Raw genomic sequence first — 54,979 nt, forward strand, 5'->3', positions numbered from 1 at the left:
AACCGCCGCGGATTCTCGCCGGTGTGGATGTGTTTTGACTGCGGCTGGGTGGCCCCCTGCAAGCGCTGCGATGCTCAACTTACCCTGCATCACAAAAGACAGAAACTGCTTTGTCATCATTGCGGCGCGGAACAGGAAGTCGCTCAGCGTTGTCCGTCTTGCCAAGGCGAGAAACTGCATCCCCTCGGCGAGGGCACGGAGCGGGTGGAAGGCGCGCTGCAAAAGTTTTTCCCGCAGGCGCGCATAGAGCGCATCGATCGCGACAGCACCAGCCGCAAGGGCGCGCTTGAAGAAAAACTGCGGCGTGTCCATGAGGGCGAGGCCGATATCCTGGTCGGGACCCAGATGCTCTCCAAGGGGCATGATTTCCCCAATGTCACGCTGGTTGGCATCCTGAACGCCGATCAGGGACTGTACGGAACCGATTTTCGTTCGAGCGAACGACTGTTCCAGCTGATCATGCAGGTAAGCGGGCGCGCCGGACGCGCGGACAAGCCCGGCGAGGTGCTGATCCAGACCTGGCATCCGGATCACCCCCTGTTCGCCGCGTTGCAGCGACACGACTTCCATGGCTTCGCCGAGTTTGCTCTCAATGAACGCCAGGAGACGAACTATCCGCCCTACAGCCATCTCGCCTTGCTGCGTGCCGAGTCGCCCACACCGGACGCGGCACTCAAATTTCTGCATGAAGCGCGCACCCTGGCGCTCCCACTGTCGCCCGGAAAGGAGGTGCAGGTTTTGGTGCCGGTGGCAGCGCCCATGGAGCGGCGTGCCGGCCGCTATCGTGCGCAGTTACTGGTGCAATCCAGTCAGCGTGCGCCGCTGCACGAATTTCTCTCTCAATGGGTGGCGCAGCTGGCGGAGGCAAAATTCGCCAAAAAAACGCGCTGGTCGCTGGATGTCGATCCTGCGGATATGTATTAGAACCTCTAACAAAATGAAATGGACAGGATTAACAGGATTTCTCAGGATTTACAGGATTAAAGATTTTTAGATTTATAAAATCCTGTTAATCGTGTTTTTTAATCCTGTAAATCCTGTCTATTTTTCTTTTTGTTGGCATCTTTACTTAATGTGGAATGGCTTCGAAGATTTCCTCGCCGTTGTCGTCGTTGAATAGCCGGTAAATGCGCCACACTGGATCTTTTTTGCTCTGACACGCGCCGTAACGGAACGGCATGTTTCTCCCCGCCAGGGCAAAACGCAGATCATTGAACCACAGGCATAGCCTGCCCTGGATACGGTCTACGCCATACAGCGCCGGGAACAGGGTGAAGTTCCGATAGGCCGCCAGGGTTTCCGAATACCAGAGTTGTTCCGCCAGTTTGGCGTCCTTGCCCGAACCGAAACGTGGAACCTGTTTCCACAGGGCATCTCTCGCCGGATAGTACGAGGCGTACACCTGCCGCAACCAATTGGCATCGGTGGGAGGAAACTCCGGCATCTCTTTGCGCCACAGGCTCACGTAGGTCATGTGGTAGACATCTTTTTGCGGGATGACGATCATCCAGTGGAATGGCGAGAAGGGTTGTGGAATGGCTTCGACCTTGGCCGCTTCAATCCCGTGCCGGGTGACGTAGGCCTCTCCGACTGCCACGGCGCGCTGCTGCAGGATTCCCTGAAACCCCACGTAAGCGGCGAGCACGGTCAGACCGATGACGGCCGGCTTGCGTGTGAGATTCCATACCGCCGAGGCGATCAGCCCCGCAATGATGATCGCGGTGAAATACGGATCGATGATGAACGTGGTTGGCATCTGCGCGCGCCAGTGGGAAAACGGCGCGAAGACCATGGTGCCGAAAGCCGTGATCACGTCGCCGAGGATATGGATACCGATGCCCAGCGCCACCACACCCACGAACGCGCGCCAGGAATATTTTCCGCGCACGAGCAGCATGAACAACAGCGACAGGCCCAGCGCCCACAATGGCAGCATGATCACGGAATGGGTGATGCCGCGGTGCACAGTGAGATAGGTCAGGGGATCGATGAAGCGTGTGATGAAATCGCTGTCGGGGAATGCCGCGGCCCAGAAACCGATCCACATGCGCGCGCGCTGCGGCAATTGATTCGGCCGCGGAGCTTTCGGTTCCGTCGCGCGCGCCAGCAGTGCGCCGCTCAGGGCGTGGGTGAGTGTGTCCATGCTATCGATTCAGTATATCGCGGTGTAACTCGTCAAAACCGCTAACGGCGATCGCGACGGGGTAGGTGTCAAACCGGCACAGCTGGTACAGCGATGTAACAAAAATTTCTCGCTTTTCCGTGCGCCGGAAAATATTTTCTTGACAGCTGTATATAAGCAATCCATAATTTAGTCAGGTAACTTACTTAATACTTTAAATAATTGATTTAAATGGAAATAAAAGAAACCAACAAGCGCTTTCGCCTGCTCGAAGCGGCGAACAAGCTGGTCCATGCGCAAGGATTCAATCAGACCACGCTGGCCGATATCTCCCGCGAGGCCGAGGTGCCCTTGGGTAACGTTTATTACTACTTCAAAACCAAGGAAGACATCGGCCATGCGCTGATCGAGCACCGCGCGAATTTTTATGCTGGTCTCATCGCTGCGTGGGACAAGCTCCCGGACCCGAAAAAACGCCTGCATGCATTGATTGGAGAAGTGGAGGGACAGCGCGAGGCGCTGGCCTCCAGCGGTTGCCCCATTGGCAGTCTTTGCCAGGAACTCCACAAAGACGGGGGCGTGCTCGCGGAAAAGGCCGCGAGCCTGATGGCCGCCATCCTGGGGTGGACCGAGCAACAGTTTCGCGAGCTTGGCAAGGGAAAGGAGTCTGCCGATCTCTCCTTGCATCTGGTGTCAGTGTTGCAGGGCGCCAGTTTGCTCACGCATACCTTCAACAAGCCGGATTTGGTCCTGCGGGAAACGGCCCGGCTCAAGAAATGGGTGGACAGCTTGTGAAGGGACGCGAAATCAATTCTGGATAACCGGGAGAAATCATGGGCACAAATAAAAAGATTCGGGTGTTGGTTACAGGCGCCACGGGTTTTCTGGGCGGCAACATACTCAGGGCCGTGGTAGCGCAACCCGGGGTTGAACCGATTGCTGCTTGTCGACAGCGCGAGAAACTACCGCGAAATTTCAAGGGCGAAGTTCGGATCGGTAATTTGATGGATGCGAATTACCGACGCGAGGTGGTGAAGGAGGTCGATGTCATCTGCAGCGCCGGTAACTGGGCGTCCATGTGGAACCACAAGGCGCTGGAACGTGAGCGTTTTTTCGAACCGACTCGCGATCTCGTCGAGCAGGCGATTCGTCAGGGCGTCAAACGTTTTATTCAGACCAGCACAGTCGTGATCGGCGCCGTCGCGAAAGGCAACAAACCCCTGGATGATTTCTCGGAAACAAAATATACCGGTTTCTGGCCGCATCTCGACTGCCTGATCGATCTCGACCATTACATGCGCGTAAACAGCAACCGTGGCACGCAGATGGTTACGATGCGTCTGGGCCATTTTATCGGTACTGGCAATCGCCTGGGCATGCTGCCGGCGCTGGTGCCACGACTGAAAACCTATCTGGTGCCATGGTTGGCGGGAGGGCGCAAACGTCTGCCATTGGTGGCCGATACCGATCTCGGCGTGGCCTTTGCTTTGGCAACCATCGCCGATGGTTTGAACGATTATGAATCGTTCAATATTTGCGGAACGGAATTTCCGACGCTGCGCGAGGTGGTTCAATTCATCGCGGAGGAAGCCGGTGTTCCCAAACCGCTTTACAGCGTTCCCTATCCCGCCGGTTATGCTTTCGGCTGGCTGATGGAAACGCTCAAGCCGGTCATGCCCGGTTCCTCGCCGTTTCTCACCCGGTCCATTGTGCGCCTGTGCGAGAACTGGTATTGCCCTAATGATTATGCCCGGCGAAAACTGGGCTACACGCCCGCCAAGGACTGGCGTACGGCGGTGCGTGAACATCTCGCCGACCTCAAGTCGGATGGATATCCCTGGCCGCGTCTGTGCCAGCCGGCCTGACTGATATGTTTGTTAGCGAAACTAATTAAATTATCTGATTTGTGCTTCGCCCAACCGGGATATTTAATCTATTCAGATAAAGACTCCCTCAACCCAAACAGGAGATATTCATGTCTGCTACAGCACAGGAACTCGATGCACGTGGATTGAACTGCCCGCTGCCCATTCTGCGTGCGAAAAAGGCACTTAATGGTTTACAGCAAGGAGAAGTTTTATCCGTGCGCGCCACCGACCCAGGTTCAGTCAAGGATTTCGACGCCTTTTGCAAGGCGACCGGTAATGAACTGGTTTCGTCCGAACAAAGCAGTGACGAGTATGTTTTCCAGATACGCAAGAACTGACGGATATCCCTCCACCAGTCAAACCCTCAGCCTTTGAAAGGAGGCAACCATGTCTAACCTAGCTGAAAAGTCATCCATCAGTTTGCCCGGCGACTTGCAGAAACACGGCGCCGCGCTCGATGCCTGGTTCGATGAGCGTTTCTCGAAAAAACTGAAAGAGGTCGAGGAGAACAAGACCCCTTCGCTTTCGATCATCGCCACCAAGGGAACCATGGACTGGGCCTATCCACCGTTCATTCTCGCCTCCACGGCGTCGGCGCTGGGCTGGGACGTGAACGTATTTTTCACTTTTTACGGTTTGGAATTATTGAAAAAGGAATTGCACCTCGAGGTCAGCGCGTTGGGCAATCCGAGCATGCCCATGAAAATGCCCTTTGGCCCGAAATGGTTCAAAGGTATTAATTGGAAGGTCCCGAATCTGGTAATGGCCGGCGTCCCGGGATTCGAGAAGGTGGCCACGGGACTGATGAAGAAAACCGTGAAAAATTGCGGTGTCGCCTCGGTTCAGGAATTACGCGATGTCTGTATCGAGGCTGGCGTTAACCTGGTGGCTTGCCAGATGACAGTCGACCTGTTCGGCTACAAGCGCGAAGACTTCATTCCCGAGGTCAAGGACTGGATCGGCGCGGCCACTTTCCTGCCGATTGCGCAACAGTCGGACGTCTGTCTGTTCATCTAGCCAGATCAGGCGAGGCGTGAAAAAATAATCTCATGAAAAAAAATCCGCGGAGATAAAGCGCATGCCATCTGCTGCTAACGTAAAAGAAGAACCGTTCCTGTCGGCGTTCCGTGGCAATTTCACTGGTGTGCTGAGCTGGGAGGACCTTGACGCCTTCTGGGGAGTGGTAAGGAGCAATGCCGCCTCCGGCTGGTACTTGTATGCTCTCGGCGAAACTCCTCCGGCCGCGCGGGCCAGCGCGGAGCAGGTCAACCTGTTCATTTCAGAAATTGATGCGTTGCTGCGCAAGGAACACCAGGAGGACTATTGCGGCATCGTCTATGCCGACAACAAGACCGATCCGGCGTTGATCAAGATTTTTGATCCCAACAACCTTGGAGTTCAGTGCGGTTTCAGCGATAACCCGCCGCTGCCGGGCTGGGTCCTGAGCCTGTTACCACCTGTGGCGCTATACGATCGCGCGCACCACCCGGAGAATCGTAAGCGCTGGTGGCGGAAGTTGTGGGATTGAGCCAAGTCTAACTATTGGGCGATATCAGAACGGTTTGACCACGGCCAGGATAACCCCAGCAATGAGAATCACGGTCGGGAATTCGTTGAACCAGCGGTACCACACGTGATCATGGCGGTTGCGGTCGTATTTAAAGTCGATCATCAGCTTGGCGCAGTAAATGTGGTAGGCGATCAATATGAGGACGAGTGCGAGCTTGGCGTGCAGCCAGCCGCCGGCGAATCCGTAACCCAGCCACAACCACAGCCCAAATACGATGGTGAGAATGCCGCCCGGCGTCATGATGCCGAAGAAGAGTTTGCGCTCCATCACCTTGAAGCGCTCGACGCCTTCGCGGTCGGTGGCCGACACCATGCTGTGATACACAAACAGGCGCGGAAGATAGAAGAGCCCGGCGAACCAGGTGACCATGAAAATGATGTGCAGGGATTTTATCCAGAGCATGATGGTTTGTAATTTTTTGGCGGCGATGCAGATCAGGCGCCGGGAGCTTTCAGGTAGCGCGAGATGATACGCCGGGCCTTGGCGATATCCAAACGGCCGGTGTAGTTCAGTTCGGTTTTTCCATTCGGGTCGATGATAAAGGCGGTTGGGACAAAAGGCACGCCGCCGAAGGCGCTGGTCACGACGCCTTGCACGTCGAGCGCGACGGGATAAGGAACATTATGGCGCTGCACGAATTCCTGCACCCTGATCGGCGGATCGTAGGGCATGGCCACGGCGATCATTTCGAGCCCCTGTGGATGCCAGTCTTTGTAGAGCTGGATCAGATCGGGCAGTTCTTCCACACAGGGCGGGCAGGTGGTGGCCCAGAAACTCACCAGCACCGGCCGACCGCGCAACGACTGCAATGTCAGTTTTTTCCCGTCGAGCAGGACGAATTCGGTTTCCGGCGATATGGGCGGGGCAAGCGGAAACAGATACGTACCCGCCCAGGCGAATGCCGCCACAATGATTAGAATGACCAGCAGCTTGGTGCTTTTTTTCATCTACAACATCTGCGCCAGCAGCGAGACGATACTGATATAGGAATTCATCGCGGCTCCTCGCACGATTCTTGGAGGCTTGTCATCTACAGCAAGCAATCAAGGTATGCGAACCATTGTGCCGGCGCAAGCCTGCCGGCTGAGGCGATGCAATGCTAGAACATGGCGACGAGATTGTTGAGAAAGCGCAAGCCGATGTCCGTCGGGCGCAGGGTTTCGATATCCCAGGCGATCAGTCCTTTTCGCTCCGCCTCCTCGAGAGGTTTTGCCGCGACAGAGATTGGCATGCCGGTGCGTTCCGCGAACAGGCGCGACGGTACACCGCGGGTGATGCGCAAGGCGTTCATCATGAATTCGGTCACGGTATGCTCGCGCGAGAGCTTCTGTTCGCCGCCGATGTTTTGTGGCGTCCCGGCGGTGCGCAAATATTCATTCGGCTGTTTCAGCTTCCAGAGTCGCGTGATGCCTCTGGCGTCAGTGATCTTGGCGTGCGCGCCGGCGCCGATGCCGAGGTAATCTCCGAACTGCCAGTAGTTGAGATTATGCCGGCACTCGTGGCCCGGCTTGGCATAGGCCGAGACCTCATATTGCTGGTATCCCGCAGCGGCCAGTTCCGTTTGCAGCCGGCTTTGCATGTCCCAAGTGCTGTCGTCGTCGGGCAGTGTCGGCGGCCGAGAGTGGAATAACGTGTTCGGTTCGATGGTGAGCTGATAGGCAGAAAGATGCGTGGGGTAAAGCTGAATCGCGGTACGAATATCCGCCAGTGCCTGTTCTACCGTTTGACCGGGCAGGCCGAACATCAGATCAAGATTGAAATTATCGAAGCCCGCCGCACGTGCGGATTCAGCCGCGCGCAGCGCCTCTTCACGGCCGTGGATGCGCCCCAGTGCTTTCAGTTTTTCCGGCTCGAAACTCTGGACACCGATGGACAGGCGATTGATCCCGGCGGCGCGAAAGCCCTTGAAGCGTTCCGTATCCACCGTGCCAGGATTGGCCTCGAGCGTGATTTCGATATTCTGATCGAGTAGCAGCCGCGCGCGAATCCCGGACAACAGACGGTCAATGGCCTCGGGCGAAAACAGGCTCGGTGTGCCCCCGCCGATGAAAATGGTATGCACAATACGCCCCCACACGCGCGGCAGGTCCTGCTCCAGATCGCGCAGCAGCGCCTCGACGTATTCCTGTTCCGGAACGCCGCCGCGCGCCTCGTGGGAATTGAAATCGCAATACGGGCATTTGCGCACACACCAGGGGATGTGCACGTAAAGTGAGAGCGGCGGAAGTGAGGCAAACTGCTGCATGTGCGGACAGGAACCGGAACGGAGCCGCGAATTATACCGCCAGACGTTGTTTGAGCGGGATCAGCTCCGCTGGTCAGGGGCTGCGATGGCCTTAGGTCGCGCGATGCTGACCAGCATGACGCCGATCAGGATCACCACCATGCCCGCGAGCTGGTTGGCATTGAGCGTTTCCTGCAGTACCAGCCAGCCGAGCACTACGGCCACGAGTGGGTTGACGTAGGCATAGGTGCCGAGCGCGGCGGGGCTGACTTCGTGCAGCAGCCAGATGTAGGACGCATAGCCGAAGCAGGAACCGAAAACGATCAGGAAGGCGAGCGCTGCCATCGCCTCCGCCGACCAGCTCCAGCGCGCGGCCTCGCCGAGGGGAAATCCCAATCCGCAGAAAACGATCCCCGCTACCAATGACTGCATGGCCGCGACCATGAGCGGCGGCGTGGTCAGCCGGCCGCGCTTGGCGATCATGGAGCCGGCGGCCCACAGTGGGCACGCCGTCAGCACCGCGAGCTGCGCCCCGAAGTGCTCCAGTGAAAATCCCTTCTCCGGCAGCATCAGCATGGCCACGCCGAAGAATCCGACGGAGAGCCCCAGCACGGTGCGTGTTCCCAGCTTCTGGCCGTGCTCACCCAAGGTTCCGAAGCCCGCCAGCCACAGCGCCGTGGTGGCGACGATCAGCGCCGCCTGGTTCGACGGTACCCACTGTTCGCCCCATACGACAAGACCATTGGCACCGACCAGCATGAACAGCGCCGTGATCGCAATCGTGCGCCATTCGCGAAAATGGGTGGGAAATTTCTGTCCGCTCAACCGCGCGTAGATCGCTAACAGGATGCCAGCCACCACGAACCGCGACCCGGCAAACAGCGCCGGCGGCAATTGCTGCACCCCCACGCGGATCGCCAGATACGTCGAACCCCAGATGATATACACCGCCGCGAAGGCGATGATGACTTTCCAGCGCCAGGCGGCGTCGTGTTCCATCGCGCTATTCTACTTGTTATTTATCGAGCGGCCTTCGGCCGCGTATTACTTGTGGGTGGCTGACCCACGGCAAAAAACGCCTAACCCGCCCTACATGTACTATCTGGATTCCGGCTTTCGCCGGAATGACGGTTTAAAGATGGGTATGCCCCAACTCCGCAACCAACAATCTCAACACCTGCTCCCGATGGCTCAATTTATTTTTCAGTTCCGCGGCGGGTCAGCGGGATTATTTCTTGCGCGGCAATGGCTGCCCGGCTGAATCGGTGTGTGCATTTACGGCATCAGGCCGTCCGATATGGTAGCCCTGCCCATAGTCCACCCCGATTGCATTCAGCTGGCGCAGGGATTCCTCGTCCTCCACGAACTCGCCCAGGGTTTCCTTGCCGAGCGCATGCGCGATGTCATTCATCGCCTTTACCATCGCCCGGTCCACCAAGTTGTGCCCCAGGTTCTTCACGAAGCGGCCGTCGATTTTGACAAGGTCGACCGGCAACTCGGACAGGTAGGCAAACGAGGACATGCCGCTGCCGAAATCATCGAGCGCGGTTTTGCATCCCATGGCACGCAGCTGCGCGAGGAAGGTCACGGCGGTATGCATGTCGGCGATGGCAGCGGTCTCCGTCACCTCGAAGGTGAGGGCAGACGGGTCGAGCCCGGTCTCCTCGACCTTGCGCGTGATCAGCTCGGCAATCGCCGGCAGGGAGAGCGACTGGGCCGACAGGTTGATCGAAAAGCGCAGCGCGGGTTCCGTCGCGCGCCGGCGCGCGAGCAGGTCGATGGCATGGCGAATGACCCACTGATCGATTTCGGAGGCCAACCCGAACCGTTCTGCCGTTGACAGGAACCCGGCAGGCATGATGAGACTGTCGTCCTCATCGAGCATGCGCACCAGGATCTCGTGACATTCGATGGCGCCGCTGCTCGTGCGCGCGATCGGCTGCGCGACGAGCGCGAAGCGGTCGTGTTCCAGCGCTTTTCGGATACGGTGCGACCAGCCCATATCGAGCGACATGGTGTCGACATTCTTGGCGTCGTTTGCGACAAAGAGGTGTACACGGTTACGGCCGCCGCGCTTGGCGAGGTGGCAAGCGAGATCAGCCTGCATCAGGGCATCCGCCGACGATGCGATGTGCGAATCGAGAAGCGTGACGCCGATGGAGCAGCCGATATCGACGTTTTTCCCCTGGTATTGGAACACAAAGCTAGCCAGCTTCAGACGGAAGGATTCGGCCACCTGCTCGACCGTGTCCCGCGCGGTGTCGTACATCAGCACCACGAATTCGTCGCCGCCGAGCCGCACCACTAGGTCCGATTTGCGCGCGCGCCGGGTCAGGATGTTGGCGGCTTCGACGAGCAGCTGGTCGCCGGCCGCGTGTCCGAGGCTATCGTTGGTGTATTTGAAGTGGTCGAGGTCGAGGTAGAGCAGCGCGCCATTCAGTTTTTCATTGCGCTTCAGCAGGTCGACCAGGCGTTCCAGTTCGGTCAGGAAGTAGGAACGATTGTACAGGCCGGTCAGGCCGTCGTGCTCGGCGAGCTGGCGCAGACGCTCGATCATGGCCTTGCGTTCGGCGATGTTGGCGAGCAGCGCAATGTATTTCTGCTGACCCGGCAGCGCCATGTCGGTGATCTTGATCGAAATCGGGAAGGTCGTGCCATCCTTGTGCCGCCCCAAGGCCTCGCCCTCGAGCCCCACCAGGCGCTTGATCTCCTGGCGCAGGAAGTGTTCGAGGTAGCCGTCGCGTTTCTCGCGGGATTCCGGCGCGATCAGTTGGGCGATGGAGGTACCGGCGATTTTGTCCGCGGACCAGCCGAACAACCTTTCCGCCGCCCGGTTGAAGTTCTCGATCGTCCCCCGCTGGTCGAAGGTGATGATGCCCTCGGCGGCATTGTCGAGGATGGCGCGGATGTTCTGTTCGCGCGAACGCACCTGCGTGCGCATGTTGTCGAAGGCATGCACGAGGTTGCGCGTCTCAAGGGTGTTCGTGGTCGGCAGGGCGATGCCGGTCGCTCCCTCCGCTTCGGCCTTGAGGGCTGAGGCGACGCGCGCGATCGGCCGGCGGATGTTGAACTCGAATACCAGGATGCCACCTCCGATGATCAGGAGACTGAAAAAAACCAGTGTCCATAGCGAGCCGGCCAGCCGGTCTGTGAATTGCTCCATGGCCAGAATGTTTTCATCCTGGCTTTCTGCGATTTCTTTTTGCATTCCGCGCAGCGCTTCCCAGGCGGTATTGAAGTGCGGGTAAATCGCGTCGCGCATCAATGGGATGTCTGCGCGCCAGTGGTCCGATTCGAATATCGCCACGACCTTCTGGAATCCGGATCGCCACTGTTTGACGAGCGGACGCAGTCGCCGGAGCGACTCTTCCTGCTGGAATTCAAGCGCCCCCTGACTTTCATGCGTAGCGAGTTTCTCCAGGTTGGTCTCGATGCGCGTCAGGTACATCGCGATGTCGGACCTCTGCTTTGCCATGTCGATTTCAGGTTTGCTGCTGAATATGCCGAAGCGGTTCGTGACATACAGACGGAAGTTGGCGTTCACCGTGGACCAGGCGTAACGGCTGTCGGCGAATAGTTCGTATATATCGTCCTGTGCGAGCGTGTGTCCGGCGGTCTCGGCTTCCTCCATGGCCTGGGTCGTCAGCGTGATGACCTCAATCGTGGAAGGGTGCAGCTCATTCCTCATGATATCGATAGCGGGGAAGGTCTTGTCCGGGTCGATTCGCATATCCAGCAGGCGTTCAACCTGCTTGCGTAATTCTCCGGTTGCTCTCGTCAAGTTCTCCGCATGCTTGCGCGCCTGCGGATTTTGTTGTGTCCAGGGGTGAACCGCGATGTCCCCGGTGGACTCGATCAGGTGATCAAGCATGTCGAGGGCCTGATTGCGCGCGCCCTGTTCGGGTGTAACCAGGTAACGGTGGGTCGCGGTTTCCGCGACCCAGATTTCGTGGCTTATTTCATTGAGTTTGTTGTGGAGGTGTTTGCGTATGTCCAGACTCTGTGCGTTGGTCTCCGCGGCGCTTTCCACCTTGCCTTGGGTAAACCAGGCAACGCCGAGGATTCCGGCAACAAGCAGGGCGGAGGCGAGCAGGTACCGGCCAAGCAAAGTATGCAGACCGAACCAGCGGCCGAGACGTGACTCCGGCATGTCCGTGGATACCCTGTTGTTCGGGAGGTCTGCGCCACCCACGACGTTGGCGGGTGGCGCAGGTGGTTGAGGTGTTTTGCCCATACCCCTCATTTAGTGCATATGACGTGCCATAAATAAGGACTTTTAAGTTTAATAAGTGTATGTTTTATAATGATAATAGTGAATTAAGCTGGATATGGCAGCGAGACATTATTAAATTAATTCTGAATTTCCCGATTAATAAATTCGGGACCGCGGTTGCTGGAGGCTAAATACCAGTGCCCGTAGCGCCTGCCCCCGATGACTCAATTTATTTTTCTCTTCCGCCGGCAACTCGGCAGAAGAACACTTATGCGTGGGCACGAAGAAAACCGGATCATAACCAAACCCGTTCTCGCCCCGCGGCTCCAATAAAATTCTTCCTTCCCAGGTGCCCTGACAAATCACTGGCGTGGGATCGAATTCATGCCGCAGGTACACCATCAGGCACTGGAAACGCGCCTTGCGTTCAGCATCAGGAACGCCTTTGAGGTTGGTCAGTAATTTCTGCAGATTCTGTGCATCGCTCGCGCCCTTGCCGGCGTAGCGTGCGGAGTAAATCCCGGGCGCGCCGTTGAGGTAATCCACTTCGATGCCGGAATCGTCGGCAATGGCAGGGAGGCCGGTGTGGCGCGTGGCGTTGCGCGCTTTCAGCAGGGCATTTTCGACGAAGGTCAGGCCGGTTTCTTCCGCATCGACGACCTTGAAGTCGGATTGCGGCACGACGGTGAGATGCAGCCCGGCGAGCATCTGGTTGATCTCGCGTACCTTGCCGGGGTTACTCGATGCCAGAACAATCTGCTTGGTCATATAAAGGCTGTGAATTGACAGGATTAACAGGATTTACAGGATTAAAAGCGAAGCAAACAAGGCCAAAGATTTTACAAAGAAATCCTGTTAATCCTGTAAATCCTGTCCATTAATTCTTTGTTATTTCATCTCCAATGCTTCGCGTTGGCGCGCGATGAGTTCGCGGATGCCGGCTTGCGCGAGCTTGGTCATCGCCTGCATGTCTTCGAGGCTGAAGGTCTTGCTCTCGGCGGTGCCCTGGATTTCGATGAAGCCGCCGGCGTCGTCCATCACGAAGTTCATGTCGGTCCCGGCGTTGGAGTCCTCGGCGTAATCGAGATCGAGCACCGCCTCGCCGCCGAAGATGCCGCAGGAAACGGAGGCGACCAGATGGCGCAGGGGGTCGTTGGTAATCAATCCGCGTTTGCGCACGTGGTTGATGGCATCCACCAGCGCGACACAGCCGCCGGTGATGGAAGCCGTGCGCGTGCCGCCATCGGCCTGGATCACGTCGCAGTCGATGGTGAACGTGCGCTCGCCCAGCTGCTTCATGTCCAGCGCCGAGCGCAGCGCGCGCCCGATCAGGCGCTGGATTTCCATGGTGCGCCCGCCCTGTTTGCCCTGTGCTGCCTCGCGCGCCATGCGGCTCCCGGTGGAACGCGGCAGCATGCCGTATTCGGCCGTGACCCAGCCCTGGCCCTTGCCCTTGAGGAAGTTCGGCACCTTTTCGTCGACGCTGACGTTGCACAGCACGCGCGTCTCGCCGAACTCGATCAGCACCGAGCCTTCGGCGTGTTTGGTGTAACTACGGGTGATACGTATGTCGCGTAACTGGTCGGGTTTACGTCCGCTGGGCCGCATGAAATTCCTTGAGCTGGTCTGATGCCGGAACGCAGATTATCACCAATCCGGAATAATGTTGAACGCGGGCATTGGGGCATGAAGATCGGATTGATTTCTTTGCGTCCTTTGCGTCTCAGCGGCAAGAACTCACATAAATCTTGTTTTTCTATTTGGCCTCGTGCTTCTTCAGAAAATCCTCGATCTCCTGGATGCGGTCTTGCAGCGGCCTGTTCTTTTCTTTACTGGTGTCTTCCACGACCGGGGCCGGCGGTATTGGGACCGGTCGCCGCGCGACATGCGGAAGATGGTGACGGGCCTCCTGACGCAGCATGGCCTCATCGATCTGCACGGCCACGTTGCCTTGCAGTGGTGGATTTTTTGACATGGCATCCTGCCAACGCAGGCATACGGCGCTGACGTTGTCACAGCCGTGTTTCATCTTGCGCACCGCGGCAAAAAGCATTTCCTCCATGGCCTCATCCAGCGCCGGAGCCTTCAGATAATTCGTGATCTCTTCCGGTGTGAACGCCTCCCACAGGCCGTCGGTACAGGCGAGCAGCATGTCGCCCGGCTGCAGCAGGGTTTCTTCGCTTACGCTGATGGTGGGCGTGACCCCGCCACCGAGACAATTCAGCAGGTGACTCTTCTGGGGGTGGTCGAGCATTTCCTGTTCCGTGAGCAAGCCGTCTTGATGCATTTCATCGATGGCGGTGTGGTCCTGTGTGCGCAGCAGGACGCGATCCTGGCGGATGACATAAAGTCGGCTGTCACCCACGTGCGCCCAGTAGGCATAGCCGTTTTGCACCAGGCAGGCGACGCAGGTGGTGCGCGGTTCGATGGGTGTCTGGCTGGCCTTGGCGCGCGCGATGATGGCGTGGTGCGCCTGCAGGATGCCGAGCGCGAGGAAGGCCGAGGGTCGATTGATCACGGGTTGGCGCAGCGACTGGAAGCTGTGCAGCAGTGTCTCCACCAGAACTTCCGCCGCGATCTCGCCGCCGCGGTGACCGCCGAGTCCGTCGGCCACGACCAACAGCACGGCGTTGTCGCGCTCGGCATAACCCACGCGGTCTTCGTTGGTCGGGCGCGCCCCGCGCAGGGTGTATTGGGTGATCTGGTATTTCATGGTGCCGTTGTTGTCACCAGGGCAATTTCTGTTTCAAGCGCTCGATCAGCGTTTCCGGGTCTGGTGCCGGCAACTCGGACGGTTCCTTGTTGAGAAAGTCCAGCAAGGCATCCACATTCTGCGGTCGCGCCATCTGATCCATTTGCAGGCACCAATCCACGGCCTCGAGCAGCTGACGCGAATAGCGCGAGGCAAATTGGCGCACCGCCGGTTTGTAGGTGTCTTTTTCGGCACGCTTGGTGGCGGTAGGCGGGGCCTTGCCGCACAGGCAGGCCCACATGGTGGCGCCCACGGCGTAAAGGTCGGTCCACGGTCCGATGTGCCCGCGCGTGTGCTGCTCGATGGGCGCAAAGCCGCGCGTGAGTGTGTGTGGCAGCGCACGCCGTTCGTTGACGTAAGGAGACTGCGCGGCGCCGAAGTCGAGCAGCAGCGGTGAGCCGCCGGGCCGCAGATAAACATTCGCCGGCTTGATATCGAGATGCAGCAGGCGGTGGTTGTGCAGCTCACGCAGTCCGTCAAGCAACGGGGGAAAGACCGTGCGGATGAATTTTTCCGTCATGCGACCGTCGTGGCGCTTGATGTACCAGCGCAGGTCCTTGCCATCCTCGAAATTCATCACCATGTACACGGTGTTGTTCTCGCGGAAGAAATCCGTGACGCGCACGATGTTGGGATGCTGGATTGTCGACAACGCCTTGGCTTCGTCGAAAAAACGCTTCATGCCGGTGTTGAAGGTACTGGCGGTCGAGCCTGACAGGTTCTCCACGGTCTCGCCGTCGGCGCGCGCGACCTGCTTGTCCGGCAGGTACTCCTTGATGACCACCCACTTTCCGGTCTGGGTGTTGCGCGCGAGGTAGACAATGCTGAACCCGCCGCCGCCGAGGGTTTTGGCGATCTTGTAATGATGCAGCATATAGCCCTCGTTGAGGGCATTGGTGATATCCATGACTTCCGGTTCAGTTCTGACCGGCGGGCGGGGGCACGTTCGGCGTTTCCATCTTTAGATTATATATGCCCAATTCTGAGTGGCAGGGGATGGTTTCACCCTGATCTGATTCGGTTTACCATCCGTATCGCCCATGAAATCCGGAAAAACCCCGCCCCAGACCGCCAGCATGACCGCCTTTGCCCGGCACGAGGCGGTCGCGCATTGGGGCACGCTCACCTGGGAGCTGCGCTCGGTCAATCACCGTTATCTCGACATTTCCCTGCGCCTGCCGGAGGAGCTGCGCTCGCTCGAACCGCGCATACGCGAACTGGTCAACGCGCGCCTCGCCCGTGGCAAGGTGGACGGCACCCTGCGCTTCCAGCCGAGTGAAGCATCGGCAGGGACCATCGAGATGAATGCGGAGCAGGTACAGCGCTTGCTCGTTGCCGCCGACCACCTGCGCCATCATGCACAAGATATCGCGCAATTACGCACCATCGACGTGCTGCGCTGGCCGGGGGTGATCAAGGCGGCGGCGCTGGATGTCGAAAGCCTGGGCGCAGCGGCACTGGAGGCACTGTCGGCCACGCTGGCGGAGCTGGTGGCGACGCGCAACCGCGAAGGCGCACGTCTGCAGGAGTTCATGCTGGCACGCTTGCAGTCCATGGAAGAAATGGCAGGGAAGGCGAAAGAGCTGTTCCCCGAAGCCACGCGGCAGTTTCGCGAACGGCTGGAGGCGCGTCTGAAGGAGGTCAAGACCCAGCTCGATCCCGCGCGCCTGGAACAGGAAATCGTCCTGTTCGCGCAGAAGGCGGATGTCACCGAGGAAATCGACCGGCTGACCGCGCACTTCGCCGAAATCCGTCGGGTGTTCTCTCAGCCCGGCCCCGCCGGCCGGCGGCTCGATTTCCTGATGCAGGAACTCAACCGCGAGGCCAACACTTTGTCATCGAAATCCACCGACACGCGCCTGACCAATGTCGCGGTCGAGCTCAAGGTGCTGATCGAGCAGATGCGCGAGCAAGTGCAAAATATAGAATAAGATCACGAAACCGCAGATGAACGCAGATTAACGCGGATAAAAACCAGTTTTACTTTTTAATCTAAATATCTGCGTCCATCTGCGTTTATCTGCGGTTCCAAAATTATTATGAAATGCAGACTTTTTATTTTTTCCGCGGCTTCCGGCACCGGCAAGACCAGTCTCGCCAAGGCATTGGTGGAGCAGATGCCCGACCTGGCGTTCTCGGTTTCGCACACCACGCGCGCGCCGCGGCCGGGTGAGCAGCACGGTGTGCATTATTATTTCGTTACCCCGCAACAGTTCGACGAGATGGTGGCGGCCGACCGCTTTCTGGAACACGCCAAGGTGTTTGGGAATTCCTACGGCACTTCGCGCGCGACGACCGAAAGCATGCTGCGGCAGGGAAAGAACATCATCTTCGATATTGACTGGCAGGGCGCGCGCGCCATCAAGGAAAAGCTGCCGGAGGCGGTGAGCGTTTTCATCCTGCCACCCTCGCGCGCCGCTCTGGAAGAGCGTCTGACCGGGCGCGGCCAGGATTCACCCGAGGTCATTGCCCAGCGCATGCGTGCGGCGGTGTCTGAGATAAGCCACCACAAGGAATTCGACCACCTGGTGGTAAACGATGACTTCAATGCGGCCCTGGCCGATTTGAAGACCATAATCCTCGGGGACGGCAAGCCTCGGCCCGTTCGGGTGGACATGGAGGCCTTGTTAGCAGAGGTCTAGTCGAAGGGCCAAGTGGCAAAAACCGCCCTATATCAGTAAGATGCAATACAGCGCTTACCCCTGACCCGCCCCGGATCTGGCATCAGTCGGGGCGCGTGCTTTAGTTTAGTGTTAAACCTTGCGGCGACGCCGCGTTTCCTGTGGATGACAGAGGTATAGGTATGGCTCGTATTACGGTGGAAGATTGTCTGGATAACGTCGATAACCGCTTTCAGCTCGTGCTGGTGGCCACGCGCCGCGCACGCCAGCTGATCAATGGTGCGGATCCCTTTGTGGAGCGCGGAAACGACAAGCCCACGGTACTCGCCCTGCGCGAAATCGCCGGCGGTTTTGTGACCAATGCCATCCTGGAAGAGGAAACGGCGCCAGTCGTATTTGAGGCCAATGAAAACACAGCCGACCAACCCCAAACAGGCGGGCTCGACAGCAGCCCGGCCCCCGGCAAAGAGGGCGGAACCGAAGTCTGAATCGCCGTCTGGAATCCCCGGAGAGCGTTTTCAGATCAGTGACCTGTGCGCCATTCTCGAATCCTATCTCGAGCCCCGCGACGTTGCTGATGTTTATCGCGCCTATCTGTTCGGCGCCGAGGCCCACGACGGGCAGCGGCGCGTCAGCGGCGAACCCTACATATACCATCCCATAGAAGTCGCCCGCATCCTGGCGGCCATGCGCCTCGATGCCAAGAGCATCATGGCGGCGATCCTGCACGACGTCATCGAGGACACACCCACGGCGAAGGAGCATATCGCCGAGCAGTTCGGGACGGATATCGCCGCGCTCGTCGATGGCGTTTCCAAAATCACCCGCATCGAATTCCAGTCGCAGGAAGAGGCACAGGCGGAAAATTTCCGCAAAATGCTGCTCGCCATGGCGAGCGACATCCGTGTCATCCTCATCAAGCTCGCCGACCGCCTGCACAACATGCGCACCATTGCCGCGCTCAAGCCGGAGCGCCGCCGTGCCATCGCGCGCGAGACACTCGATATTTACGCGCCCATCGCCAACCGCCTCGGTGTGCGCCAGTGGGCGGCGGAACTGGGCAATCTCGGGTTTTCCGCGCTTTATCCGCTACGCTACCGCATCATCGACGACGCGGTGCGCAAGCGTCATGGCAATCGCAAGGCCATCGTCGAAAAAATCCGCGCCGCCATCGTCGGCCAGATGGAACGCGAGGGTTTGGCGGCCGAGGTGACCGGGCGCGAAAAAAGTCTGTATGGCGTGTACCGCAAGATGGAGCAGAAGCATCTGTCGTTTGATCAGGTATACGATCTCTACGGCTTTCGCGTGATCGTGGACAAGGCCGACACCTGCTATCGCGCGCTCGGCGCGATTCACAATCTCTACAAACCCATCCCCGGGCGGTTCAAGGATTACATCGCCATCCCCAAGGCCAACGGTTACCAATCGTTGCACACCGTGGTGTTTGGCCCGTTTGGTGTTTCCCTGGAGGTGCAGATCCGCACACACGAAATGGATCGCGTGTCCGAGGCCGGGGTGGCCTCACATTGGCTGTACAAGAGCGGCGAGCGTGGTTCGGACCCGGCGCAGCAGCGCGCGCTCCAGTGGCTCAAGGACCTGTTGGACACCCAGCAGAAGGCGGGCAACCCGCGGGAATTCCTGGAACACCTCAAGGTGGACCTGTTCCCGGACGAGGTCTATGTGTTTACGCCCAACGGCGAGATCAAGAAGCTCCCGCGTGACGCCACCGTCATCGATTTCGCCTACGACGTGCACACCGACATCGGCAACCGCTGCGTCGGCGCCAAGGTCAACCATCAACTGGTGCCGTTGCGTACCACCCTGCGCAATGGCGATCACGTCGAGATTATTACCGCGGAATGGAACCGCCCCAGCCCGTCCTGGCTCAACTATGTCGTGACCAGCAAGGCGCGCGCGCATATCCGCAGTTTCCTGAAGAACCAGAAAACCGATGAGTCGGCCAAGCTCGGCGAACGCCTGCTGGCCACGGCGCTGGAGGACATCGGCGCCGATCTGAAGAAAATATCCGAGGAAACCCGCAACGCGCTGCTGAAAACCCTCAAGCAGAAAACCTGGAATGACCTGCTGGGCGAAATCGGTCTCGGCAACCGTCTGGCTACCGTGGTGGCACGCCAACTCGTGCCGCAAACTGAAAAAGATGAAGCCAGCCGTTTCCTGCGGCTGTTCCGCCGCCGCAGTCAGAAGCCGAAGGAACCGGCGCTGGCCATCCACGGGACCGAAGGCGTCGTGGTCAATTACGCACGCTGCTGCCGTCCCATTCCCGGCGATCCCATCCTGGGCTTTCTCACCGCCGGGCGTGGCATCGTGGTGCATACCGAGGATTGCCCGAACGTGGTGCGTTACCGCAAGCATCCGGAGCAGTGGATCGACGTGCAGTGGGAAAAAAACATCAAAGGGGTGTACCCGGTTTATTTCCGGGTCGAGGCAAAGAACCAGCGTGGTGTGCTCGCCTCCGTGGCGGCGGCGATTTCCGAACAGGAGGCCAACATCGACTCGGTGTCCTTCGACGAGCGTGACAGCCAGTATACCTCCATGGATTTTACCATCGAGGTACGCGACCGCGTGCACTTGGCGCATATCATGCGCCGTATTCGCGCACTCGAATCGGTGGTGAAGATCAATCGCAAAAAAGGCTGAACCACGGGGAAGGGATATGACCAGAACAGTGATCAAAACGGACAAGGCACCGCAGGCCATCGGCACTTATTCCCAGGCCATCAAAACCGGCAACACGGTTTATCTTGCTGGCCAGATTCCGTTGGTGCCGGAGACCATGGTGCTGGTGGACGGCGACATGCGCGCGCAGATCCGGCGCGTATTCGAGAACCTGGTCGCGGTGGCCAAGGCGTCCGGCGGCAGCCTGCAGGACGTGGTGAAGCTCAACGTGTATCTCACCGACCTCGGACACTTCCCGTTGGTAAACGAGGTGATGGCGCAATACTTTCGCGAACCCTATCCGGCGCGCGCGGCCGTAGGCGTGGCCGCGCTGCCCAAGGGCGCGGCGGTTGAGATGGATGCGATTATGGTTTTAGAAAAGTAACAAGTGGCAAGTGACAAGTAGCAAGTAAAACTTCGATGTTTCCTTTCCTGTCTTGCTACTTGCAACTTGGAACTTGCTACTGAAGTTATGGACATTGCCTCGCTGCCGGTAACGGCCCTAAAAGGGGTCGGTCCGAAACTCGCGGACAAACTCAAGCGCCTCGGCCTGTATACCGTGCAGGATGTCCTGTTTCATCTTCCCCTGCGCTATCAGGATCGCACACGTCTCTTGCCCATCGGCAGCCTGCGGCCCGGCATGGAGGCGGTGGTGGAGGGCGAGATCGAACTGGCGGACGTGGTGTTTCGTGGGCGGCGCAGTCTGATCTGCCGCGTCAGTGACGGCACCGGCCACTTGCACCTGCGGTTCTTTTATTTCAGCGCCATCCAACAGCAGAACCTCGCGCGCGGCCGGCGCCTGCGACTGTTCGGCGAGGCGCGCTTCGGCCCGGCCGGGCTCGAGATGATTCATCCTGAATATGAATTCACCGATGGCGCGCAGCCGGCGAAGGTCGAGGAAAACCTGACGCCGGTGTACCCGGCGACCACGGGCGTACATCAGCTGAGCCTGCGCAAAATCGCACGCCAGGCACTGGAAAAGCATCTCGATAAAATTCACGAGTGGCTGCCATCTGTTGTGTTGCAGGAACTGAAACTGCCGACGCTCACGGAGGCGCTGGCGCTGGTGCATCAACCGCCGCCGCACACACCGGTGGAACTGCTGGCGGAGGGCAGGCATCCCGCGGTGCTGCGCCTGTCCTTCGAGGAGTTGCTGGCGCATCACCTGAGCCTGAAGCGTTTGCGCGCACGAGTGCAGACGGAAGCCGCACCACCCATTGCAGGCGATGGCGGGCTGATGCGTCAATTGCTGGCACGTCTGCCGTTTCAACTCACGCGCGCCCAGCAACGCGTGCTCGAGGAAATCCTGCAAGACCTGCGGCAGCAGCATCCGATGCAGCGCCTGGTGCAGGGCGATGTCGGTTCGGGCAAGACCATCGTCGCGGCCTGCGCGAGTCTGGGCGCCCTCGAAAGCGGCTTGCAGGTTGCGGTGATGGCGCCGACAGAATTGCTGGCCGATCAGCATCTGAAAAATTTTTCCGGTTGGCTCGAACCGCTCGGTATCTCGGTGGTCGGCCTGTCCGGCAAGCTCAATGGCCGCGCGCGCCAGGACGTGCTCGAAAAAATCGGCTCGGGCCGTGCCGCCATTGCGGTCGGCACGCAGGCGCTGTTTCAGGAGGGGGTGGAATTCGCCGATCTGGGTCTGATCGTGGTCGATGAGCAGCACCGTTTCGGCGTGCATCAGCGCCTCGCGCTGCGCGAAAAGGGCCGCGTGGGCTTACGCCGGCCGCATCAATTGATCATGACCGCCACCCCCATTCCGCGCACGCTCGCGCAAAGCCTGTATGCCGATCTCGACGTGTCGGTGATCGACGAACTGCCGCCGGGTCGCAAGCCTATCGAAACCGTGGCGCTTCCCTCAGCGCGCCGCGCGGACGTGGTCAGCCGTGTCCGCGATGCCTGCTCCGCCAGCCGGCAGGTCTATTGGGTTTGCCCGCTGATCGAGGAAACGGACAATTTCGCCGGGAGCGAAATTGGGCGCACTTCAGTGCGCCCCGCAGGGGCGCGCGCCAGGGATGGCGCGCGTCAAACGCTGGAACTGGAAACCGCGACGGACACGGCGCAGGCTTTGCGCGAGGCCTTGCCGGATCTGTCGATTGCACTGATACATGGGCGCATGAAACCGCTGGAAAAAGAAAAGATCATGGCGGCATTTAAACGTGGCGAGGTGCAACTGCTGGTGGCCACCACCGTCATCGAAGTCGGCGTGGACGTGCCGAACGCCACGCTTATGGTCATCGAAAACGCCGAGCGTCTGGGCCTGTCGCAATTGCACCAACTGCGCGGCCGCATCGGACGCGGCTCGGTGGAAAGTCACTGCGTGCTGCTGTATCAACCGCCCTTGTCGGAAATGGCGCGCGCCAGGCTGGCGGCCATGCGCGAGACCAGCGATGGCTTTGAAATCGCGCGCCGCGATCTCGAAATGCGCGGTCCCGGCGAGCTGCTCGGAACGCGCCAGGCTGGCATGCCGCAATTTCACATCGCCGATCTGTTGCGCGACCGCGCATTGTTGGAACGCGTACAAAGTGTCGCCGAGCAGGTGTTAAAGGAATACCCCGAATGCGTGGAGCCGATCGTGCGGCGCTGGCTCAGTGGCGCCGAGACCTATGGTAATGTCTGAAAACAGGGACGCTAGAAATCGCGCGCCAGCATGACTGTCAGGAAATCCTCTCCTTTGTTTGGCCCATCCCAGTTATGACGTAATGCTTTTTTACCATTTGAGTAATGGGTCTCACCGATGGATAGGTCGTATTTCCCGAATTTGCGCCCGAACACGAGACGCGCCACGAATTGCCCGTGGGTGCCCAGATGATCCGTAGTTCGGTCTACCATGCCGATACCGAGTGTGCCCGCAAAGTAATTTTTCGGCGCAAGTTTCCAGCGAAGCGTGCGCGCAACGGTAAGCGCGGTGTTGTAATTTCCTCCACTCCAGTGGGCGATGGACAGATCAAAGAGGCTTTTTTGATTGAATAATGTCGGCGCGTCTGTCTGGTAGGAGAGAAACACGGCGTTTGACCCCTGCGAATGAATGATCCCGTGCCCCACCGCGACGGCCAGCATATCGGCACCGGCAGAACACGGATATAACAGCATACCGGCGATAAACAGAACAGGTTTGAATCGGACGCTTGGGGCAGGTGGAATGCTCACTTGATTCTCTCTGAACCGAATACTGTCCTGATGGGTGACCGGAGGTAGAGGTGCGCGGCCTTTCCATAATGGGTTTACCCTGAAGATTGTGCCAGCAATACAACCGTTGTTCCCGCTGACCGGATAGTTTGTTTCTGCTACGATTCGGAACCCATAACTCATTGATAACATTACATGACTATTGTGAACCCGGTACCGCCGAGGGGCTCGGAGCCGTTGTGGCGCCCGGCGCGCCGGCTGAACCACGCTAATATCCCGGAAAAATACCTGCCGTGGTTGCTCGATCAAGCTTCACTCACGGAGCGCATTATCGATCACTGCCTCGGTAATTTTTACGTGCGGCTTCTGGATCAGCGCCGTGTTCGCCCATTGCGCAACGAGGCCGAGGCCCTCGGCATGCGGGGCGGTACCCGCGCCATCGTCCGCCAGGTAAAGCTCATGTGCGGCGAGACCCCGTGGGTATATGCACGCACCATCATACCGCCACAGACGCTGGCGAGAAAATCGCATCGTTTCACGACGCTGGGCGCGCGTTCCTTGGGCGCCATGCTATTTGCCGATCCGTCCACGAGGCGAGGCGAGGTGCAGATAACATGCCTCACGCCTTTGGATCAACTTTATCATCTGGCGACGCTCGCACTGCGCGACAAGCCCGAAATGATCTGGGGACGACGCTCGTTGTTCCGGGTTGGCGGCAAACCGTTGCTGGTGTGCGAATTCTTTCTGCCCGATATCGCCAAATTCTAAAGATGGTTCTGGCGGCACGATTCAAAGACTATGCCATGCTGATGCGGCTGCATCGGCCGATCGGTATCCTGTTGTTGCTCTGGCCGACGCTGTGGGCGCTGTGGATCGCCGGACAGGGAAGTCCCGACGTGCAGGTCGCCATTGTTTTCGTGCTGGGCGTGGTGTTGATGCGCTCCGCCGGTTGCGTCATCAACGATTACGCTGACCGGAATTTCGATCCGCACGTGGCTCGCACGCGCGAGCGGCCGATCGCTGCCGGGCGCGTAAGTCCGCGTGAAGCGCTCGTGCTGTTTGCCGTGCTGTGCCTCATGGCGTTCGCGCTGGTGCTTGTGCTCAATCGCCTGACCGTCCTGCTTTCTTTTTTCGGCGCTTTTTTGGCCGCGACCTATCCCTTTCTAAAGCGTTATACCCATCTGCCGCAGTTTTACCTCGGCGTGGCCTTCGGCTGGGGCATACCCATGGCCTTTGCCGCCCAGACTGGAGGAGTGCCACCCCTTGCCTGGATTTTATTTGGCGCCAATGTGTTCTGGGCCGTGGCCTATGACACCGCCTACGCCATGGTGGATCGTGAGGACGACCTCAAGGTCGGGGTGAAATCCACCGCCATCCTGTTCGGTCGCTACGACCGCATGATGATTTTTTTGTTTCACATGGCGGCAATCGCCCTGCTGGCCCTGGTCGGCACGCTCGCCCATCTCGGTTTGGGGTATTATGCCGGCCTGACGGTGGCGTTCGGATTGGCCATCTATCAGCAGCGCCTGATACGTCGGCGCGATCCTGACGGTTGCTTTCGCGCCTTTCTGAACAACAACTGGCTGGGCGCGGCGGTGTTCGCCGGAATTGTGTTGAGTTATTTATAAGTTTGAAACCACTGATGAACACGGATGGACACAGATAGAAACATCTCAGTCGCGAACCACATTATCCGTGTTTATCTGTGTTCATCTGTGGTTCCATTTTATTTATTCGTAAACCCATGAAACTTTACGGTTCGCTCACGTCACCATACGTACGCAAGGCCCGCATCCTCATCCAGGAAAAGAAAGTGCCGTGCGAATTCGTTGTGGCCGATGCCTGGGCCGCGGACAGCCCGATACCCGCGCTCAACCCACTTGGCAAGGTGCCGGTGCTGGCGCTCGACAACGGCAAGGTGTTGTTCGATTCCCCGGTGATCGTCGAATACCTCGATGCGCTCAAAACCCCCGCCTTGCTCCCGACATCGGGCGAGGCGCGTTGGGAAATGCTGCGCTGGCAGGCCCTGGCCGACGGGATGCTGGACGCCGTCGTGATCCGCTTGCTCGAATCGCGTCGCCCCGCCGCGCAACAGTCAGCGGACAATATCCGGCGCCAGGAAGAAAAAATTGCACGCTCCATTGAATACGCGGCACAGCATCTTTCCATAGGTGCCTGGCTCATGTCAGACCGTTTCACGCTGGCGGACCTGGTGATGGCCGTCGCGCTGGAATATACCGACTTCCGTTATCCGCACGACTGGCGCGGACGACATGCGCGACTGGGCCAGTGGCTGGCCGGCATCGGCACACGCCCCGCCTTCGTTGAGACCCGTCCCCCGGGATAGGGAAGAAAAAGAACCATCAACCAGGAATTCCACGCATGACCATCGGCCTGCTGCTTGTTGCCCTGCTTATCATCCTGATTGGCGCGGAAACCTTTACCAACGCTCTGGAGCATCTCGGCGCGCGCCTGAAAATATCCGAGGGTGTGACCGGTTCCATATTCGCGGCGGTCGGCACCGCTCTGCCCGAGACCATGGTGCCGGTGGTGGCGATCCTCTCGACCGCGGGCACGCAGCAGGTGCGCGAGGAAGTGGGCGTGGGCGCCATCCTCGGTGCGCCGCTCATGCTCTCGACGCTGACGCTTTTTCTGATGGCGTTGTTTGCTATTCACAAGCGTGGCTGGTCGGATGAGCTGCATCCCGAACGTACCGGTATCAGGCGCGATCTATCGTGGTTCCTGTTGGCATACGGCATGGGCACTGTCGCCATCTTCATTCCCCATACATCGATGTGGGTGCGCGCGATGATCGCGATTTCACTGGTGCTGGTGTATTTCATTTACCTCATGCTCACGATCCGCGCCTCGGCCAAGCTTGTCGCCGACGGCCATGGCACCTCCGCCAGCGAGCCGCTGTTTCTGGTGCGGTTGTTCGGCCGTATAGGGATGCCGGAAAACATGTACACGATAGTGCTGCAACTAGCCATCGGGTTGACGCTGATTATCTTCGGCGCGCACGGCTTCGTGCAGGGGGTTGAGGAACTGTCCGTCTGGATGGGGCTCTCAGCGCTGGTGCTGTCGCTGCTGATCGTGCCGGTCGCGACCGAACTCCCGGAAAAAGTGAATAGCATCCTCTGGATTCGCAAGCGCAAGGACACGCTCGCTTTTGGCAACATCACCGGCGCCATGGTATTTCAGGGCTCGCTGCTGCCGGCGCTCGGTATTTTGCTGACGCCATGGGAACCGCGGCCGGAGGTGTTGGCGGGCGTGATTCTGACGCTGGTGGCGAGCACTTATCTGCTGTTCATGATGCGCCGTGGCCACCTGCGGCCAGTGCATCTCTTTTTCAACGGCTTCTGTTACCTATCGTTCCTGGCCTTCGTACTTTTATAAGCTCGCGTGCCGTGGCGCGGGCAATAGCCTAGAATAGGCTGCGCATGCAGGTTCAGGATCGAAAAGTGGCTACCAAGGCGGAAAAAGACACAACCCCGGCGCGTTACGCGGTGATGGGCAACCCCGTTGCCCACAGCAAATCGCCCGCGATTCACAAGCAGTTCGCCCATCAGTTTGGCCACAACATCGAATACACCGCGCTGTGGGTCGATACCGACGGGTTTGCGGAAGCGGTGGAGCAGTTCCGCACCGAGGGCGGCAAGGGATTCAATGTCACCGTACCCTTCAAGATCGAGGCCTTCAAGCTGGCCGACAATCTGAGCGACCGCGCGAAACTGGCGGGAGCGGTCAATACCATCCGGTTCGAGCCGGATGGGAAAATCTTCGGCGACAACACCGACGGCACCGGCCTGGTGCACGACCTTACCAAGAATCTGAACGTTTACCTGCGAAGCAAAAAAATTCTGGTGCTGGGCGCGGGTGGCGCCGTGCGTGGCGTGCTCGGGCCGCTGCTCAAGCAGAATCCTGCGCTACTTGTTATCGCTAATCGCACGGTTGCCAAGGCGAAGGAGTTGGCTCAGGCCTTCGCGACGTTCGGCAAGGTCGAGTCCATCGGCTATGGCGATCTCGTCGGCAAGCGTTTCGATATTGTGATCAATGGCACAAGTGCGAGTCTCCAAGGTGAAATGCCGCCGTTGCCGGTAAATCTCTTTGCTAACAACGCCGTGGCCTACGACATGATGTACGACGACAAGCCGACGCCGTTTCTCGAGTGGGCCATGCTGCACGGCGCGGAAACCGCTGTCGATGGTCTCGGCATGCTGGTGGAACAGGCGGCGGAGTCGTACCTGCTTTGGCGCGGCGCGCGACCCGATACCCGGCCCGTGATACAGCAGCTGCGCAAGGGAAGCTGAAATCATCAAGGCGGGTTTAATGCCGCCAAGGCTTTCATTTCGCGCGCAACGGTTTTGCGTAGTACGTGGTAAATAGCTCCCTGAGTGACACCCAGCCGTTGTGCGATCTGGGCATTCGTCAGCCCCTGTTCTTTCAATTTCCGTACCTTCAGCGGGTCAAGCTTGTGGTATGACTTGGCCAAGAATTCCCCCCATTACACGCAAGGCAATCTCTTGCCCGATTCCACGAATGCGGCTTATTACGAGGCGCGCCCGGTATCGCGTGTTTTTTCGTGCATGTTCGCAGCGTTAGTACGTGCTCGGCGCTTGCTTGTCTGGTAACGATCCGGGAAAAGTTTTTCCAGGGGGATGCCGATAATTTCGGAGACGCGCCGTTCCACGCGGGCGCTGATGTATTTGCGCGTCAGCACCTGCTGTATCGACTGCGGTCCGAACAACCCCAATTCCTCGGCGACGCGCGTGAGGGTGTAGCCCTTGCGGGCCAGCGCAAACTTCAAGTCCAGGTAATCCATTCTTGTTATTCCGTGTGTTAGGATTCAGCTGAAGATCATCAGCTTTACCTTTCCATTTTCCTTTGATCTAGAGTATGGGTAATAAAATTCAACCTGTCAAATCAGATAGTGTAATATATTCATCCTCCGCCAGGCTGAAGGTGGAGCGCACGCGGCTTGGCCTGAGCCAGGTGGCGCTGGGCAAGGCGCTGGGGGTGACCAAATGGACGGTGATCAATTACGAAAGGACGGGAGGACGCGGGACGCCCATCCCGGCCGATCTGCTTTCCGCCTGTTCCAAGCTCGGCATGGATGTGCAGTACATCATTACCGGTGTTTCCTCGAGTAATCTGAACCGGGTGGCGGAGGAGGCGGGCAGTTACCGGACGGAGCTGAAGCGGCCCACGGTGTTGTCGAAGGAAGAACAACAGCTTCTGGAAAAATACCGCCGTCTGAAGCCGTCCCAGCGTGCGCAGGCCCGTTCGATTGTGGAGGCCCTGGTATCAGCGGAGGGTAAAACGGCGAAAAAACCAGCGTCACGGCCGCGGCACGGGAAACGCTGAAACTAAGCACATGTGGGTGAGAAAGATAGCTGCAATGCACCTGTCGTCGTAAACCGTGGTCGGCCCGAGCCACCGGGAGGAGATCAAGCTGGTCGAAAATCGATCCTGAACGAAATTAAACGAAGCAGTTACTTTGTGTTTACCTGTTTGAGCCGAGCAGCCAAATTTGGCGGCGACAAAAATACGAACGCACGTCCGGTCCGCTGTTTTTCCAATAACTCCACCCGCGCCAGCTTCAGCAAATCTGTGCGTGGCGTTTGGTAATTAGGAGACGAGACTGCAAAGGAGGAAGAGGGGGAGCAGTAAACTACCAATTTAGTATAAATTGGTAGCAGATTGGTAGTTGCTGACTTTGCTTGTTATGGTCGAAAAAGCCCAGGCCTTCTCCTTGCGCGTCAGTTCCGGCATCCACTTCGCCAGCCGGCGCTCCGCAGAAAACTGTGCTTGCACTTGCACTACATATCCAGCAGCATTTCCAGCGCCTTGGTAACCGCTTTGCGGTCTTTACTTGCGAGCATGCCGCCCTTGGCGATGATGAAACGATGGTCCAGCGTGAAGAGCTTCATGCGTACCACGGAGGGCGCGGGCAAACCGGATTGAGATAAATCGGCAATCGGTACATCGAGAGGCCACGGTGCATTTTTTGCACTGGTGATCATAGCCAGAACGCTGTGTCCGGCCATCTTGCCAAAGGCTCGATGGCTGGAGAGGACCAGAGCAGGCCGGCGCTTTACCTGGGCCCTGTTGGTGAATGGGAACGGGACGATAACCACTTCGAAGCGGTCATAGTTCCCGGTAGGCCTCTTCGTCCTCGGCCGAGAGCCATTCGCTGAGCGTGCCCTCAACCGCCTTGGCGCATTCTCTGTCGAGCGCGCTCGCGCGGCGGACCACAACGGTATTTCCCTCGATCTCGAACGCCACCGCGTCCCCTTTTTTGAGGCCCAGCACCCGGCGCACCGCCGCCGGGATGGTGACCTGAAATTTACTGGTGATCTTGGATACCTGCAGCATGTCACACCCTAATACGGTATTACGTAATACTGTCAGAAAACGTGACTTCGGCAAGTTCTCCAGAAATCAGTGAAGGGAAAACGATGGGTGGGTCAGAGGAATTACTTTAAATAATCGTTTTTCAACTTCACATAATGCATTGCCGAGTAATCAAACCAGGACTTTTCCTCTTCAGTCAGCTCACGCACCCGTTTTGCCGGCCGGCCCATCCATAAATAACCGCCTTCCAGCTCCTTACCCTCCGTGACAAGGCTACCGGCACCAAGGAAGGCGCCGGCGCGCAGGATCGCACCGTCGAGAATGGCGGAACCCATGCCGATGAGACAGCGCGACTCGACAGTGGAGCCGTGAATGATGCACTGATGTCCGATGGTGACATCGTCGCCCACCACCACGGCCCAACCGCCCGGCACGCCCTCGTAATCGTGTGTGCCGTGAAGAATGCTGCCGTCCTGAATGTTGGTGCGTGCGCCGATGCGGATGACATTCACGTCGCCACGCACCGAGCACATAGGCCAGACGGAAGTGTCCTCACCGATGACGACATCGCCGATGATGGTCGCGGCATCGTCGATGTAAGCCCGGGGCCCGATGGTGGGGAGAATATTTTTGTAGGGGCGAATGGCCATGGCCGCGATTATAAGAAGAATAAGGCTGCCTATGCCATCCACGACAATGGGGGTTCATCCAGCGCCGCCGCCTGTTGTTTGAGCGCGAGCACCTGTTCCTCCCAATATCTCTGTGTGTTAAACCAGGGGAAGTTGCGCGGAAAAGCAGGGTCATCCCAGCGCTCGGCGAGCCAGGCCATGTAGCGCAGCATGCGCAGTGTGCGCAGCGGTTCGATCAGGCGCAGTTCGGCAGAATTGAATTCCATGAATTCGGTGTAGCCGGACAGCACGTCGGCCAGCTGGGGTTCCATTTCCTCGCGGCTGCCCGAGAGCAGCATCCACAAATCCTGAACGGCCGGGCCCGTGAGGCAGTCGTCGAAATCCACCAGATGCGGGCCGGTGCCGGTCCAGAGAATATTGCCGAGGTGACAGTCGCCATGCAGGCGTATCCAGGCGGCATCATCGGCGGCGCGGAAGGCGGCCTCGATCGGCGGAAACAGATATTCCGTGATGGTGAAGAACGACGCGCGCAGTTCCTCCGGCACGATGTCATGTTCCTTTAGATAACGCACCGAGCGATGTCCGAATTCCTCGATGCCCAGGCGCGCGCGGTGGCGGAACGGTTCTGCCGCGCCCAGCCGATGCAGTCGGCCGAGATAACGGCCGAGCAGGGCACGGTCCTCGCGTGAGTTCAGTTCGGGCGCACGTCCCGGTTGCCACGGAAACACCGCGAAGCGAAAGCCGCCGTGGTGACTGAGCGTGCTGCCATTCTGGTGCGCCAGCGGTGCCACGGCAGGAATTTCGTGTTCGGCCAGCTGCTGCGCGAAGGCGTGCTCTTCGAGGATGGCCGCCTCTTCCCAGCGGGCCGGGCGGTAGAATTTGGCCACATAGGGCTGGCCATCCTCGGTATCCACGCGGTAGACGCGGTTTTCGTAGCTGTTGAGCGCCAGCAGGCCGCCGGTACAGCGCGTGCCGTACATCTCCACGGCCTCGAGAATGATCTCGGGCGTGAGGCTGTCATACGGGTGTGGGGCTTCGGCGGTCACGGCTGCACGTTATAATAGTTTCAACATGGAAAACACCTTTCTCGTCAACAACCCGCTGCTCGATCTCACGCAACCGCCGCGTTTCGGCGCCATTCTTCCGGAGCATGCCGGTCCGGCGCTGGATCATGTGTTGGCTGAAAATCGTGCTGCCCTGGAACGTGTACTTAAGGCCGACGGCCCCCATACCTGGGACAACTTCGCCCAACCGATCGAGGACATGCGCGAACGTCTGGTGCGCCTGTGGTCGCCGGTGTCGCACCTGCATGCCGTCATGGACAGTGAAGCGTTGCGCGCTGCTTACAATGCCGGCCTGCCGAAGCTCACCGACTATTTCACGGATCTGGCGCAGGACGAACGTCTTTACACCGGTTATAAATCCATTGCCGCGAGCCCGGAGTTTTCGCGCCTGACCCAGGCGCAGAAGAAAATCATCGAGAACACGCTGCGGGATTTCCGCCTCGCCGGCGCGGAACTGCTGCCGATGGAAAAGGCGCGTTTCAAAGTAGTGCAACAGGAAATCGCAGCCTTGCACAGCAAGTTCTCGGAGAACGTGCTCGATGCCACCCAGGCGTGGGATTTGCGTATCACCGACGCAAAGGACCTGACCGGTTTGCCCGAGTCCGCGCGCGCCATGGCGCAACAGGACGCGCTGGAAAAAAAACTGACAGGCTGGCGCTTTACCCTCGAAGCTCCGTCGTATATCGCTTTCATGACCTACGCCGACGATCGTGAACGGCGTCGGCAGATGTACGAGGCCTTTGTTACGCGCGCGAGCGATCAGGGTCCGACGGCCGGCCGATGGGACAACAGCGAACTGATCCTGCGCCTGTTGCGGCGGCGGCGCGAGGCGGCGCAACTGCTCGGGTTCAACAATTTCGCCGAATACGCACTCCAGACGCGCATGGCCAAAAAGGTTCCGGAGGTGCTGGACTTTCTGAATGATCTTGCGCAACGCGCGAAGTCCGCGGCGCAAAAGGATTTCGATGAACTCAGACATTTCGCCCGTGACGCGCATGGTGTCGAACGTCTCGAGGCCTGGGACATTGCGTATTACTCCGAGAAACTGCAGCAGGCCAAATACCAATTGTCACAGGAGGACCTGCGCCCCTATTTTCCAGAGACCCGGGTTGTCCCCGGCATGTTCGAGGTGGTCGAGCGATTGTATGGCCTGAAAGTTACCGAAGTAAAAGGTGTCGAAGTGTGGCATCCGGACGTGCGCTTCTACGAAATCCGCGACGGAGCGGGCGAGGTGCGTGGCCGGTTTTACATGGACCTGTATGCGCGCGCCAGCAAGCGCGGCGGCGCCTGGATGGATGAGTGCATCAACCGCAAGCGCACCGCGAACGGCATACAGGTGCCGGTGGCGTATCTCGTGTGCAATTTCACGCCGCCCGTGGGAGGGCGGCCGGCGCTGTTCACCCATGATGAAGTCATTACCCTGTTTCACGAATTCGGTCACGGCCTGCACCACATGTTGACCAGAGTGGACTACGTGGGTGTCGCGGGCATCAACGGCGTGGCCTGGGATGCGGTCGAGCTGCCGAGCCAGTTCATGGAAAACTGGTGCTGGGAACGCGAGGCGCTCGATCTTGTCGCCGCGCATCACCAGAGCGGCGAAAAGATTCCAGATGACCTTTACACCAAGATGATCGCGGCCAAAAACTTCCTGTCCGGCATGCAGTTCGTGCGCCAGTTGGAGTTCTCGATGTTCGACATGCGCTTGCACAGCACTTTCAGTCCGGACGGCTCCAAGAGCGTGCAACAGGTGCTGGACGAAGTGCGAGCCGAGGTGGCGGTGATAATCCCACCGGCGTTTAGCCGCTTCCAGAACGGTTTTTCGCACATCTTCGCCGGCGGCTATGCGGCCGGCTACTATAGTTACAAGTGGGCCGAGGTGCTGTCGGCGGATGCCTTCAGCAAATTCGAGGAGAACGGCGTGTTCGATCGTGCCACCGGCCTGCAGTTTTTGCAGAATATTCTGGAGCAGGGCGGTTCACGCGAACCGATGGAGCTGTTCGTGCAATTTCGCGGCCGCGCTCCCAAGATTGATGCGTTGTTGCGGCATTCCGGACTGGCCGCTTAAGGGAAGAAACCATGACTGGAAGTCTGCGTATCATTACGGCTCTGGTGTTGCTGGGAATTTTTTCCGCCGCCCAGGCTGAAACAGTTTACATTGCCGAGCGGATCCGCATCGGCTTGCGCGCCGAGATGGATGAGGCCAGCCCGGTGGTAAAAACCGTCGAGACTGGAACGCTGCTGGAGGTGGTTGAGCGCGTGGACAAGTTTGCCCGCGTGCGTGACCCTCAGGGCACGGAAGGCTGGATCGAGGCGCGTTATCTCACCCCCGACCCGCCGGCGCGTCTGCAACTTACCAAGCTCCAGGAAGACCTGGCCAAAAGCCGCACGCAGGCGACCGAGGCGCAGACACAACTGAAGAAGGCTCAGGCGACTATCGGAGAACAGGCAGACAGAATAAAGGAGCTGGAGAAAAATCTTTCTGAAAAACCGGCGTCGGCGCCAGTTCCTGCCGCCGCGGCCACGACCAAAAAACCGCCCGTCAACCAGACTACGACGGATGCCGGTTTTCTCTTTAGTTATCTGTGGCTTGGAATTTCCTTTGCTATGCTAGGTATTGGATTCGCGGCCGGCATAAGATGGCTGCGCGAATCTATTCGCAAACGATCGGGTGGCATGTATCTGAGGGTTTGACGCATGAAACGCATTTACTCCTTTCTTTTCATGGTGCTTCTTGTCGCCGGTTTTTCCGCAGCGCAGGCAGGGACATTATATAAGTGGGTGGACAGCCAGGGACGGGTGTCGTATCACGACCAACCGCCACCCGAAGGTTCCGGCTACCGCGTCGAGGAAAAAAATCTTGGTTCCGGCAAGAAGTCGGAGTCGGATGACAATCTCGAAAAGATCGTCGAAAAATACCCGGTCATTCTTTATTCCGTTCCCGTGTGCGGTTCCTGCGATCTCGCACGCATCTATCTGCAGAAGCGCAAAGTACCGTATTCCGAGCAGAATCTTGAGAACAATGGAGAACTGCAACAGACACTGAAAGCAAAGATCGGTTCGCTATCGGCGCCGATCGTCATGATCGGCGAGAAGGTCATGAAAGGTTACGTGGAATCCATTCTTGAGGGTGAACTGGATGCTGTCGGCTATCCGAAGAGCGAGTCTGCCAAACCCGCCGGGGAGGAAAGCAAAGAGCAGGACGATACTTCGACTCAGGGTGATTCCGGTTACCGGCCTGCCCGCAGTCGTTATTGAGCCAGTCTGAAACCGGGGCTGGAGCGCCCATTCATGAAAATCGCGACATGGAATGTCAATTCCATACGCGTGCGCCTGCCCCAGGTGCTGGAATGGCTGAAAAAAGAAAACCCCGATGTGCTGTGCCTGCAGGAAACTAAAATCACAGATGTGGATTTTCCTGTCGTAGCGTTCCGCGACGCCGGTTACCAGACTGTCTACACGGGTCAGAAGACCTACAACGGCGTTGCTACCCTGAGCCGTGCGCCTGCGAATGATGTCATTGCCTCATTGCCCGGCGCCGAAGGCGACCAAAAGCGTTTACTCGCCGCAACCGTGGGCGATGTGCGCGTGGTTAACGTCTACATTCCCAACGGCGAGGAGGTCGGATCAGAAAAGTATTCCTATAAATTGTCCTGGCTGAAGGCGCTCGAGAAATTTCTCGCGAAAGAATTGAAGGCCCATCCGCGCCTTGTGATATTGGGTGATTTCAACATCGCGCCGGATGAGCGCGATGTGCACGACCCCAAGCGTTGGGAAGGCCATGTACTTTTCAGCGACAAGGAGCGTGCGGCGTTTCAGCGTTTGGCAAAACTGGGACTGACGGACGTGTTCCGCGAGTTCGAGCAGCAGGAAAAAAGTTTCAGTTGGTGGGATTACCGCGCCGGGGCGTTTCACCGCAATCATGGATTGCGCATCGATCATATCCTGTGCAGCCCTGCGCTCACGGCGGAATGCCGCGCTTGCCGCATAGATATCGAACCGCGCAAACATGAGCGTCCGTCAGACCATGCCCCGGTGATTGCGGAGTTCGATCTTCAGTGATCAGGCTGGCTTATGCAGGATGATGAATACACCTCGAGTTTTCGCGCGACCTAGAATCCCCACGAGTCCTTAAGCAGGATAATCAAGTCACGAAATTCGGTGTCATTGGCGGGAAGCAGATCTTTCTCTTTGCTGTAGCGATTGAAAAACTGGGGCAGCTGTTTACGCGCCTCCGTTGAAAGCAGGGAGTCGATAATCTTGTTCTGTTCTTCCGTGGAGAAACGCATCCCCGCGGAAAACGCCTGATTTGGCACGCCGGGACTCCGGGAAATCACCCTGACAGCGTTTTTGTCCTTGTCCAGCTTGTCGAGCAATTTGTCACGCATCACCGCCCCGACACATTTACCGCTGACAACGCCCTGGTAGGCCAGTTCGAAGCTTCGTACTTCCGTGACCAGCGGCTGGCGCGAGGGATTGTTGATACGTTAACCAGGGGAAGGCTTATTCCGCAGGACAGGGCAATCGATTAGCCGTGCAAGCCAGGTGTTCCTTGTTGGAACGGGTGCAGACAGGCCAAATGCCTGAATTCAGCCTGTTTCCTTGCTTTCGGCTCACCGGCTTGACATCGTGGCCTAAATGTAAATAATAACGATTCTCATTTACTAATTGAAGGGGACTCCGATGACGGGCAACCTGCCACACGATCAAGGGCGTGCACCGCCGCACAGTTTTCTCGCCGGGCCGACCGTAGCATCGTTGTTCCGTGCCGTGCGCCGTGCCATACCGGTCTTGGAAACGCCACGGCCGCGCTTTTTTGCCGTACCGCAAAGCGTGAATCTTCCGACCGATGTAAAGATTTGACCTCAACCGGAAAAATCGGAGGTATCGGTCATGACGCGCGGAATACTGTCAGTATTGGTAATGATGGGAATTTCAGGAGTAACGGCAGCGGAGTCGGTGTCCGACTGGCGCAAAAGCGCCGACACACCGCAAAAGCTGGAGCGCCTGATCGAGGCACTGCCCAACGCCGCCAATATCATGATTGAGGTGGGTGCGCGTTATCAGAATCTCTACTGGGCCGCGAAACAGGGCAAATGGGAATTTACTGCTTATCAGGCGGAAGAGCTCAAGGAGTTGATTGAAAAACTGCAGGTCGTCAGCCCCAAACGCGCTGCCACTGCAGACGGCTTCCTGGGTGCGGTATTTCCCATGCTGCCGGAGACAATCAAGATGCGCGACTGGAAAAAATTCGAACTAGCGTTCGAGCAGATGCGTCATGAGTGCATGATCTGTCACGGCAAAAATGAAATGGGGTTTGTGCAACTGCCGGTACCCAGGCGTGCGACCAGCCCCGTATTGAACATGGAGTAACCGGTTTTTAATTCATTTTCTTAATCCAGGAGAAAGTCATGCGTACCCTGAAGTCAGTATTGCTGTCCGGCGTAATGTTGTTAAGTACTACTGTTACATTTGCCGCGGAGGAATTGGTGGTCTATTCCGCGCGCAACGAGCAGTTGATCAAGCCGCTGTTCGACGCCTATACCGCCGAGACCGGAACTGCGATCAAGTTCATTACGGACAAGGAAGGCCCCTTGCTGGAGCGGCTCAAAGCCGAGGGCAAGAATACACCGGCGGACATGCTGATCACGGTGGACGCGGGCAACCTGTGGCTGGCGGCCAAGGAAGGGGTACTCGCCAAGGTTAATTCAAAAACGCTTAAAGCCAATATTCCGGCGTATCTGCGTGACCCGGACAATCGCTGGTTCGGACTGTCGGTACGCGCCCGCACCATCGTGTACAGCACAGCGCGCGTGAAGCCCGCAGATCTGTCTACCTACGAGGCGTTGGGCGACGCGAGTTGGAAAGGGCGGCTGTGTCTGCGCACATCGAAGAAAGTCTATAACCAGTCGCTGGTGGCGATGATGATCGCGCGCCACGGCGAAGCGAAGACGGAGGAGATCGTTAAGTCCTGGGTCGCCAATCTGGCGACGGATGTGTTCCCGGACGATACCAAACTTATGGAAGCGATTGCCGCTGGTCAATGCGACGTTGGCATCGTCAACACCTATTACTACGGCCGATTGATGATGAAACAACCGGAATCCCTGCTGGCGCTGTTCTGGCCCAATCAGCAGGACCGCGGCGTGCACGTCAATGTCTCGGGCGCGGGGGTGACGGCGCATTCCAAGCACCGTGCGGCGGCCGTGAAATTCCTCGAGTGGTTGTCCTCGAAGAAGGCGCAGAACCTGTTTGCGGACGAGAACATGGAATATCCGGCCAACCCGAAGTTCAAGCCGCACGCGGGCGTCGCGGCCTGGGGTACGTTCAAGCCGGACACCATCAATGTCTCGAAGGCCGGCAGCCTGCAAGCCAAGGCCGTCATGCTGATGGACCGGGCGGGATACAAATAAAGGCAGAGGTTGGGGTAACGGATATGTATGTGTGCTTGTGCAAGGCTGTCACCGATTGCCAGATACGCAAAGCGGCGTGCGAAGGGATCTGCACCATGCGCGAGCTTCGCTCGCAACTGGGGGTTGCGTCCCAGTGCGGGCGTTGCGCACAGCATGCCCAGCACGTGCTCAAGGAAACGCTGAACGCCGCGCCCTGCGAGGAAAATGACAAGGCCGCTTGAAGCCGGAGACGCTCCTGCTGAAGCGCAGACAAATACACATGATGCGGAGGGTATATGAAAGGCGACGCGAAGGTTATCGATCATCTCAATCAACTTCTGGCTGGTGAACTCACCGCCATTGATCAGTATTTCTGTCACTCACGCATGTATCAAAACTGGGGGCTCAACAAACTCTATGAGCGCATCGAACATGAGCGTTCCGACGAGGTCGGTCACGCCGAGGCGCTGATCAAGCGCATCCTGTTTCTGAAGGGCGCGCCGAATCTTGCAGCGCGCGAGCCACTCAGGATCGGCAAGGACGTCCCAGGCATGCTGAAGAACGATCTCGATCTCGAGCTTAGCGTGGTCGGCGCGCTCAAGGGGGCGATTGCATATTGCGAGACGGCGCGCGATTTCCAAACGCGCGAGATACTGGAGCAGATGCTCGAAGACACCGAAGCGGATCACGCGCACTGGCTCGAGCAACAGCTGTGGCTGATCGATAAGACCGGGTTGCAGAATTATTTGCAGTCGCAGATGTGAGGCCGCGCCATGAAGGGTGACGTGAAGATCGTCGAACAATTGAATCGGGCGCTGGTGCATGCGCTCACGGCCATTAACCAGTTTTTCCTGCATGCCCGCATGTACAAGAACTGGGGCTTGGGCAAGCTCAACGAGCGCGTATACAAAGAGTCCATTGGCGAGATGAAGCGCGCGGACAAGCTTATCGAGCGCGTTTTATTTCTCGAGGGACTGCCGAATATGCAGGACCTCGGGAAACTGCTGATCGGTGAGCATGCGGGCGAGATGCTTCGGCTCGATTTGCAGCTCGAAACGGACGCGCGTGTCCAGCTTCAGGACGCCATCGCCCATTGCGAACGTGCCGGCGACTATGTCTCGCGCGATCTGTTCGAGGACATCCTCGAGGAACGGGAAGAACACATCGACTGGCTCGAGACCCAGCTAGGTCTGATCGAGAAGACAGGTCTTCAGAATTATTTGCAATCGCAGATGTAGGAATGAAATATGTCCACGCGCAATCACTATGACGCAACCGGGAAGCAGCTGCGTGCCAGGAAGGCCGAACCGGACCGCGCGGTGGCGCTCCCGTCGGATGGTGGTCGCGCGCCGCGCGTGCGCAGCAACGAGCTGCTGAACAACGGTGAACAGCTGATCATCGAGCATGCCGGGCGCGAATACTGCTTGCGGGTCACGAGCAACGGCAAACTTATTTTGACCGCCTGAAGCACCAGGCAACAAGGGAGGAGATGATTCCGACTAAATAGTTCTGATTCCCAGAAATCCCGCCAGCCAGCAAGCGCGAGCCGCTTGGGTAGCCAGCCAACTCAATCCACATCATCAACGAGAGGTTAGCTACCATGAGTCATTGCAATCAAAAAAAATCGGCAACAACATCGGCGCATGCCGAGGCGACAAAATTCAGACTAAGCACATTAGCCGCCGCAACCATCGCGGTTTTGATCAGTGCGCCCGCGATGGCCGCGCCCAGCCTGGAGCAGCAGGTCGAACAGATGGGCAAAGAGGTCGATGAGCTGAAACAGGAAGTCGCGAAACAGAAGTCAGCGCACGGAGGTAGCGGCGCGACCAGCATCGGCGGCTACGGCGAGCTGCACTACAACAATCTGGACAGCAAGGACGAGATCGACTTCCATCGTTTCGTGCTGTTTTTCGGCCACCGCTTCAACGAGCAAATACGTTTTTTCTCCGAGCTCGAACTGGAGCACTCGCTCGTCAAGGACACGAGCAACGCTTCCGGCCCGGGCGAGGTGGAACTCGAACAGGCTTATCTCGACTTCGATCTCAACGACGCGCACACCGCGCGTGCCGGTCTGTTCCTGATCCCGGTCGGCATCCTCAACGAAACCCACGAACCACCGACCTTCTACGGCGTGGAACGTAACCCGGTGGAGACCAATATCGTCCCCACGACCTGGTGGGAAGGCGGCCTCGGACTCAACGGACGCTTCGGCACCGGCTTCGGCTATGACCTTGCGCTGACCTCCGGACTCAAGGTCCCGACCAGCGGATCGAGCGCCTACAAGGTCCGCGACGGACGTCAGAAGGTGGCCAAGGCCGACGCCAATAACGCCGCGGTGACGGCGCGGATCAAGTGGACGGGCGCCCCGGGTGTCGAGCTTGCTACCACCGTGCAGCGCCAGGATGCCATCGCCCAGGGTACGGTCGCCGACAGTGTGTCGGGCGCGGCGACGCTGTGGGAGGCCCATGCCGTGTTCGCGCGCGGGCCCTTCGGGCTGCGGGCGCTGTATGCGCAGTGGGACCTGGACGGCACCGGCCCCCAGGCGCTCGGGCGCGATGAGCAGACCGGCTGGTACGTCGAGCCCTCGTTCAAGTTGACCCCGAAGTTCGGCGTCTTCGCGCGCTTCAACGAATGGGACAACGAGGCCGGCAACGCCACCGACAGCGAGAAGAGGCAGACCGACGTCGGCTTCAACTACTGGCCGCACGAGCAGGTGGTGCTGAAGTTCGATATCCAGCGCCAGTCCGGCGCGGCCAACGATGACGGGTTCAACCTCGGCCTCGGATACATGTTCTAAGCATCCAACTTTTCCGGGAGGAATCACGATGATGACATCAATTCGCAAAATCACCATGGGGGTGGCATTGGGTCTGGCCGCGTTGAGCGGCCATGCCTGGGCGGTGGAGTATCCGATCGGTACGCCGCAGCAGCGCCACGGCATGGAAATCGCCGCCGTGTATCTACAACCGATCGAGATGGAGCCCGAGGGCATGATGCGCAAGGCCGCGGAGTCTGACGTGCACATGGAGGCCGACATCCGGGCGCTGGCGCAGAACCCGAACGGTTTCGCCGAGGGCGAGTGGGTCCCGAACCTGCTGGTGAAATTCGAGATCGCCAAGGCCGGGTCCGACTGGAAAATCGCGGGCGATTTCATGCCCATGGTGGCGAATGACGGTCCGCACTACGGCGACAACATCAAGCTCGCCGGCCCCGGCAAGTACCACGTGAAGTACACGATTTATCCGCCGAACGCCCCGGAGAACGCCGCCGGCAAGCACTTCGGGCGTCACACCGACCGGCTGACGGGCGTGCGTCCGTGGTTCAAGACCTTCACGGTCGAGTACGACTTCACCTTCGCCGGCATCGGCAAGAAGGGAGGGTACTGATGAAAACGCGGGTATTACAACGTGGCGTCCTCGCCGCCGCCATCGGTTTCGCGCTCGTCGGCGCATCTCCGGTGTTCGCGGTCGAGCCGTCGAACGCGGAGATGCTCAAGCGCATCGAGCGGCTCGAAAAGAAGAACGAGGAACTCGAGAAGGCGTTGGAGAGCGAACGCGTGAGCGAACGGGAGCCGGAGCTCGTCACGCGTCTGAAGGATATCGAGTTCCGCACCCTCTCGATGCAGAAGCAGGCGCGCACGATCGAAGCGCTCGAAGGCGTGACGGCGGGCATCTCCTTCACCACGGTCGCACAGCATGCCGGCGGCAGTGCCACCACCAATGGCAGCAGCGAGACCCAGTGGAACTATCGCGCCGACGTCTCGGTGAATCTGCCAGGCGGCGAGATCGGCAATGCCGAAGGCAATTTGTTCGCCCACTTCCGCATGGGCCAGGGCGATGGCCTGACGCGCACCCTGTCGACTTTCGGCGGCGCGAACGCCACGGGCTTCCGCGTTCAGGGCCAGCGGCCTGATGACGACGCTACGGTGCTGCTCGCGCAGGCGTGGTATCAGCTCGATGTGCCGCTGCCGCTCGGAGGTTTCAAACCGCGGTCGCGTGAGCAGCTCAGCTTCAACTTCGGAAAGATGGACCCGTTTCTGTTCTTCGACCAGAACAGCATCGCCGACGACGAGACCACGCGTTTTCTCAACACCGCCTTCGTGCACAATCCGCTGCTCGACGCCGGCGGCGACGTCGGCGTGGACGCCTTTGGTTTCACGCCGGGGCTGCGGCTCGCCTACCGCAACGAGACGAAAAAGCCGCTCACCTGGGACGCCTCGCTCGGCGTCTTCGGCGCGGGCAGCGGCGCCACGTTCACCAACAGCCTTGAGAAGCCCTTCGTGATCGCGCAGCTCGAGACGGCGCAGAAGTTCTTCGGCGGTCTCGACGGCAATTACCGTTTGTATTTCTGGCGCAACGGACAGGCCACTCCCTACGCCAACGAGGCCGCTACCACGACCGAGGCCCACGCCGGCTGGGGACTGAGCGTGGATCAGCGCATCGGCGACGCCACGACCCTGTTCGGACGATTCGGGCACCAAACCAAGGGCAAGGTGCGTTTCGACCAAGCAGTTACCGTCGGTGCGGAATTCGGCGGGTCCTACTGGAACCGCGGCGCCGATGCCTTGGGCGTGGCCGTCGGGCAATTGCGCACGAGCGCGGATTTCCGGCGCGACGCGCCGACGCTCGATGCCGACGCCGATGGCAATGCCGACTTCGGCTACGCGGCGAGCGGCGCCGAGCGCCTCATCGAGCTGTATTACCGCTGGCGCATTCACGCGCAGTTCGAGATTTCGCCGGACGTGCAGCACGTCCGGCGTCCCGCCGGTAACGCCGCCAAGGACATGAACCTGATCGGCCTGCGCGCCCAAGTTACATTCTGACCATGACCCAGGGAGGTGACCCATGAGCGCTGACAACGATGTTGCAGACAGGCAAATCCTGGCCCGCTGCGCCGTGTGCCAGGTCGAACGGTGTGTCGAATGCGACACCGTGCATCTGCATATCGGCCACACGAGCCTGCGCTTGACGATGGCTGCGTTTCTGTCTCTTGGCACCACGTTGATCGAGGCGGCGCAGGAGGCAAACCGCGCGGTGGTGCCCGCGACGCCGCACCGCGCGGCGAACTGAGGCGCGCCATGATCTGTCGTCGCACCCAGTTCATCATCGCCACCGCGCTGTGGCTGGCGGCCGGGTCGCGGGTCGCGGCGGCCGAGGAGTTGCTGACGCTCAAGCTCACGGCCCGGAACGGTCGCTTCTACCCCGAGACCGTCGAAGCACCGTCGGGCACGCGCTTCAAGATCGTGATTACCAACGAAGGTCCGGGGCCGGAGGAGTTCGAGAGCATCGAGCTGCGCAAGGAAACGGTGCTCGCGCCCGGGGTCACGCGCTCCGTCGTGTTCGCGCCGCTTAAGCCCGGCGTGTACCGCTTCTTCGGGGAATTCCATCCGGACACGGCCCAGGGGCGCATCGTCGTCAAATGACGGAGTCGAGCCATCATGATTAACACATTGTTCATCGTCTGGCGCGAAAGCGTCGAAGCCATGCTCGTAATCGGCATTCTGTACGCCTGGCTCGGAAAAAACGACGAGACCGGCAGGGGGTTGCGTTATCTCTATGGTGGGATCGGCACGGGCCTTGGCTTCGCGGGCTTGCTCGCCTGGGCGATGCTCGCCGTGCAAAGCGAGCTTTCCGGCCAGGGGCTCGAATACTTCCAGATCGGCATGGTGTTCGCGGCCGCCATCCTCATCACGCAGATGGTGCTGTGGATGCGCCAACACGGGCGTCACCTCAAGCGTGAACTGGAAACCGGCGCGGCCCGGGCGGCGGCCGGCGCGAACTGGTTCGGCCTGCTCGCCGTCGCGGCCATTGCGGTGGCGCGCGAGGGGGCCGAGACGGTCGTGTTTCTCTACGGGATCGCGCTGGAGCGGCACGGCTTCGCGGTCCTCGAATTCGCGGCGGCGGCCGCGGCGGGGTTGGGCCTGGCCCTCCTCAGCTTCTGGCTGCTTGCCGCGGGGGGCCGTTATTTCAGCTGGCGTGTCTTTTTCCGGTTCAGCGAGGCGGTGTTGCTGCTGCTTGCCAGCGCGCTCCTGGTGAACGGCGCGGAGAAGCTGATCGGCTCCGGCGTCTTGCCTGCGCTGGTGGACCCCGTGTGGGACACCTCGTTTCTTCTCGATGACGCCAGCCGGGCGGGCGGTCTGATCGCCGCGCTGACCGGCTATCGCGCGCAGCCGGCGTTGTTGCTCGTGTTTGCCTATGGCGCCTACTGGGCGCTCGTGTGGTTGTTGATGCGTTGGCAACGGCAGCCGGCGCTCAAGCCGGCATGACAGCCCCAGCCATGGAGCTTGCATCGCCCATGCGTTCCGCACCCGCTCTTTTTTTGCAGGGGTTGGGCGACGCCATGCAACGTCACCGCCGCGTGATCCTCGGCATCCAGTGGACGGTGGTGGTGTTCTATCTCGCCCTGGTGCTGGCCCCGGCGTTCCTGCCGCTGCCGCCGCAGGCCGCGCACCTCTACGACAACCTCACGCTGTTCGCGCAGTTCATGTTTTGGGGAATCTGGTGGCCGTTCGTCATGGTCTCGATGATGCTCATGGGCCGTGTCTGGTGCGGGGTTTTCTGTCCTGAAGGGGCATTGACGGAATACGTGAGCCGTCATGGCCTGGGGCGTGCGATCCCGCGGTGGATGCGCTGGGGCGGCTGGCCGTTCATCGCCTTCGCCTCGACGACGATCTACGGCCAACTCGTGAGCGTCTACGAGTATCCGAAGGCCGTACTCCTGATCCTTGGCGGTTCCACGGTCATGGCCGTGGCGGTGGGGTTCGTTTACGGTCGCGGCAAGCGTGTCTGGTGCCGCCATCTCTGTCCCGCGAACGGCGTGTTCCGTTTGCTCGCGCGCCTCGCGCCGGTTCACTTCCACACCGATCCCGAGGCCTGGCGCGGCACGCCGCGCGGCACGCCCGCCGTGGATTGCGCACCGCTCGTCGATATCCGTCATCTCTCTTCCATGGCTGCTTGTCATGCCTGCGGGCGCTGCAGCGGTCATCGGAGCGCGGTAAAGCTCGCATCGCGCTCGCCCAATGAGGAAATCCTCTCGTTGAAGGATACGCAGGCATCGCCTTGGGAGGCGATGCTCCTCGTTTATGGCGTGCTGGGCATTGCCATGGGCGCGTTCCAATGGAGCGCCAGTCCCTGGTTCGTGGCGCTGAAGCAAGGCGTCGCCGAATGGCTGGTGGAACGCAATTTTTTCATCTTGTTGCAGGATAACGCGCCATGGTGGTTGCTCACGCATTATCCCGAGGTTAACGATGTCTTCACCTGGCTCGACGGGCTGTTGATTCTCTTCTACATCGGCGCCACGGCGCTCGCGGTCGGAAGCTGGATCCTGCTGTGGTTGCGCGCCGCGCAGGCGATCCTGCGCCGGCCGGGATTGATGTGGCGTCTTGCCTACAGCCTGGTTCCGCTCGCGGGCACCAGCGTGTTTCTCGGATTGTCCATGCTTACGGTGACATTGCTGCGCGCTGAAGGATTTGCGCTTTTATGGGTGGCGCCGGCGCGCATCAGCCTGCTCGTGCTGGCGGCTGGCTGGAGCGGCTGGCTGGCGGCGCGCATGATCCGCACCGTGAAAGCCGCGGGTTGGCGGCGCACGCTTTCCTGGATCGCGGTTATGACGGGATCGTCCGCGACGGTTTTCGCCTGGTCTTTGATGTTTTTTGTCTGGTAGCGAGCAGGCATGGTGAAATCGACCACGAGACGATGCCTGTTTCCCATGGCGGTCATGTTGTTTTTTGCCGCCGCGCACTCATGGGCGGCGGATATTTATCAGAGCCCGGATGCCTTTTTAACAGAGGCGTTCGCCGGCCAGCCGCCGGCGCCGAAGACGCTTTGGTTGACCGATGCGATGCAGGAAAGGGTCGTCCGTATTCTCGGTCACAAATACCCGGCCATGCGGCTGCGCTACTGGGAACACGAGAAACGCAGCGCGTGGATTCTGGAGGAAATCGGCAAGGAAGAGCCGATCACCGCGGGTATTGTGGTGGATGCCGGGAGAATAGAGCGCATGCGCGTGCTGATCTACCGCGAGAGTCGCGGTGACGAGGTGCGTTATCCCTTCTTCACGCGTCAGTTCGAGGGCGCGGAACTCAAGTCCGACATGCGGCTCGACCGTCACATCGACGCCATCAGTGGCGCCACCCTGTCGGTGCGCGCACTTGAACGGCTCGCGCGTCTGGCTCTGTACCTCGACGGCGAGGCACGTGGGTCCCCATGACGCCGCGACGACATCGGATCACGAACCGGACACTCGGCGCGTGGCATCGTCGCCTCGGATTGGGCGCCGCCGTTTTTTTGATTTTCCTCGTCGTATCCGGTTTGCTGCTCAATCACAGTCGCCTCTTGGGGCTGAACCAAAGTTACATCCAATCGTCATGGCTGCTCGACTGGTATGGCATCCACGCGCCGGAAGAACCGGCGGGAATAGCGCTCGGGGGGCGCTGGTTGAGCGGGCTCGACGGGCGGATTTATTTTGACGGACGGGAACTTTCAAACATGCGCGGCCGGCTTAACGGCGCCGTTGTCCTCGATCACGCTATCGCGGCGGCGGTGGAGAACGACATCTGGCTGCTGACTCCGGACGGAATTGTCATTGAGCGACTCGGTCTCGCACAAAGGGTACCGAGTGGATTGCGCGCTCTCGGCGTGGATCGCAAAGGGCGTTTGGTGGCGCAGACCGCAAAGGGTTTCTACGCCGCCGATGCCGAGCTGTCCCAGTGGCGGTGGATCGTCTCGCCCGTGGCGGACTGGAGCAGGCCGATGCCAGTGCCGCCCGCATTACGCGCGGAGTTGATCCGGCAATATCGTGGACGCGGACTGAGCGCTGAACGGATCCTGGCCGATACGCATAGTGGACGGCTCCTGGGAAAAATCGGTGTGTGGCTGGTGGATTTGACGGCCGTCGCCTGCCTGGGGCTGGCCCTGAGCGGTCTGTGGCTATGGGTTAGGCGCCGGTGAGAAGGCCCGGGCGACGAACTGATAAATTAGGCATACAAACACCACCAACAGCTATTATCCTTTTGGAAATGACGACAAGTATCGAAACCCTGCGCGCATCTCCCGAGCGCGAGACCGGCATTTCGGACTGGCTCAACGTCAATGTCCGTCTGTGGCGTCTGGCCAGTTTCGTCGTCGCCGGCATCGTGGCGGCGCCGATTCTGGTCATCGCGCTTTCATGGTTTACGCCGGCGGGCGACGTCTGGCGGCATCTGGCCCAGACTGTCCTCGGCGAGTTGCTGTGGAATACCGTCGTGCTGATGCTCGGGGTTGGTACCGGCGTGTTCCTGCTGGGTGCCGGTCTGGCATGGCTGGTGACGGTGTACGATTTTCCCGGTCGGCGTATTTTTGACTGGGCGCTGATGCTGCCACTCGCCATTCCTGCTTACGTGCTGGCGTTCGTGGCCGTGGCGCTGCTGGATTTCAGCGGGCCGGTGCAGGGCGCCTTGCGCACGGTATTCGGTGGCAGCGGCTGGTTCCCGCCGATCCGTTCTGCCGGCGGTGTCGTCACCGTCATGGTGCTGGCATTTTATCCCTACGTTTACATGCTCGCGCGCGCCGCCTTCCTGTCGCAGGGACGGCGCATGCTCGAAACCGGACGCGTGCTCGGGCTCTCGCCGCGCGCGGCGTTCCTGCGCGTAGCGCTACCCATGGCGCGCCCGGCGCTGGCTGCTGGTGTGGCGCTGGCGTTGATGGAGGCGCTGGCGGATTTCGGCGCGGTGGCGGTATTCAATTACGACACCTTCACCACGGCGATCTACAAGGCCTGGCTCGGGCTATTCTCACTACCGGCGGCGGCGCAGCTGGCTTCGTTGTTGCTGCTGTTTGTGGCGGTCGGACTCATCGGCGAACGGCATCTGCGCGGGCGCGCCCGTTATCATGTGACGCTCCGTCTCGGGCGCGAGCAGCGCTACCGTCTGGTCGGCGTGCGCGCGTTCTACGCCACCGCCGCGTGTGCCGTGATACTGCTGCTCGCGTTCATCATTCCGGTAGGTCAACTGCTGCACTGGGCATGGGGCAACGCGCACGTGGATCTGGATCTGCGTTATCTGCGATTCTTCTTCAATACCGTTTCCCTCGGCGTTGCCGCCGCCGCGGTCACCACGTTCTGTGCGCTGCTGTTGGCTTATACCTATCGTCTCAAACCCGACCGGCTGGTACGTGGTGCCGTGCGTTTTGCCACGCTTGGTTATGCCCTGCCCGGTTCGGTGCTGGCAGTCGGAATCATGGTTTCATTCGTCTGGCTCGATAAGCAGTTCGCCCAGTGGCTCCAGTCATTATTCGGCGTTGCCATAGGGCCCTTGCTCACCGGCAGTCTGCTGGCGCTGCTGCTCGCTTACGGCGTGCGCTTCATGGCCGTGGCCCACGGCCCGATTGACAGCAGCTTCGAACGCATCAAGCCGTCACTCTGGCAGGCAGCGCGCAGCCTGGGCGCCAGCAATTGGGAAATCCTCTGGCGCGTGTCGATCCCGCTGCTGCGCACCGGGCTGTTGTCGGCCTCGCTGCTGGTATTCGTCGAAGTTATGAAAGAGATGCCGGCGACTCTGCTGTTGCGTCCCTTCGGCTGGGACACGCTGGCCACGCGCATCTTCGAGATGACCTCCGAGGGCCAGTGGGAACGCGCCGCGCTCCCGGCTCTGACGCTGGTGCTGGCGGGCCTGATCCCGGTCGTCATGCTGGTGCGGCGATCGTCCCCCCAGGTCTAGCGAGTCGCATATCCTTCTGGGTTTTGCTCCACCGAGTTGGCCGTGTAATATCTCCGCGTTTTCGCCGGGACGGTCCGACCACGACCAGTTCCCAGCCCGGGGATAAAACCAGAAATAATGAAATACGCGTCGACCACAACGGGGTGCTGTGCCGCGGTGCTGCTTGTTTTGAGCCTGGTGGCTGAAGGCGCTGTTTCGTCCGCGCCCGGCGCGGTCCCCTGCGCCGACCCGGCGGCGGACATCGAACTGGCGCTGATATCGAAATCCGGGCCCGGCTCCGGCCGCGTGCGTATCACCGGCGTTGTGAAAAATCTGGGTAACGCCGCATGGACCGCGACCAGCCCGTCACATCGCTTGCAAGTCGTGCTCGCGCAGAGGAATTCCAAGGCGCGGCCGGAAGGCGAGCCGGTGCAACCCGCCATTGCGATCCAGCAATTAGCACCCGGCCAGCAGTATCGGATCGATCATCAGGTCGACTGGGAAACAGCCAAGCATGCCTCGTATCCCCGGTTCATCGTGCGCTTTTTCGACTCCGGGCAGGTCGGCGCCCGTCCCGCGGCTTACAGTCTGGATTGTCGTTCAGCCAATAATCGAAAGGAAATCACTGCCGCTGATATCAATAAGTTGTTTCAACCGGCGACGCCGGAAAAGCCCCTCAAGGCCCAGAGCTATCGCCTGCTGGGAGGCGTCGGTGTCAATTCTGTAGAAACGCAGCTTGTTTATAATCGCAGGTCCTCCAACGCAGGCAAGCTGACGGCCTCCGTGGCGGCGCCTTATGCTGGCACGTCCGATGAAGTACCGATAAACGAGAGCAGCGGCACGGCGAAAATCCGCGTGCATATTCCGTGCGATGTGAAAGAAATATCAGATCCCAACGCGCCGCCAGTGACAATTACCTATCGACTGTGGGGTTCGCTCAGTCTCCCTGGCGGTTCGGGTTGGGTACCCAGTTTCAGCGTCGAACAATCGATCCCCTATCGCGCGCTTTGTAGCCCGGACGCCACAGGTAATACGAACTAGTATCCGCAGTCTCAGCCAGTCGAATCGACGGGAAAAGTCCCTGCTTGGCGCTGCAAAGGCGCTGCGCTATAGTGCCGGGCCTCGACCCGGACCCGCGGGAGAGACCCCGATATAAGTAGAGATTTGGGGCGCCGAAGGCGCAATCGCCAGGAATCGCTCAGGCAAAAGGACCGCGGGAACGACAGGTCGACTCTGGAGAGCGATGGCGCACCGCCATCCACCGAAGGGGCTCAAGCTCTCAGGTTAATGGACAGAGGGGCGGTGACTTTAACCAAAGTCATCGCCCCTTTTTTATTTTTCTTAAGAAGCTTAACCACAGAGGACACAAAGATGAAAAATTTTAAAACTTTGTGTCCTCTGTGGTTGGATTTCATATAGGTCTTTATGGGACATCGCACACCGTTATACGACAGCCATTTCAAGATGGGCGCCAAGATTGTGGACTTCGGCGGCTGGGATATGCCGCTGCACTACGGCTCCCAGATCGAGGAACATCACAAGGTCAGAAAAGACTGCGGCATGTTCGATGTCTCGCACATGAACGTGGTGGACGTGAAGGGCGCTGACGTGCGCAACTTCTTTCGCCTGCTGCTGGCCAACAACGTCGACAAGCTGAAAACCAAAGGCAAGGCCTTGTACAGTTGTATGCTCACTGCCAAGGGCGGCGTGATCGACGATCTCATCGTCTATTACATGGACGACCAGTGGTTCCGCGTCGTCATGAACGCCGCCACGCGCGACAAGGACATGGCCTGGGTTAATGCCGCGGCGAAAGAATATGGCGGGCTCAAGGTGATCCAGCGCGACGATCTGGCCATGATCGCGGTGCAGGGACCGAATGCGAAAGCGAAGGTCTATCAGGCCCTGGGCGAGGCGCTGCGTGCGCCGGCCGGGGCGCTGAAACCGTTTCACGCTGCGACCGTGGGTGAACTGTTCGTCGCCACCACCGGCTATACCGGCGAGGACGGTTTTGAAATTATTCTTCCCGCCAAGGCTGCACCCTTCACCTGGCAGATGCTCAACGAAGCCGGCGTTCCACCCATTGGATTGGGCGCACGCGATACGCTACGGCTCGAAGCCGGGATGAATCTTTATGGATCTGACATGGACGAAACCACCACGCCGCTGGAATCTGGCTTGGCCTGGACCGTGGCGCTGGAGCCAGCTGACCGGAAGTTCATCGGACGCGAAGTGCTGGACAAACAAAAAGCCCAGGGCGTTCCACGCCAGCTTGTCGGGCTGGTGCTCGAAGGCAAGGGCGTACTGCGCAATCACCAAAAGGTAATGTGCAACGGCGCTGGCGAAGGTGAGATCAGCAGCGGCAGTTTCTCGCCGACGCTGAATCAGGCAATCGCGCTGGCGCGTGTACCAGCCTCCGTCAAGATTGGTGATCACTGCACCGTGGATCTGCGTGGTAGACCCGCCACGGTGCGTGTCGTCAAATATCCGTTTGTTCGCAATGGCAAAAGCTGCCTCTAAAGGTGAGAGAAAACCATGAGCAATATTCCAAAAGATCTGAAGTACACGAAATCACACGAATGGGTTAAACCAAATGCCGATGGCAGCGTAACCGTGGGCATCACACACCACGCCCAGGACCTCATGGGCGACATGGTGTTCGTGGATCTGCCGCCGGCCGGGACCAAAGTCACGAGTGGCAAGGAATGCGGCGTGGTGGAATCGGTGAAGGCCGCTTCGGATGTGTATGCGCCCATCAGCGGTGAGATCGTCGAGGCCAATGCCGCGCTGGCCGACTCACCCGAGACCGTGAACAAGGACCCTTATGTTTCCGGCTGGATGTTCCGCCTCAAACCGGCGAACAAGGCTGAGCTCGATGCGCTGCTCGACGCTAAGGCTTACGAGGCGTTAGTTGCATCTGAAAAGCACTAAATTCACCGCAAAGACGCAAAGAGCGCAAAGAAAGTCAAAAGTACCAGGTTCAATATTTTTAATGTTTTATGTTTTTCTTTGCGTCCTTAGCGCCTTTGCGGTGAAAACTTCTTATTAGGATTTTATTATGCCGTTCATTCCTCATACCGACGCTGACGTGAAAGCGATGCTGAAAAGCATCGGCGTCAATGCGATTGACGATCTGTTCGATGAAATTCCGGAAAAACTCCGTGCCGGCAAACTGACGCAAGTGCCGGAAGGGCTGAGCGAAATGGATATCGGCCGCCTGATGCAGACGCGCGCCAACCAGGACGGGGCCTATCTCAATTTCATCGGCGCCGGCGCCTACGAACACCATATCCCGGCGGCGGTGTGGGAAATCGTCACGCGCGGTGAATTCTATTCGGCTTATACGCCGTATCAGGCCGAGGCCAGTCAGGGCACGCTGCAACTGTTGTACGAATACCAGACCATGATGGCCTCGCTCACGGGCATGGATGTTTCCAATGCTTCGCTCTACGACGGCGCTTCCGGGCTGGCCGAGGCGGTATTGATGGCGGTGCGCGCACACAAGAAGGCGCGCAAGATTCTCATGCCCACCACGGTGCATCCGATTTACCGTCGCGTGGTGCATGCCATCGTCGCGAACCAGAACATTGAGCTGGTGGAAATTCCGCTGTGCATGGAGTGCGGCAACATCATTCCGGAATCGCTCAAGCTATATGAAGGCGACGAGTTTGCCGCGTTGGTCATCCCGCAGCCCAATTTCTTTGGTGTGCTGGAAGAAGTGGACGTGCTCACCGATTGGGCGCACGCACACAACATGCTCGCCATCGGGCTCGTGAATCCGACAGCGCTGGCGCTGCTGACGCCACCGGGCCAGTGGGGCGCGAAGGGTGCCGACATCGCCGTGGGCGAAGGCCAACCATTAGGTGCGCCGCTGTCATCCGGCGGACCTTATTATGGGTTCATGTGTTGCAAGCAGGCGCTGGTGCGGCAGATGCCGGGGCGTATCATAGGACGCACCGTGGACAAGGACGGCAAGCCGGGATTTACCCTGACGCTGCAGGCGCGCGAGCAACATATCCGCCGCTCCAAGGCGACCTCGAATATTTGCACCAACCAGGGTCTGGTAGTGGCGGCCTCGACCATCTATATGGCGTTGCTGGGACCGGAAGGGCTGGAGCGGGTCGCCGCCTCATCTCACGCCAACACACTCGCACTGGTAGAGAAGCTGACGGCGATCAAGGGTGTGACACGTGTGTTCAATCGCCCGGTGTTCCACGAGACAGTGCTGCGACTGGATGCGCCGGTATCCGATACTCTGCGCGCACTCGAAGCCCAGGGCATCCTCGGCGGATACGATCTTTCCGAACATTATCCGCACCTCGGTCAGTCATTGCTGGTATGCGCGACCGAAACCCGCACGCCGGAGGACATCAATCAATATGCGTTCCATCTGGAGCGCATCGTCAGCAAGCGCCGGCTCGATCCGCCGTGTGCCATCAAAACCAATCCCAACGCTTAACTCAAGGAGACGCGACCATGGCCCAGGTATTATTCAAAGGACAACCCGCCCACACCAGCGGTGAACTGCCGAAGGTCGGAAGCAAGGCGCCGGATTTCAAACTCACGGCGGGGGATCTCTCGGATGTCACTCTCGCCAATTACAAAGGAAAGAAAAAACTGCTCAACATCGTGCATTCGCTCGACACTGGACCCTGCGCGGCCAGCGCCAAGCGGTTCAATGAATTCGTCAAGAACCGCAATGACCTGGTCGTGCTGGTCATCTCTGCCGATCTGCCCTTCGCCCAGGGCCGGTTCTGCACCGGCGAGGGGCTCAAGAACGTGGTGACGCTGTCCATGATGCGCGACCGGCATTTCGCCAAGGACTACGGCGTGCTGCTGACAGACACCCCGATTGCCGGACTTTGCGCGCGCGCCACCTTGGTGCTGGATGAGAACGACAAGGTGCTGTACACGCAAATGGGGCCCGAGCTGACCGTCGAGCCGGACTACGACAAGGCTTTCGCCGTGCTGAAGTAATGGTGATTTATGGCCGATATCACCCATCGCGGAAATCCGGTTCATACCAGCGGTAACCTGCCGGCGGTCGGCAGCCGCGCGCCCGACTTCCGCCTCACGGATGCCGACCTGAAGGACGTATCGCTCGCCGATTTCAAGGGTAAGAAGAAGCTCCTGAATATTTTCCCCAGCATCGATACGCCGACCTGCGCCTTGTCGACGCGCAAATTCAACGAGTATGCCGCCCAACACGCCAACGCCGTGATCATCATGGTGTCGGCCGATCTGCCGTTCGCTCAGAAGCGTTTCTGTACTGCGGAGAACACGAACAACGTCAAGACACTGTCAATGATGCGCGACCGGAATTTCGCCAGGGACTACGGCATGCTGCTGCTGGACGGTCTGTACCAGGGCGTCACGGCCCGGGCAATTGTTGTAATCGACGAAAACGACAAGGTGATATACACCGAGCTGGTGCCGGAGATCAGGCAGGAACCGAATTACGACGCCGCTCTGGCCACGCTCAAATAACCGGCTGAGTTAATCGAGAGACGCCTATGCTGATTTTTGAACAATCACAAACCAACCGCCGAAATTATTCGCAGGCCCCGCTTGCTAAAGCGGAGGTGAAAGACATTCCGGATAAATTCCGGCGCAAGCAAAAGCCGCTGCTGCCGGAAGTCTCCGAGATGCAGGCGGTGCGGCATTACACGCGGCTGTCGCAGAAGAATTTCTCCATCGACACGCATTTCTACCCACTTGGTTCTTGCACCATGAAGTACAACCCGCGAGCGTGTAATAAGCTCGCCATGCTGCCGAATCTTTTGGGACGGCATCCGTACGCGCCGGAATCCACCGGCCAGGGCTTTCTCGCGTGCATGCACGAGCTTCAGGAAATGCTGAAGGATGTGACTGGCATGAAAGCGGTGTCACTCACGCCGCTGGCGGGCGCGCAGGGTGAGTTCGCCGGTGTCGCCATGATCCGCGCCTATCATGAATCGCGCGGCGACAAGGTGCGCACGGAAATTCTGGTACCCGACGCGGCACATGGCACCAATCCGGCGACGGCGGTCATGTGCGGTTACGCCGTGCGCGAAATTCCGACTGACGTAAACGGCGACGTGGATATCGCATCGCTCAAAGCGGCAGTCGGGCCGCAAACAGCGGGATTGATGCTGACGAATCCCTCCACGCTCGGTGTGTTCGAACGCAAGATCGAGGAAATCTCGAAGATTGTGCACGAGGCCGGTGGTCTGTTGTATTACGACGGCGCGAACCTGAATGCGATTCTTGGGCGTGTGAAGCCGGGAGACATGGGCTTCGACGTGATCCACATGAACCTGCACAAAACCTTTTCCACGCCGCATGGCGGCGGCGGTCCGGGCGCGGGTCCGGTGGCGGCGAATACCCGGCTTGAGCCATTCCTGCCGGTGCCGATCGTGGGTAAGGTGCAGGACAAATATCTTTGGGAAACAGAAAAAACCCGTCCCAAGACGATAGGCCGGCTTTCCGCCTACATGGGCAACGCCGGCGTGCTGCTGCGTGCCTACGTCTACGCGCGGCTGCTGGGGCGCGAAGGCATGCACCGTGTTGCTGAATTCTCCACGCTCAATGCCAACTACATCATGGCCGAATTGGCAAAACGCGGTTTCGACCTGGCCTATCCGAAGCGCCGTGCGACACACGAGTTCGTGCTGACCTTCAAGAAGCTCAAGGATGAAACCGGCGTGAACGCCATGG

Annotated in this window: 64 protein-coding genes and 1 riboswitch (2 of these 65 only partly in view); of the genes, 46 read left to right on the forward strand and 18 right to left on the reverse strand. The window is 59.2% G+C overall.

The window, feature by feature from the left end; translation table 11 throughout:
- Positions 1-924 carry the final stretch of a primosomal protein N' gene (locus NUV55_RS03715; RefSeq protein ID WP_296670511.1) on the forward strand. It extends 1,275 nt beyond the left edge of the window, so 924 of the gene's 2,199 nt are visible here — the last part of the coding sequence; its start codon lies off the left edge, out of view; the stop codon is at positions 922-924.
- Between the two features lie 145 nt (positions 925-1,069).
- Here NUV55_RS03715 and NUV55_RS03720 read toward each other — a convergent pair whose 3' ends face one another.
- Positions 1,070-2,143, reverse strand: a complete 1,074-nt coding sequence (locus tag NUV55_RS03720) for a metal-dependent hydrolase (RefSeq protein WP_296670512.1) — start codon at positions 2,141-2,143, stop codon at positions 1,070-1,072.
- Positions 2,144-2,353: 210 nt separating this feature from the next.
- Here NUV55_RS03720 and NUV55_RS03725 point away from each other — a divergent pair, with 210 nt between their 5' ends.
- The 5 genes from NUV55_RS03725 (at position 2,354) to NUV55_RS03745 (ending at position 5,518) form a co-directional block, all read left to right on the forward strand.
- Positions 2,354-2,917: a TetR/AcrR family transcriptional regulator gene (locus tag NUV55_RS03725; RefSeq protein ID WP_296670514.1), complete on the forward strand. Its 564-nt coding sequence runs from the start codon at positions 2,354-2,356 to the stop codon at positions 2,915-2,917.
- 38 nt (positions 2,918-2,955) lie between these two features.
- Entirely contained in the window at positions 2,956-3,987 is a 1,032-nt protein-coding gene (locus NUV55_RS03730; protein WP_296670515.1) for an NAD(P)-dependent oxidoreductase, read from the forward strand.
- A 110-nt stretch (positions 3,988-4,097) separates the two neighbouring features.
- The gene (locus tag NUV55_RS03735) at positions 4,098-4,328 is read left to right on the forward strand and encodes a sulfurtransferase TusA family protein (RefSeq protein WP_296670517.1); all 231 of its coding nucleotides are present in this window, start codon (positions 4,098-4,100) and stop codon (positions 4,326-4,328) included.
- Between the two features lie 49 nt (positions 4,329-4,377).
- Positions 4,378-5,007 carry a DsrE/DsrF/DrsH-like family protein gene (locus NUV55_RS03740; RefSeq protein ID WP_296670518.1) on the forward strand — a complete coding sequence of 210 codons (630 nt, stop codon included), beginning with the start codon at positions 4,378-4,380 and terminating at the stop codon, positions 5,005-5,007.
- A 61-nt stretch (positions 5,008-5,068) separates the two neighbouring features.
- Positions 5,069-5,518 carry a hypothetical protein gene (locus tag NUV55_RS03745; protein ID WP_296670520.1) on the forward strand — a complete coding sequence of 150 codons (450 nt, stop codon included), beginning with the start codon at positions 5,069-5,071 and terminating at the stop codon, positions 5,516-5,518.
- A 24-nt stretch (positions 5,519-5,542) separates the two neighbouring features.
- Here NUV55_RS03745 and hemJ read toward each other — a convergent pair whose 3' ends face one another.
- The 9 genes from hemJ to NUV55_RS03790 all read right to left on the reverse strand — a co-directional run bounded on the left by hemJ (position 5,543) and on the right by NUV55_RS03790 (position 15,656).
- Positions 5,543-5,962: a protoporphyrinogen oxidase HemJ gene (gene hemJ, locus NUV55_RS03750; protein ID WP_296670521.1), complete on the reverse strand. Its 420-nt coding sequence runs from the start codon at positions 5,960-5,962 to the stop codon at positions 5,543-5,545.
- Positions 5,963-5,994: 32 nt separating this feature from the next.
- Positions 5,995-6,507: a TlpA disulfide reductase family protein gene (locus NUV55_RS03755; protein WP_296670523.1), complete on the reverse strand. Its 513-nt coding sequence runs from the start codon at positions 6,505-6,507 to the stop codon at positions 5,995-5,997.
- Between the two features lie 152 nt (positions 6,508-6,659).
- Positions 6,660-7,805 carry a radical SAM family heme chaperone HemW gene (hemW, locus tag NUV55_RS03760; RefSeq protein ID WP_296670525.1) on the reverse strand — a complete coding sequence of 382 codons (1,146 nt, stop codon included), beginning with the start codon at positions 7,803-7,805 and terminating at the stop codon, positions 6,660-6,662.
- A gap of 60 nt (positions 7,806-7,865) precedes the next feature.
- Positions 7,866-8,783, reverse strand: a complete 918-nt coding sequence (locus NUV55_RS03765; protein WP_296670526.1) for an EamA family transporter — start codon at positions 8,781-8,783, stop codon at positions 7,866-7,868.
- 229 nt (positions 8,784-9,012) lie between these two features.
- On the reverse strand, positions 9,013-12,018 hold the full coding sequence (locus NUV55_RS03770) for an EAL domain-containing protein (RefSeq protein WP_296670528.1): 3,006 nt from the start codon (positions 12,016-12,018) through the stop codon (positions 9,013-9,015).
- Between the two features lie 135 nt (positions 12,019-12,153).
- A complete protein-coding gene (rdgB, locus tag NUV55_RS03775; protein ID WP_296670530.1) occupies positions 12,154-12,765 on the reverse strand; it encodes an RdgB/HAM1 family non-canonical purine NTP pyrophosphatase in 612 nt (203 codons plus the stop codon).
- A 120-nt stretch (positions 12,766-12,885) separates the two neighbouring features.
- Positions 12,886-13,605, reverse strand: a complete 720-nt coding sequence (gene rph / locus NUV55_RS03780; protein ID WP_296670531.1) for a ribonuclease PH — start codon at positions 13,603-13,605, stop codon at positions 12,886-12,888.
- A 148-nt stretch (positions 13,606-13,753) separates the two neighbouring features.
- The gene (locus tag NUV55_RS03785) at positions 13,754-14,710 is read right to left on the reverse strand and encodes a protein phosphatase 2C domain-containing protein (RefSeq protein WP_296670533.1); all 957 of its coding nucleotides are present in this window, start codon (positions 14,708-14,710) and stop codon (positions 13,754-13,756) included.
- Positions 14,711-14,723: 13 nt separating this feature from the next.
- A complete protein-coding gene (locus NUV55_RS03790; protein WP_296670534.1) occupies positions 14,724-15,656 on the reverse strand; it encodes a serine/threonine-protein kinase in 933 nt (310 codons plus the stop codon).
- A gap of 133 nt (positions 15,657-15,789) precedes the next feature.
- Here NUV55_RS03790 and NUV55_RS03795 point away from each other — a divergent pair, with 133 nt between their 5' ends.
- The 6 genes from NUV55_RS03795 to recG all read left to right on the forward strand — a co-directional run bounded on the left by NUV55_RS03795 (position 15,790) and on the right by recG (position 22,666).
- On the forward strand, positions 15,790-16,680 hold the full coding sequence (locus NUV55_RS03795) for a YicC/YloC family endoribonuclease (RefSeq protein ID WP_296670536.1): 891 nt from the start codon (positions 15,790-15,792) through the stop codon (positions 16,678-16,680).
- 105 nt (positions 16,681-16,785) lie between these two features.
- Positions 16,786-17,391 carry a guanylate kinase gene (gmk, locus tag NUV55_RS03800; RefSeq protein WP_367280344.1) on the forward strand — a complete coding sequence of 202 codons (606 nt, stop codon included), beginning with the start codon at positions 16,786-16,788 and terminating at the stop codon, positions 17,389-17,391.
- Positions 17,392-17,552: 161 nt separating this feature from the next.
- Positions 17,553-17,858: a DNA-directed RNA polymerase subunit omega gene (gene rpoZ, locus NUV55_RS13775; protein WP_367280341.1), complete on the forward strand. Its 306-nt coding sequence runs from the start codon at positions 17,553-17,555 to the stop codon at positions 17,856-17,858.
- Positions 17,776-20,028, forward strand: coding sequence for a bifunctional (p)ppGpp synthetase/guanosine-3',5'-bis(diphosphate) 3'-pyrophosphohydrolase (locus tag NUV55_RS03810; protein WP_296670538.1), 2,253 nt, complete (start codon positions 17,776-17,778; stop codon positions 20,026-20,028). The genes rpoZ and NUV55_RS03810 overlap by 83 nt, the downstream gene beginning before the upstream one ends.
- Before the next feature lie 16 nt (positions 20,029-20,044).
- A complete protein-coding gene (locus NUV55_RS03815; RefSeq protein ID WP_296670540.1) occupies positions 20,045-20,431 on the forward strand; it encodes a RidA family protein in 387 nt (128 codons plus the stop codon).
- 87 nt (positions 20,432-20,518) lie between these two features.
- On the forward strand, positions 20,519-22,666 hold the full coding sequence (gene recG, locus NUV55_RS03820; protein WP_296670541.1) for an ATP-dependent DNA helicase RecG: 2,148 nt from the start codon (positions 20,519-20,521) through the stop codon (positions 22,664-22,666).
- A gap of 11 nt (positions 22,667-22,677) precedes the next feature.
- Here recG and NUV55_RS03825 read toward each other — a convergent pair whose 3' ends face one another.
- Positions 22,678-23,367, reverse strand: coding sequence for an acyloxyacyl hydrolase (locus tag NUV55_RS03825; RefSeq protein ID WP_296670543.1), 690 nt, complete (start codon positions 23,365-23,367; stop codon positions 22,678-22,680).
- Between the two features lie 3 nt (positions 23,368-23,370).
- On the opposite strand from NUV55_RS03825, the gene NUV55_RS03830 reads away from it, so the two are divergent.
- The 5 genes from NUV55_RS03830 to aroE all read left to right on the forward strand — a co-directional run bounded on the left by NUV55_RS03830 (position 23,371) and on the right by aroE (position 27,485).
- Complete coding sequence (locus NUV55_RS03830; RefSeq protein WP_296670544.1) at positions 23,371-23,943, forward strand: chorismate lyase; 573 nt, start codon at positions 23,371-23,373, stop codon at positions 23,941-23,943.
- 2 nt (positions 23,944-23,945) lie between these two features.
- On the forward strand, positions 23,946-24,803 hold the full coding sequence (gene ubiA / locus NUV55_RS03835; RefSeq protein ID WP_296670545.1) for a 4-hydroxybenzoate octaprenyltransferase: 858 nt from the start codon (positions 23,946-23,948) through the stop codon (positions 24,801-24,803).
- A 116-nt stretch (positions 24,804-24,919) separates the two neighbouring features.
- Positions 24,920-25,522, forward strand: coding sequence for a glutathione S-transferase N-terminal domain-containing protein (locus NUV55_RS03840; RefSeq protein WP_296670546.1), 603 nt, complete (start codon positions 24,920-24,922; stop codon positions 25,520-25,522).
- Positions 25,523-25,557: 35 nt separating this feature from the next.
- Positions 25,558-26,571, forward strand: coding sequence for a sodium:calcium antiporter (locus tag NUV55_RS03845; RefSeq protein ID WP_296670548.1), 1,014 nt, complete (start codon positions 25,558-25,560; stop codon positions 26,569-26,571).
- 65 nt (positions 26,572-26,636) lie between these two features.
- The gene (gene aroE / locus NUV55_RS03850; protein WP_296670550.1) at positions 26,637-27,485 is read left to right on the forward strand and encodes a shikimate dehydrogenase; all 849 of its coding nucleotides are present in this window, start codon (positions 26,637-26,639) and stop codon (positions 27,483-27,485) included.
- A gap of 5 nt (positions 27,486-27,490) precedes the next feature.
- On the opposite strand, the gene NUV55_RS03855 is transcribed toward aroE, so the two are convergent.
- Together NUV55_RS03855 and NUV55_RS03860 are read right to left on the reverse strand one after the other, a co-directional pair.
- Entirely contained in the window at positions 27,491-27,667 is a 177-nt protein-coding gene (locus NUV55_RS03855; protein WP_296670552.1) for a hypothetical protein, read from the reverse strand.
- Positions 27,668-27,724: 57 nt separating this feature from the next.
- On the reverse strand, positions 27,725-27,997 hold the full coding sequence (locus NUV55_RS03860; RefSeq protein WP_296670554.1) for a helix-turn-helix domain-containing protein: 273 nt from the start codon (positions 27,995-27,997) through the stop codon (positions 27,725-27,727).
- Between the two features lie 74 nt (positions 27,998-28,071).
- Here NUV55_RS03860 and NUV55_RS03865 point away from each other — a divergent pair, with 74 nt between their 5' ends.
- The gene (locus tag NUV55_RS03865; protein ID WP_296670556.1) at positions 28,072-28,539 is read left to right on the forward strand and encodes a helix-turn-helix transcriptional regulator; all 468 of its coding nucleotides are present in this window, start codon (positions 28,072-28,074) and stop codon (positions 28,537-28,539) included.
- Positions 28,540-28,994: 455 nt separating this feature from the next.
- Here the strand turns inward: NUV55_RS03865 and NUV55_RS03870 are convergent, their stop codons facing one another.
- The 4 genes from NUV55_RS03870 to NUV55_RS03885 form a co-directional block, all read right to left on the reverse strand.
- A complete protein-coding gene (locus tag NUV55_RS03870) occupies positions 28,995-29,312 on the reverse strand; it encodes a type II toxin-antitoxin system PemK/MazF family toxin (protein WP_296670558.1) in 318 nt (105 codons plus the stop codon).
- Between the two features lie 10 nt (positions 29,313-29,322).
- Positions 29,323-29,550, reverse strand: coding sequence for a type II toxin-antitoxin system PrlF family antitoxin (locus tag NUV55_RS03875; protein WP_296670560.1), 228 nt, complete (start codon positions 29,548-29,550; stop codon positions 29,323-29,325).
- A gap of 101 nt (positions 29,551-29,651) precedes the next feature.
- The gene (locus tag NUV55_RS03880; protein WP_296670562.1) at positions 29,652-30,179 is read right to left on the reverse strand and encodes a gamma carbonic anhydrase family protein; all 528 of its coding nucleotides are present in this window, start codon (positions 30,177-30,179) and stop codon (positions 29,652-29,654) included.
- A 29-nt stretch (positions 30,180-30,208) separates the two neighbouring features.
- Complete coding sequence (locus NUV55_RS03885; RefSeq protein WP_296670564.1) at positions 30,209-31,204, reverse strand: serine/threonine protein kinase; 996 nt, start codon at positions 31,202-31,204, stop codon at positions 30,209-30,211.
- Between the two features lie 25 nt (positions 31,205-31,229).
- On the opposite strand from NUV55_RS03885, the gene prlC reads away from it, so the two are divergent.
- The 4 genes from prlC to xth are packed head-to-tail and all read left to right on the forward strand — an operon-like array spanning position 31,230 to position 35,281.
- Positions 31,230-33,287: an oligopeptidase A gene (prlC, locus tag NUV55_RS03890; RefSeq protein WP_296670565.1), complete on the forward strand. Its 2,058-nt coding sequence runs from the start codon at positions 31,230-31,232 to the stop codon at positions 33,285-33,287.
- A gap of 11 nt (positions 33,288-33,298) precedes the next feature.
- Complete coding sequence (locus NUV55_RS03895) at positions 33,299-33,913, forward strand: TIGR04211 family SH3 domain-containing protein (RefSeq protein WP_296670567.1); 615 nt, start codon at positions 33,299-33,301, stop codon at positions 33,911-33,913.
- Positions 33,914-33,916: 3 nt separating this feature from the next.
- Complete coding sequence (locus tag NUV55_RS03900; protein ID WP_296670569.1) at positions 33,917-34,477, forward strand: glutaredoxin family protein; 561 nt, start codon at positions 33,917-33,919, stop codon at positions 34,475-34,477.
- 33 nt (positions 34,478-34,510) lie between these two features.
- Positions 34,511-35,281, forward strand: coding sequence for an exodeoxyribonuclease III (gene xth / locus NUV55_RS03905; RefSeq protein ID WP_296670571.1), 771 nt, complete (start codon positions 34,511-34,513; stop codon positions 35,279-35,281).
- Positions 35,282-35,331: 50 nt separating this feature from the next.
- Here the strand turns inward: xth and NUV55_RS03910 are convergent, their stop codons facing one another.
- The gene (locus NUV55_RS03910; RefSeq protein WP_367280345.1) at positions 35,332-35,703 is read right to left on the reverse strand and encodes a PhnD/SsuA/transferrin family substrate-binding protein; all 372 of its coding nucleotides are present in this window, start codon (positions 35,701-35,703) and stop codon (positions 35,332-35,334) included.
- Between the two features lie 199 nt (positions 35,704-35,902).
- Between NUV55_RS03910 and NUV55_RS03915 the strand changes: the two genes are divergently transcribed.
- The 24 genes from NUV55_RS03915 to gcvPB form a co-directional block, all read left to right on the forward strand.
- The gene (locus NUV55_RS03915; RefSeq protein WP_296670573.1) at positions 35,903-36,082 is read left to right on the forward strand and encodes a hypothetical protein; all 180 of its coding nucleotides are present in this window, start codon (positions 35,903-35,905) and stop codon (positions 36,080-36,082) included.
- A gap of 30 nt (positions 36,083-36,112) precedes the next feature.
- Complete coding sequence (locus tag NUV55_RS03920) at positions 36,113-36,592, forward strand: hypothetical protein (RefSeq protein WP_296670574.1); 480 nt, start codon at positions 36,113-36,115, stop codon at positions 36,590-36,592.
- Between the two features lie 74 nt (positions 36,593-36,666).
- Entirely contained in the window at positions 36,667-37,632 is a 966-nt protein-coding gene (locus tag NUV55_RS03925) for a Fe(3+) ABC transporter substrate-binding protein (RefSeq protein ID WP_367280346.1), read from the forward strand.
- A gap of 23 nt (positions 37,633-37,655) precedes the next feature.
- Entirely contained in the window at positions 37,656-37,853 is a 198-nt protein-coding gene (locus NUV55_RS03930; protein ID WP_296670577.1) for a bacterioferritin-associated ferredoxin, read from the forward strand.
- Positions 37,854-37,907: 54 nt separating this feature from the next.
- On the forward strand, positions 37,908-38,375 hold the full coding sequence (bfr, locus tag NUV55_RS03935; protein WP_296670579.1) for a bacterioferritin: 468 nt from the start codon (positions 37,908-37,910) through the stop codon (positions 38,373-38,375).
- Positions 38,376-38,384: 9 nt separating this feature from the next.
- A complete protein-coding gene (bfr, locus tag NUV55_RS03940) occupies positions 38,385-38,849 on the forward strand; it encodes a bacterioferritin (protein ID WP_296670581.1) in 465 nt (154 codons plus the stop codon).
- Between the two features lie 9 nt (positions 38,850-38,858).
- Positions 38,859-39,077 carry a hemin uptake protein HemP gene (locus tag NUV55_RS03945; RefSeq protein WP_296670582.1) on the forward strand — a complete coding sequence of 73 codons (219 nt, stop codon included), beginning with the start codon at positions 38,859-38,861 and terminating at the stop codon, positions 39,075-39,077.
- 134 nt (positions 39,078-39,211) lie between these two features.
- On the forward strand, positions 39,212-40,408 hold the full coding sequence (locus tag NUV55_RS03950) for a porin (protein ID WP_296670584.1): 1,197 nt from the start codon (positions 39,212-39,214) through the stop codon (positions 40,406-40,408).
- Between the two features lie 31 nt (positions 40,409-40,439).
- Positions 40,440-40,997, forward strand: coding sequence for an iron transporter (locus tag NUV55_RS03955; protein ID WP_367280347.1), 558 nt, complete (start codon positions 40,440-40,442; stop codon positions 40,995-40,997).
- Positions 40,997-42,433, forward strand: a complete 1,437-nt coding sequence (locus NUV55_RS03960) for a carbohydrate porin (protein ID WP_296670587.1) — start codon at positions 40,997-40,999, stop codon at positions 42,431-42,433. The genes NUV55_RS03955 and NUV55_RS03960 overlap by 1 nt, the downstream gene beginning before the upstream one ends.
- A 22-nt stretch (positions 42,434-42,455) precedes the next feature.
- The gene (locus tag NUV55_RS03965) at positions 42,456-42,680 is read left to right on the forward strand and encodes a hypothetical protein (protein WP_296670589.1); all 225 of its coding nucleotides are present in this window, start codon (positions 42,456-42,458) and stop codon (positions 42,678-42,680) included.
- 8 nt (positions 42,681-42,688) lie between these two features.
- A complete protein-coding gene (locus NUV55_RS03970) occupies positions 42,689-43,033 on the forward strand; it encodes a cupredoxin domain-containing protein (RefSeq protein ID WP_296670590.1) in 345 nt (114 codons plus the stop codon).
- A 15-nt stretch (positions 43,034-43,048) separates the two neighbouring features.
- On the forward strand, positions 43,049-43,876 hold the full coding sequence (locus tag NUV55_RS03975; RefSeq protein ID WP_296670592.1) for an FTR1 family protein: 828 nt from the start codon (positions 43,049-43,051) through the stop codon (positions 43,874-43,876).
- Between the two features lie 29 nt (positions 43,877-43,905).
- Positions 43,906-45,273 carry a 4Fe-4S binding protein gene (locus NUV55_RS03980; RefSeq protein ID WP_296670593.1) on the forward strand — a complete coding sequence of 456 codons (1,368 nt, stop codon included), beginning with the start codon at positions 43,906-43,908 and terminating at the stop codon, positions 45,271-45,273.
- A 9-nt stretch (positions 45,274-45,282) separates the two neighbouring features.
- Positions 45,283-45,819, forward strand: a complete 537-nt coding sequence (locus NUV55_RS03985; RefSeq protein WP_296670595.1) for an FMN-binding protein — start codon at positions 45,283-45,285, stop codon at positions 45,817-45,819.
- Complete coding sequence (locus NUV55_RS03990) at positions 45,816-46,559, forward strand: PepSY domain-containing protein (RefSeq protein ID WP_296670597.1); 744 nt, start codon at positions 45,816-45,818, stop codon at positions 46,557-46,559. The genes NUV55_RS03985 and NUV55_RS03990 overlap by 4 nt, the downstream gene beginning before the upstream one ends.
- Positions 46,560-46,627: 68 nt before the next feature.
- Entirely contained in the window at positions 46,628-48,304 is a 1,677-nt protein-coding gene (locus NUV55_RS03995; protein ID WP_296670599.1) for an iron ABC transporter permease, read from the forward strand.
- A gap of 117 nt (positions 48,305-48,421) precedes the next feature.
- Positions 48,422-49,324 carry a hypothetical protein gene (locus NUV55_RS04000; protein WP_296670600.1) on the forward strand — a complete coding sequence of 301 codons (903 nt, stop codon included), beginning with the start codon at positions 48,422-48,424 and terminating at the stop codon, positions 49,322-49,324.
- 85 nt (positions 49,325-49,409) lie between these two features.
- A riboswitch (glycine riboswitch) is annotated at positions 49,410-49,507 on the forward strand.
- 201 nt (positions 49,508-49,708) lie between these two features.
- Entirely contained in the window at positions 49,709-50,803 is a 1,095-nt protein-coding gene (gene gcvT / locus NUV55_RS04005) for a glycine cleavage system aminomethyltransferase GcvT (RefSeq protein ID WP_296670602.1), read from the forward strand.
- Positions 50,804-50,818: 15 nt separating this feature from the next.
- Positions 50,819-51,214 carry a glycine cleavage system protein GcvH gene (gene gcvH, locus NUV55_RS04010; RefSeq protein WP_296670603.1) on the forward strand — a complete coding sequence of 132 codons (396 nt, stop codon included), beginning with the start codon at positions 50,819-50,821 and terminating at the stop codon, positions 51,212-51,214.
- A gap of 127 nt (positions 51,215-51,341) precedes the next feature.
- Positions 51,342-52,742, forward strand: a complete 1,401-nt coding sequence (gcvPA, locus tag NUV55_RS04015; protein WP_296670605.1) for an aminomethyl-transferring glycine dehydrogenase subunit GcvPA — start codon at positions 51,342-51,344, stop codon at positions 52,740-52,742.
- Positions 52,743-52,759: 17 nt separating this feature from the next.
- Positions 52,760-53,260 carry a thiol peroxidase gene (gene tpx, locus NUV55_RS04020; RefSeq protein WP_296670606.1) on the forward strand — a complete coding sequence of 167 codons (501 nt, stop codon included), beginning with the start codon at positions 52,760-52,762 and terminating at the stop codon, positions 53,258-53,260.
- Between the two features lie 9 nt (positions 53,261-53,269).
- Entirely contained in the window at positions 53,270-53,770 is a 501-nt protein-coding gene (tpx, locus tag NUV55_RS04025) for a thiol peroxidase (RefSeq protein WP_296670608.1), read from the forward strand.
- Positions 53,771-53,796: 26 nt separating this feature from the next.
- Positions 53,797-54,979: the 5' portion of an aminomethyl-transferring glycine dehydrogenase subunit GcvPB gene (gene gcvPB, locus NUV55_RS04030; protein ID WP_296670609.1), read on the forward strand. It continues 269 nt past the right edge of the window; 1,183 of the gene's 1,452 nt are visible here — the first part of the coding sequence; the start codon lies at positions 53,797-53,799; its stop codon lies off the right edge, out of view.

The sequence above is a fragment of the Sulfuricaulis sp. genome (genome assembly GCF_024653915.1).
GTDB lineage: Bacteria > Pseudomonadota > Gammaproteobacteria > Acidiferrobacterales > Sulfurifustaceae > Sulfuricaulis.

Bases quoted from the DNA above. Each gene is read 5' to 3' on its own strand.
- NUV55_RS03960 (WP_296670587.1), top strand. From the start codon at position 40,997: ATGAAAACGCGGGTATTACAACGTGGCGTCCTCGCCGCCGCCATCGGT.
- prlC (WP_296670565.1), top strand. From the start codon at position 31,230: ATGGAAAACACCTTTCTCGTCAACAACCCGCTGCTCGATCTCACGCAA.
- NUV55_RS03975 (WP_296670592.1), top strand. From the start codon at position 43,049: ATGATTAACACATTGTTCATCGTCTGGCGCGAAAGCGTCGAAGCCATG.
- NUV55_RS03740 (WP_296670518.1), top strand. From the start codon at position 4,378: ATGTCTAACCTAGCTGAAAAGTCATCCATCAGTTTGCCCGGCGACTTG.
- NUV55_RS03980 (WP_296670593.1), top strand. From the start codon at position 43,906: ATGCGTTCCGCACCCGCTCTTTTTTTGCAGGGGTTGGGCGACGCCATG.
- ubiA (WP_296670545.1), top strand. From the start codon at position 23,946: ATGGTTCTGGCGGCACGATTCAAAGACTATGCCATGCTGATGCGGCTG.
- NUV55_RS03925 (WP_367280346.1), top strand. From the start codon at position 36,667: ATGTTGTTAAGTACTACTGTTACATTTGCCGCGGAGGAATTGGTGGTC.
- NUV55_RS03765 (WP_296670526.1), bottom strand. From the start codon at position 8,783: ATGGAACACGACGCCGCCTGGCGCTGGAAAGTCATCATCGCCTTCGCG.
- gcvPA (WP_296670605.1), top strand. From the start codon at position 51,342: ATGCCGTTCATTCCTCATACCGACGCTGACGTGAAAGCGATGCTGAAA.
- NUV55_RS03950 (WP_296670584.1), top strand. From the start codon at position 39,212: ATGAGTCATTGCAATCAAAAAAAATCGGCAACAACATCGGCGCATGCC.
- NUV55_RS03930 (WP_296670577.1), top strand. From the start codon at position 37,656: ATGTATGTGTGCTTGTGCAAGGCTGTCACCGATTGCCAGATACGCAAA.
- NUV55_RS03915 (WP_296670573.1), top strand. From the start codon at position 35,903: ATGACGGGCAACCTGCCACACGATCAAGGGCGTGCACCGCCGCACAGT.
- NUV55_RS03880 (WP_296670562.1), bottom strand. From the start codon at position 30,179: ATGGCCATTCGCCCCTACAAAAATATTCTCCCCACCATCGGGCCCCGG.
- NUV55_RS03895 (WP_296670567.1), top strand. From the start codon at position 33,299: ATGACTGGAAGTCTGCGTATCATTACGGCTCTGGTGTTGCTGGGAATT.
- NUV55_RS03725 (WP_296670514.1), top strand. From the start codon at position 2,354: ATGGAAATAAAAGAAACCAACAAGCGCTTTCGCCTGCTCGAAGCGGCG.
- NUV55_RS03965 (WP_296670589.1), top strand. From the start codon at position 42,456: ATGAGCGCTGACAACGATGTTGCAGACAGGCAAATCCTGGCCCGCTGC.
- tpx (WP_296670608.1), top strand. From the start codon at position 53,270: ATGGCCGATATCACCCATCGCGGAAATCCGGTTCATACCAGCGGTAAC.
- NUV55_RS03970 (WP_296670590.1), top strand. From the start codon at position 42,689: ATGATCTGTCGTCGCACCCAGTTCATCATCGCCACCGCGCTGTGGCTG.
- bfr (WP_296670581.1), top strand. From the start codon at position 38,385: ATGAAGGGTGACGTGAAGATCGTCGAACAATTGAATCGGGCGCTGGTG.
- rph (WP_296670531.1), bottom strand. From the start codon at position 13,605: ATGCGGCCCAGCGGACGTAAACCCGACCAGTTACGCGACATACGTATC.
- NUV55_RS03860 (WP_296670554.1), bottom strand. From the start codon at position 27,997: ATGGATTACCTGGACTTGAAGTTTGCGCTGGCCCGCAAGGGCTACACC.
- NUV55_RS03865 (WP_296670556.1), top strand. From the start codon at position 28,072: ATGGGTAATAAAATTCAACCTGTCAAATCAGATAGTGTAATATATTCA.
- hemW (WP_296670525.1), bottom strand. From the start codon at position 7,805: ATGCAGCAGTTTGCCTCACTTCCGCCGCTCTCACTTTACGTGCACATC.
- NUV55_RS03955 (WP_367280347.1), top strand. From the start codon at position 40,440: ATGACATCAATTCGCAAAATCACCATGGGGGTGGCATTGGGTCTGGCC.
- NUV55_RS03730 (WP_296670515.1), top strand. From the start codon at position 2,956: ATGGGCACAAATAAAAAGATTCGGGTGTTGGTTACAGGCGCCACGGGT.
- NUV55_RS03985 (WP_296670595.1), top strand. From the start codon at position 45,283: ATGGTGAAATCGACCACGAGACGATGCCTGTTTCCCATGGCGGTCATG.
- NUV55_RS03810 (WP_296670538.1), top strand. From the start codon at position 17,776: ATGAAAACACAGCCGACCAACCCCAAACAGGCGGGCTCGACAGCAGCC.
- NUV55_RS03790 (WP_296670534.1), bottom strand. From the start codon at position 15,656: ATGGATATCACCAATGCCCTCAACGAGGGCTATATGCTGCATCATTAC.
- rpoZ (WP_367280341.1), top strand. From the start codon at position 17,553: ATGGCTCGTATTACGGTGGAAGATTGTCTGGATAACGTCGATAACCGC.
- NUV55_RS03825 (WP_296670543.1), bottom strand. From the start codon at position 23,367: ATGTTATCAATGAGTTATGGGTTCCGAATCGTAGCAGAAACAAACTAT.
- NUV55_RS03830 (WP_296670544.1), top strand. From the start codon at position 23,371: ATGACTATTGTGAACCCGGTACCGCCGAGGGGCTCGGAGCCGTTGTGG.
- NUV55_RS03815 (WP_296670540.1), top strand. From the start codon at position 20,045: ATGACCAGAACAGTGATCAAAACGGACAAGGCACCGCAGGCCATCGGC.
- rdgB (WP_296670530.1), bottom strand. From the start codon at position 12,765: ATGACCAAGCAGATTGTTCTGGCATCGAGTAACCCCGGCAAGGTACGC.
- NUV55_RS03735 (WP_296670517.1), top strand. From the start codon at position 4,098: ATGTCTGCTACAGCACAGGAACTCGATGCACGTGGATTGAACTGCCCG.
- NUV55_RS03995 (WP_296670599.1), top strand. From the start codon at position 46,628: ATGACGACAAGTATCGAAACCCTGCGCGCATCTCCCGAGCGCGAGACC.
- NUV55_RS03945 (WP_296670582.1), top strand. From the start codon at position 38,859: ATGTCCACGCGCAATCACTATGACGCAACCGGGAAGCAGCTGCGTGCC.
- hemJ (WP_296670521.1), bottom strand. From the start codon at position 5,962: ATGCTCTGGATAAAATCCCTGCACATCATTTTCATGGTCACCTGGTTC.
- bfr (WP_296670579.1), top strand. From the start codon at position 37,908: ATGAAAGGCGACGCGAAGGTTATCGATCATCTCAATCAACTTCTGGCT.
- NUV55_RS03840 (WP_296670546.1), top strand. From the start codon at position 24,920: ATGAAACTTTACGGTTCGCTCACGTCACCATACGTACGCAAGGCCCGC.
- xth (WP_296670571.1), top strand. From the start codon at position 34,511: ATGAAAATCGCGACATGGAATGTCAATTCCATACGCGTGCGCCTGCCC.
- NUV55_RS03755 (WP_296670523.1), bottom strand. From the start codon at position 6,507: ATGAAAAAAAGCACCAAGCTGCTGGTCATTCTAATCATTGTGGCGGCA.
- gcvH (WP_296670603.1), top strand. From the start codon at position 50,819: ATGAGCAATATTCCAAAAGATCTGAAGTACACGAAATCACACGAATGG.
- recG (WP_296670541.1), top strand. From the start codon at position 20,519: ATGGACATTGCCTCGCTGCCGGTAACGGCCCTAAAAGGGGTCGGTCCG.
- NUV55_RS03785 (WP_296670533.1), bottom strand. From the start codon at position 14,710: ATGAAATACCAGATCACCCAATACACCCTGCGCGGGGCGCGCCCGACC.
- NUV55_RS03990 (WP_296670597.1), top strand. From the start codon at position 45,816: ATGACGCCGCGACGACATCGGATCACGAACCGGACACTCGGCGCGTGG.
- NUV55_RS03845 (WP_296670548.1), top strand. From the start codon at position 25,558: ATGACCATCGGCCTGCTGCTTGTTGCCCTGCTTATCATCCTGATTGGC.
- tpx (WP_296670606.1), top strand. From the start codon at position 52,760: ATGGCCCAGGTATTATTCAAAGGACAACCCGCCCACACCAGCGGTGAA.
- NUV55_RS04000 (WP_296670600.1), top strand. From the start codon at position 48,422: ATGAAATACGCGTCGACCACAACGGGGTGCTGTGCCGCGGTGCTGCTT.
- NUV55_RS03795 (WP_296670536.1), top strand. From the start codon at position 15,790: ATGAAATCCGGAAAAACCCCGCCCCAGACCGCCAGCATGACCGCCTTT.
- NUV55_RS03745 (WP_296670520.1), top strand. From the start codon at position 5,069: ATGCCATCTGCTGCTAACGTAAAAGAAGAACCGTTCCTGTCGGCGTTC.
- NUV55_RS03770 (WP_296670528.1), bottom strand. From the start codon at position 12,018: ATGGGCAAAACACCTCAACCACCTGCGCCACCCGCCAACGTCGTGGGT.
- NUV55_RS03900 (WP_296670569.1), top strand. From the start codon at position 33,917: ATGAAACGCATTTACTCCTTTCTTTTCATGGTGCTTCTTGTCGCCGGT.
- gcvT (WP_296670602.1), top strand. From the start codon at position 49,709: ATGGGACATCGCACACCGTTATACGACAGCCATTTCAAGATGGGCGCC.
- NUV55_RS03720 (WP_296670512.1), bottom strand. From the start codon at position 2,143: ATGGACACACTCACCCACGCCCTGAGCGGCGCACTGCTGGCGCGCGCG.
- NUV55_RS03920 (WP_296670574.1), top strand. From the start codon at position 36,113: ATGACGCGCGGAATACTGTCAGTATTGGTAATGATGGGAATTTCAGGA.
- NUV55_RS03875 (WP_296670560.1), bottom strand. From the start codon at position 29,550: ATGCTGCAGGTATCCAAGATCACCAGTAAATTTCAGGTCACCATCCCG.